Origin of the sequence: Frondihabitans sp. Leaf304, assembly GCF_001423105.1 — a bacterium.
Classification (GTDB): Bacteria; Actinomycetota; Actinomycetes; order Actinomycetales; family Microbacteriaceae; genus Frondihabitans.
Genome location: NZ_LMNV01000005.1, coordinates 67422 through 123075, shown reverse-complemented (window position 1 = coordinate 123075; position 55654 = coordinate 67422). Strand labels below are relative to the sequence as shown.

General features: G+C 66.4%; 57 protein-coding genes and 3 tRNA genes (1 of these 60 running past the window's edge). 35 read left to right on the top strand and 25 right to left on the bottom strand.

Going from position 1 to position 55654, the window contains the following annotated elements; genetic code table 11:
• Nucleotides 1-841 carry the 3' portion of a bile acid:sodium symporter family protein gene (locus tag ASF54_RS13970; protein WP_055964386.1) on the top strand. It extends 20 nt beyond the left edge of the window, so the window shows 841 of its 861 coding nt (coding positions 21-861); its start codon lies beyond the left edge, outside the window; the stop codon is at nucleotides 839-841.
• On the opposite strand, the gene ASF54_RS13965 is transcribed toward ASF54_RS13970, so the two are convergent.
• The gene (locus ASF54_RS13965; RefSeq protein WP_055964383.1) at nucleotides 838-1383 is read right to left on the bottom strand and encodes a GNAT family N-acetyltransferase; all 546 of its coding nucleotides are present in this window, start codon (nucleotides 1381-1383) and stop codon (nucleotides 838-840) included. The two genes, ASF54_RS13970 and ASF54_RS13965, sit on opposite strands and share 4 nt — an antisense overlap.
• Nucleotides 1384-1475: 92 nt before the next feature.
• Here ASF54_RS13965 and ASF54_RS13960 point away from each other — a divergent pair, with 92 nt between their 5' ends.
• Nucleotides 1476-2786 (top strand): glutamyl-tRNA reductase, encoded by a 1311-nt coding sequence (locus ASF54_RS13960; protein WP_055964380.1) that lies wholly within the window; start codon nucleotides 1476-1478, stop codon nucleotides 2784-2786.
• Nucleotides 2787-2803: 17 nt separating this feature from the next.
• The gene (locus ASF54_RS13955; protein ID WP_055964377.1) at nucleotides 2804-3382 is read left to right on the top strand and encodes a GNAT family N-acetyltransferase; all 579 of its coding nucleotides are present in this window, start codon (nucleotides 2804-2806) and stop codon (nucleotides 3380-3382) included.
• Nucleotides 3383-3408: 26 nt separating this feature from the next.
• On the opposite strand, the gene ASF54_RS13950 is transcribed toward ASF54_RS13955, so the two are convergent.
• Nucleotides 3409-4056 carry a hypothetical protein gene (locus tag ASF54_RS13950; RefSeq protein WP_055964374.1) on the bottom strand — a complete coding sequence of 216 codons (648 nt, stop codon included), beginning with the start codon at nucleotides 4054-4056 and terminating at the stop codon, nucleotides 3409-3411.
• A 129-nt stretch (nucleotides 4057-4185) separates the two neighbouring features.
• Between ASF54_RS13950 and ASF54_RS13945 the strand changes: the two genes are divergently transcribed.
• Both ASF54_RS13945 and ASF54_RS13940 read left to right on the top strand, forming a co-directional pair.
• Nucleotides 4186-4584: an NUDIX hydrolase gene (locus ASF54_RS13945; RefSeq protein ID WP_055964371.1), complete on the top strand. Its 399-nt coding sequence runs from the start codon at nucleotides 4186-4188 to the stop codon at nucleotides 4582-4584.
• A gap of 26 nt (nucleotides 4585-4610) precedes the next feature.
• Nucleotides 4611-5264: a DUF4232 domain-containing protein gene (locus ASF54_RS13940; RefSeq protein ID WP_055964369.1), complete on the top strand. Its 654-nt coding sequence runs from the start codon at nucleotides 4611-4613 to the stop codon at nucleotides 5262-5264.
• Nucleotides 5265-5282: 18 nt separating this feature from the next.
• Here ASF54_RS13940 and ASF54_RS13935 read toward each other — a convergent pair whose 3' ends face one another.
• Nucleotides 5283-6239 carry a serine hydrolase gene (locus ASF54_RS13935; protein ID WP_084816305.1) on the bottom strand — a complete coding sequence of 319 codons (957 nt, stop codon included), beginning with the start codon at nucleotides 6237-6239 and terminating at the stop codon, nucleotides 5283-5285.
• Nucleotides 6240-6246: 7 nt separating this feature from the next.
• Entirely contained in the window at nucleotides 6247-8211 is a 1965-nt protein-coding gene (locus ASF54_RS13930) for a M13 family metallopeptidase (protein WP_055964366.1), read from the bottom strand.
• Nucleotides 8212-8270: 59 nt separating this feature from the next.
• Between ASF54_RS13930 and ASF54_RS13925 the strand changes: the two genes are divergently transcribed.
• Entirely contained in the window at nucleotides 8271-9536 is a 1266-nt protein-coding gene (locus tag ASF54_RS13925; RefSeq protein WP_055964363.1) for a uracil-xanthine permease family protein, read from the top strand.
• Between the two features lie 121 nt (nucleotides 9537-9657).
• A complete protein-coding gene (locus ASF54_RS13920) occupies nucleotides 9658-10974 on the top strand; it encodes an MATE family efflux transporter (protein ID WP_055964361.1) in 1317 nt (438 codons plus the stop codon).
• Nucleotides 10975-10998: 24 nt separating this feature from the next.
• Here the strand turns inward: ASF54_RS13920 and ASF54_RS13915 are convergent, their stop codons facing one another.
• The gene (locus tag ASF54_RS13915; protein ID WP_055964359.1) at nucleotides 10999-12057 is read right to left on the bottom strand and encodes a LacI family DNA-binding transcriptional regulator; all 1059 of its coding nucleotides are present in this window, start codon (nucleotides 12055-12057) and stop codon (nucleotides 10999-11001) included.
• A 148-nt stretch (nucleotides 12058-12205) separates the two neighbouring features.
• Between ASF54_RS13915 and ASF54_RS13910 the strand changes: the two genes are divergently transcribed.
• The 5 genes from ASF54_RS13910 to ASF54_RS13890 all read left to right on the top strand — a co-directional run bounded on the left by ASF54_RS13910 (nucleotide 12206) and on the right by ASF54_RS13890 (nucleotide 16615).
• The gene (locus tag ASF54_RS13910; protein ID WP_084816304.1) at nucleotides 12206-13438 is read left to right on the top strand and encodes an MFS transporter; all 1233 of its coding nucleotides are present in this window, start codon (nucleotides 12206-12208) and stop codon (nucleotides 13436-13438) included.
• A gap of 146 nt (nucleotides 13439-13584) precedes the next feature.
• Nucleotides 13585-14280, top strand: a complete 696-nt coding sequence (gene nucS, locus ASF54_RS13905; RefSeq protein ID WP_055964353.1) for an endonuclease NucS — start codon at nucleotides 13585-13587, stop codon at nucleotides 14278-14280.
• Between the two features lie 118 nt (nucleotides 14281-14398).
• The gene (locus ASF54_RS13900) at nucleotides 14399-14653 is read left to right on the top strand and encodes a hypothetical protein (protein ID WP_055964350.1); all 255 of its coding nucleotides are present in this window, start codon (nucleotides 14399-14401) and stop codon (nucleotides 14651-14653) included.
• Between the two features lie 34 nt (nucleotides 14654-14687).
• Complete coding sequence (locus ASF54_RS13895) at nucleotides 14688-15368, top strand: HAD hydrolase-like protein (RefSeq protein ID WP_055964347.1); 681 nt, start codon at nucleotides 14688-14690, stop codon at nucleotides 15366-15368.
• On the top strand, nucleotides 15365-16615 hold the full coding sequence (locus ASF54_RS13890; RefSeq protein WP_326934339.1) for an MFS transporter: 1251 nt from the start codon (nucleotides 15365-15367) through the stop codon (nucleotides 16613-16615). Before ASF54_RS13895 ends, ASF54_RS13890 begins: the two co-directional genes overlap by 4 nt.
• Before the next feature lie 27 nt (nucleotides 16616-16642).
• Here ASF54_RS13890 and ASF54_RS13885 read toward each other — a convergent pair whose 3' ends face one another.
• Nucleotides 16643-17506, bottom strand: coding sequence for an SDR family oxidoreductase (locus ASF54_RS13885; RefSeq protein WP_055964344.1), 864 nt, complete (start codon nucleotides 17504-17506; stop codon nucleotides 16643-16645).
• Between the two features lie 58 nt (nucleotides 17507-17564).
• Between ASF54_RS13885 and ASF54_RS13880 the strand changes: the two genes are divergently transcribed.
• The 3 genes from ASF54_RS13880 to ASF54_RS13870 all read left to right on the top strand — a co-directional run bounded on the left by ASF54_RS13880 (nucleotide 17565) and on the right by ASF54_RS13870 (nucleotide 19568).
• Complete coding sequence (locus ASF54_RS13880) at nucleotides 17565-18281, top strand: SOS response-associated peptidase (protein WP_055964341.1); 717 nt, start codon at nucleotides 17565-17567, stop codon at nucleotides 18279-18281.
• A gap of 71 nt (nucleotides 18282-18352) precedes the next feature.
• Nucleotides 18353-18826 (top strand): DUF4383 domain-containing protein, encoded by a 474-nt coding sequence (locus ASF54_RS13875; protein WP_055964338.1) that lies wholly within the window; start codon nucleotides 18353-18355, stop codon nucleotides 18824-18826.
• Nucleotides 18827-18986: 160 nt separating this feature from the next.
• On the top strand, nucleotides 18987-19568 hold the full coding sequence (locus ASF54_RS13870) for a GIY-YIG nuclease family protein (RefSeq protein WP_055964336.1): 582 nt from the start codon (nucleotides 18987-18989) through the stop codon (nucleotides 19566-19568).
• Here ASF54_RS13870 and ASF54_RS13865 read toward each other — a convergent pair.
• The 3 genes from ASF54_RS13865 to ASF54_RS13855 all read right to left on the bottom strand — a co-directional run bounded on the left by ASF54_RS13865 (nucleotide 19557) and on the right by ASF54_RS13855 (nucleotide 21730).
• Complete coding sequence (locus tag ASF54_RS13865; protein ID WP_055964333.1) at nucleotides 19557-20459, bottom strand: zinc-ribbon domain-containing protein; 903 nt, start codon at nucleotides 20457-20459, stop codon at nucleotides 19557-19559. The two genes, ASF54_RS13870 and ASF54_RS13865, sit on opposite strands and share 12 nt — an antisense overlap.
• Nucleotides 20460-20589: 130 nt before the next feature.
• Nucleotides 20590-21444 carry a DsbA family protein gene (locus ASF54_RS13860; protein ID WP_055964330.1) on the bottom strand — a complete coding sequence of 285 codons (855 nt, stop codon included), beginning with the start codon at nucleotides 21442-21444 and terminating at the stop codon, nucleotides 20590-20592.
• Nucleotides 21445-21511: 67 nt separating this feature from the next.
• Nucleotides 21512-21730 carry a hypothetical protein gene (locus ASF54_RS13855; protein WP_084816358.1) on the bottom strand — a complete coding sequence of 73 codons (219 nt, stop codon included), beginning with the start codon at nucleotides 21728-21730 and terminating at the stop codon, nucleotides 21512-21514.
• Between the two features lie 126 nt (nucleotides 21731-21856).
• On the opposite strand from ASF54_RS13855, the gene ASF54_RS13850 reads away from it, so the two are divergent.
• The gene (locus tag ASF54_RS13850; protein ID WP_157510206.1) at nucleotides 21857-22471 is read left to right on the top strand and encodes a DUF6611 family protein; all 615 of its coding nucleotides are present in this window, start codon (nucleotides 21857-21859) and stop codon (nucleotides 22469-22471) included.
• Nucleotides 22472-22598: 127 nt separating this feature from the next.
• A complete protein-coding gene (locus ASF54_RS13845; RefSeq protein ID WP_055964322.1) occupies nucleotides 22599-23348 on the top strand; it encodes a glycosyltransferase family 2 protein in 750 nt (249 codons plus the stop codon).
• A gap of 79 nt (nucleotides 23349-23427) precedes the next feature.
• On the opposite strand, the gene ASF54_RS13840 is transcribed toward ASF54_RS13845, so the two are convergent.
• Nucleotides 23428-23514, bottom strand: a tRNA-Leu gene (locus tag ASF54_RS13840).
• Between the two features lie 109 nt (nucleotides 23515-23623).
• On the opposite strand from ASF54_RS13840, the gene ASF54_RS13835 reads away from it, so the two are divergent.
• The 7 genes from ASF54_RS13835 to pknB all read left to right on the top strand — a co-directional run bounded on the left by ASF54_RS13835 (nucleotide 23624) and on the right by pknB (nucleotide 32617).
• The gene (locus tag ASF54_RS13835) at nucleotides 23624-24349 is read left to right on the top strand and encodes an FhaA domain-containing protein (RefSeq protein ID WP_055964319.1); all 726 of its coding nucleotides are present in this window, start codon (nucleotides 23624-23626) and stop codon (nucleotides 24347-24349) included.
• Entirely contained in the window at nucleotides 24346-24882 is a 537-nt protein-coding gene (locus ASF54_RS13830) for an FHA domain-containing protein FhaB/FipA (protein ID WP_055964316.1), read from the top strand. The genes ASF54_RS13835 and ASF54_RS13830 overlap by 4 nt, the downstream gene beginning before the upstream one ends.
• Nucleotides 24883-24886: 4 nt before the next feature.
• Nucleotides 24887-26131, top strand: a complete 1245-nt coding sequence (locus ASF54_RS13825) for a PP2C family protein-serine/threonine phosphatase (protein WP_055964314.1) — start codon at nucleotides 24887-24889, stop codon at nucleotides 26129-26131.
• Complete coding sequence (locus tag ASF54_RS13820) at nucleotides 26124-27545, top strand: FtsW/RodA/SpoVE family cell cycle protein (protein ID WP_084816302.1); 1422 nt, start codon at nucleotides 26124-26126, stop codon at nucleotides 27543-27545. Before ASF54_RS13825 ends, ASF54_RS13820 begins: the two co-directional genes overlap by 8 nt.
• On the top strand, nucleotides 27545-28999 hold the full coding sequence (locus tag ASF54_RS13815) for a peptidoglycan D,D-transpeptidase FtsI family protein (protein ID WP_055964311.1): 1455 nt from the start codon (nucleotides 27545-27547) through the stop codon (nucleotides 28997-28999). The genes ASF54_RS13820 and ASF54_RS13815 overlap by 1 nt, the downstream gene beginning before the upstream one ends.
• Entirely contained in the window at nucleotides 28996-30804 is a 1809-nt protein-coding gene (locus tag ASF54_RS13810; protein ID WP_055964308.1) for a protein kinase domain-containing protein, read from the top strand. Before ASF54_RS13815 ends, ASF54_RS13810 begins: the two co-directional genes overlap by 4 nt.
• A 100-nt stretch (nucleotides 30805-30904) precedes the next feature.
• Nucleotides 30905-32617: a Stk1 family PASTA domain-containing Ser/Thr kinase gene (gene pknB / locus ASF54_RS13805; RefSeq protein WP_123940054.1), complete on the top strand. Its 1713-nt coding sequence runs from the start codon at nucleotides 30905-30907 to the stop codon at nucleotides 32615-32617.
• Between the two features lie 259 nt (nucleotides 32618-32876).
• On the opposite strand, the gene ASF54_RS13800 is transcribed toward pknB, so the two are convergent.
• Genes ASF54_RS13800 through ASF54_RS13795 form a run of 3 tightly spaced genes read right to left on the bottom strand, consistent with a single transcriptional unit; the run spans nucleotide 32877 to nucleotide 34450 of the window.
• Complete coding sequence (locus ASF54_RS13800) at nucleotides 32877-33515, bottom strand: anthranilate synthase component II (protein WP_055964305.1); 639 nt, start codon at nucleotides 33513-33515, stop codon at nucleotides 32877-32879.
• Nucleotides 33512-33673: a hypothetical protein gene (locus tag ASF54_RS16790; RefSeq protein WP_194601180.1), complete on the bottom strand. Its 162-nt coding sequence runs from the start codon at nucleotides 33671-33673 to the stop codon at nucleotides 33512-33514. The genes ASF54_RS13800 and ASF54_RS16790 overlap by 4 nt, the downstream gene beginning before the upstream one ends.
• A gap of 3 nt (nucleotides 33674-33676) precedes the next feature.
• Nucleotides 33677-34450, bottom strand: coding sequence for a class E sortase (locus tag ASF54_RS13795; RefSeq protein WP_055964302.1), 774 nt, complete (start codon nucleotides 34448-34450; stop codon nucleotides 33677-33679).
• A gap of 72 nt (nucleotides 34451-34522) precedes the next feature.
• On the opposite strand from ASF54_RS13795, the gene ASF54_RS13790 reads away from it, so the two are divergent.
• Nucleotides 34523-34786: a cell division protein CrgA gene (locus ASF54_RS13790; RefSeq protein WP_055964299.1), complete on the top strand. Its 264-nt coding sequence runs from the start codon at nucleotides 34523-34525 to the stop codon at nucleotides 34784-34786.
• Nucleotides 34787-35015: 229 nt separating this feature from the next.
• Here ASF54_RS13790 and ASF54_RS13785 read toward each other — a convergent pair whose 3' ends face one another.
• Nucleotides 35016-35696 carry a rhomboid family intramembrane serine protease gene (locus tag ASF54_RS13785; protein WP_123940057.1) on the bottom strand — a complete coding sequence of 227 codons (681 nt, stop codon included), beginning with the start codon at nucleotides 35694-35696 and terminating at the stop codon, nucleotides 35016-35018.
• Between the two features lie 172 nt (nucleotides 35697-35868).
• Nucleotides 35869-36408 carry a peptidylprolyl isomerase gene (locus tag ASF54_RS13780; RefSeq protein ID WP_055964294.1) on the bottom strand — a complete coding sequence of 180 codons (540 nt, stop codon included), beginning with the start codon at nucleotides 36406-36408 and terminating at the stop codon, nucleotides 35869-35871.
• Between the two features lie 121 nt (nucleotides 36409-36529).
• Here ASF54_RS13780 and ASF54_RS13775 point away from each other — a divergent pair, with 121 nt between their 5' ends.
• A complete protein-coding gene (locus tag ASF54_RS13775; protein ID WP_055964291.1) occupies nucleotides 36530-37153 on the top strand; it encodes a hypothetical protein in 624 nt (207 codons plus the stop codon).
• Between the two features lie 418 nt (nucleotides 37154-37571).
• Here the strand turns inward: ASF54_RS13775 and ASF54_RS13770 are convergent.
• From ASF54_RS13770 to dnaA, 10 genes are all read right to left on the bottom strand, one after another.
• A tRNA-Ala gene (locus ASF54_RS13770) sits at nucleotides 37572-37644 on the bottom strand.
• Between the two features lie 74 nt (nucleotides 37645-37718).
• Nucleotides 37719-37792 (bottom strand) — tRNA-Ile (locus ASF54_RS13765).
• Nucleotides 37793-37866: 74 nt separating this feature from the next.
• Nucleotides 37867-38274, bottom strand: coding sequence for a DUF3566 domain-containing protein (locus ASF54_RS13760; RefSeq protein ID WP_055964288.1), 408 nt, complete (start codon nucleotides 38272-38274; stop codon nucleotides 37867-37869).
• Entirely contained in the window at nucleotides 38271-40958 is a 2688-nt protein-coding gene (gyrA, locus tag ASF54_RS13755; protein ID WP_084816301.1) for a DNA gyrase subunit A, read from the bottom strand. Before gyrA ends, ASF54_RS13760 begins: the two co-directional genes overlap by 4 nt.
• A gap of 106 nt (nucleotides 40959-41064) precedes the next feature.
• On the bottom strand, nucleotides 41065-43071 hold the full coding sequence (gyrB, locus tag ASF54_RS13750) for a DNA topoisomerase (ATP-hydrolyzing) subunit B (protein ID WP_055964285.1): 2007 nt from the start codon (nucleotides 43069-43071) through the stop codon (nucleotides 41065-41067).
• Between the two features lie 158 nt (nucleotides 43072-43229).
• On the bottom strand, nucleotides 43230-43739 hold the full coding sequence (locus ASF54_RS13745; RefSeq protein ID WP_055964282.1) for a DUF721 domain-containing protein: 510 nt from the start codon (nucleotides 43737-43739) through the stop codon (nucleotides 43230-43232).
• Complete coding sequence (recF, locus tag ASF54_RS13740) at nucleotides 43736-44932, bottom strand: DNA replication/repair protein RecF (RefSeq protein WP_055964279.1); 1197 nt, start codon at nucleotides 44930-44932, stop codon at nucleotides 43736-43738. The genes ASF54_RS13745 and recF overlap by 4 nt, the downstream gene beginning before the upstream one ends.
• Nucleotides 44933-44978: 46 nt before the next feature.
• The gene (gnd, locus tag ASF54_RS13735) at nucleotides 44979-45869 is read right to left on the bottom strand and encodes a phosphogluconate dehydrogenase (NAD(+)-dependent, decarboxylating) (protein ID WP_055964276.1); all 891 of its coding nucleotides are present in this window, start codon (nucleotides 45867-45869) and stop codon (nucleotides 44979-44981) included.
• Nucleotides 45870-45931: 62 nt separating this feature from the next.
• The gene (gene dnaN / locus ASF54_RS13730) at nucleotides 45932-47080 is read right to left on the bottom strand and encodes a DNA polymerase III subunit beta (RefSeq protein ID WP_055964273.1); all 1149 of its coding nucleotides are present in this window, start codon (nucleotides 47078-47080) and stop codon (nucleotides 45932-45934) included.
• 716 nt (nucleotides 47081-47796) lie between these two features.
• Nucleotides 47797-49212, bottom strand: coding sequence for a chromosomal replication initiator protein DnaA (gene dnaA / locus ASF54_RS13725; protein WP_055964271.1), 1416 nt, complete (start codon nucleotides 49210-49212; stop codon nucleotides 47797-47799).
• Between the two features lie 382 nt (nucleotides 49213-49594).
• Between dnaA and rpmH the strand changes: the two genes are divergently transcribed.
• The 9 genes from rpmH (at nucleotide 49595) to ASF54_RS13680 (ending at nucleotide 55512) form a co-directional block, all read left to right on the top strand.
• Nucleotides 49595-49732 carry a 50S ribosomal protein L34 gene (gene rpmH / locus ASF54_RS13720; RefSeq protein ID WP_043595303.1) on the top strand — a complete coding sequence of 46 codons (138 nt, stop codon included), beginning with the start codon at nucleotides 49595-49597 and terminating at the stop codon, nucleotides 49730-49732.
• 43 nt (nucleotides 49733-49775) lie between these two features.
• Nucleotides 49776-50144, top strand: a complete 369-nt coding sequence (locus ASF54_RS16170) for a ribonuclease P protein component (RefSeq protein ID WP_084816300.1) — start codon at nucleotides 49776-49778, stop codon at nucleotides 50142-50144.
• Entirely contained in the window at nucleotides 50141-50563 is a 423-nt protein-coding gene (gene yidD / locus ASF54_RS13710) for a membrane protein insertion efficiency factor YidD (RefSeq protein WP_084816299.1), read from the top strand. Before ASF54_RS16170 ends, yidD begins: the two co-directional genes overlap by 4 nt.
• A 5-nt stretch (nucleotides 50564-50568) precedes the next feature.
• Complete coding sequence (gene yidC, locus ASF54_RS13705) at nucleotides 50569-51552, top strand: membrane protein insertase YidC (RefSeq protein ID WP_055964265.1); 984 nt, start codon at nucleotides 50569-50571, stop codon at nucleotides 51550-51552.
• A gap of 110 nt (nucleotides 51553-51662) precedes the next feature.
• A complete protein-coding gene (locus ASF54_RS13700; RefSeq protein ID WP_442855794.1) occupies nucleotides 51663-52211 on the top strand; it encodes a Jag family protein in 549 nt (182 codons plus the stop codon).
• 55 nt (nucleotides 52212-52266) lie between these two features.
• A complete protein-coding gene (gene rsmG, locus ASF54_RS13695) occupies nucleotides 52267-52905 on the top strand; it encodes a 16S rRNA (guanine(527)-N(7))-methyltransferase RsmG (protein ID WP_055964262.1) in 639 nt (212 codons plus the stop codon).
• Nucleotides 52906-52986: 81 nt separating this feature from the next.
• Nucleotides 52987-53916, top strand: a complete 930-nt coding sequence (locus tag ASF54_RS13690) for a ParA family protein (RefSeq protein ID WP_055964259.1) — start codon at nucleotides 52987-52989, stop codon at nucleotides 53914-53916.
• On the top strand, nucleotides 53916-54866 hold the full coding sequence (locus ASF54_RS13685) for a ParB/RepB/Spo0J family partition protein (RefSeq protein WP_055964256.1): 951 nt from the start codon (nucleotides 53916-53918) through the stop codon (nucleotides 54864-54866). The genes ASF54_RS13690 and ASF54_RS13685 overlap by 1 nt, the downstream gene beginning before the upstream one ends.
• Before the next feature lie 61 nt (nucleotides 54867-54927).
• Complete coding sequence (locus tag ASF54_RS13680; protein WP_055964253.1) at nucleotides 54928-55512, top strand: GNAT family N-acetyltransferase; 585 nt, start codon at nucleotides 54928-54930, stop codon at nucleotides 55510-55512.
• The last annotated feature ends 142 nt before the right edge of the window (nucleotides 55513-55654 follow it).

Below are 55654 nucleotides of genomic sequence, written 5' to 3'. Positions count from 1 at the left end.
GGCGATCATCATGTTCGGGCTCGGGGTGACGCTGACGCCGTCCGACTTCGCGCGCGCCCTGCGTCGCCCGGGGCTGCTGATCGTCGCGCTCGCCTGCCAGCTCGTCGTGCTGCCCGCCTTCTGCTTCGGCCTGGTCGCGGCCCTGCAGCTGCCGCCCCTCTTCGCGGTCGGGCTGGTGATCCTGGCTGCCTCTCCCGGCGGCGCGACAGCGAACCTCTTCAGTCACCTCTTCGGCGGAGAAGTAGCGGTGAACATCAGCCTCACGGCGATCAACAGCGTCATCTCACTGCTCACGATTCCCGTGCTCGTCCACCTGGCGACCTCCCTCTACCTGCCGAACGGCGAGGGAGTCGGCCTCCAACCCGGCAAGGTCGTCGAGATGGCCGCCACCGTGCTGCTTCCGGTCGCACTCGGCATGCTCTTACGCCACCTCCGACCCGCGACGGCCGCGCGAGCCGAACGCCCTGTTCGGATCGCCTCGATGGTCGTCCTCGCGCTCCTGGTGATCACGGCGGTCGTCCCCGCCTGGCCGACGGTCGTGGCGAACCTGGGCGGGCTGGTCGCCGCGGCCGCCCTTCTCGGGGCGGGGAGCTTCACTGTCGGATACCTCGCGCCCCGACTGGCCGACATTGACGTGCGACGAGCGATCACCGCGGCGTTCGAGATCGGGATCCACAATGCCGGAGTCGCGATCTTCGTCGCCACCAGTGCCCTCGGCCTGCCCGAGGCGGCGGTTCCGGCGGCCGTCTACGTGCTCGTCATGAACGTGCTGGCTCTCGCCTTCGGGTTCGGAGTGGCGCGACCCGCCCTTGCCCGGGCGCGAACGCCGAATGACCGCTAAAGGGCCTTGCGCATCACGACCATCCGCAGGTCGTCGCGAAGGGGTTCGCCGAACCGCGGGTCGCCGTAGGGGAACGGCACGAAAGATCCAGTGGCCGTGAAGCCGCGCCGGTCGTAAAACGCCAGGAGCTCGCTCCGCGGCTCCAGCACCGTGATCTCGAGGGCTGACGCCGACCACTCCTCGCGGGCCACCCGCTCGGCCTCGGCCAAGATCTGCTTGCCGAGCCCCGCACCCTGCCGCCCGGGCGAGACCGCGAACATGCCGAAGTAGGCGACGCCGTCGGGCTTCCGTACGAGGTTGCAGCAGGCGACGATCGCGTCAGCGGCCCCCTCTCCCGTTGCCTCCTGATCTACCCAGACCAGAACGAGGCCGTGGGGGTTGTCGAGGTCGGCGGTGAGCAGGTCGGCGTCGATTCGCTGCCCTTCGAGAAGGTGCGCCTCGGTCGTCCAGCCCTCGCGGCTCGCGTCGCCGCGATAGGCCGACGTGACGAGCGCCACCAGCGGATCGATGTCGTTCTCTGTGGCCTGTCGCGATAGAAGCACGCCCCCGAATCTACCGGCCGTCGGGGCACCGACTCTCTCGACGGCGAGTCCAGCCAATGCACAGCCGAGAAGCGAGAGTTACCATATCTGTCGTGCTCATCTGCCTGACGGCGTCTCATCAGAACGCCAGCTTCGACCTCCTCGAGAAGTTGAGCGTCGGCGCACCCACGGCAGCCACCACCCTCGTCGATTCCAGTGATTTCGTCTCGGGCGCCGTCGTGCTCGCGACGTGCAACCGTTTCGAGGCCTACCTCGACGTCGACAAGCCCCTAACCGCGGCGAGCACCCTCGCGGTCGAGGCCACCATCCAGGCCATGAGCGAGGCCTCGAGCGTCGAGCCCGACGACCTCCGCGACAGCATCACGGTGATCACCGGCGAAGGCGTCGTCGAGCATCTCTTCGCCGTGAGTTCCGGCCTCGAGTCGGTCGTCGTCGGCGAAGACGAGATCTCGGGCCAGGTGCGCCGCTCCCTCGAGCGTGCCCGCACCGACGGCACCACCTCGTCCGACCTCGAGCGTCTGTTCCAGAAGGCCTCGCACACGTCGCGCGGCATCAAGAACCTCACCAACGTGGGCGGTGCGAGTCGCTCGCTCGTGCGTCTCGCCCTCGAGCTGGCGTCGAGTCGAGTGACCGACTGGAGCCAGGCCCGGATCCTGCTCGTCGGCACCGGCCAGTACGCCGCGACGACCGTTGCCGCCCTCCGCGACCGCGGTGCCGAGCAGATCGGCGTGTACTCCGCCTCGGGCCGGGCGAGCTGGTTCGGCGCGAAGCACGACGTCGCACCGCACACCGACCTCGCCGAGGCCATCGCCTGGAGCGACGTTCTGATCACGTGCACGACGACGACCGAGCCGCTCGTGACTCCCGACGTCGTCGCCGCGGGCGCCCGACGCCTCGTCATCGACCTCGGCCTTCCCCGCAACGTCGACCCGCTCGTCTCGAAGGTCGTCGGCGTTGAGCTGCTCGACCTCGAGACCATCAGCCTCCATGCCCCGCTCAAAGAGCTGACCGCTGCCGACGACGCGCGTGCCCTGGTCTCCACGGCCGCCGCCGAGTTCCAGGCGGTCGCGGCCGAGCAGTCGCTCTCACCGGCCGTCGTCGCTCTGCGCAAGCACGTCTTCGACATCCTCGACGCCGAGATCGAGCGGGCGAGAGGTCGCGGCGATTCGACCGAGCGCACGGAGCAGGCTCTCCGGCACCTGGCCGGTGTGCTGCTCCACACGCCGTCGGTTCGAGCGCGCGAACTCGCGCGCGAGGGCCGCGGCGAAGACTTCCGCGATGGGCTCGAGGCTCTGTTCGGCCTCACCGACACTCGGGCCGCGACGGCTCCGACGCCTCTGCGCCCGGCATCCGCCCGCCGCGAAGCGGGTCACGCCGATGGCCGCGAGGCCACGGCGGGCTGAGCAGAACCCGCTCACCCGTGCCCGTCACCGTCTCTTCTCTCGAGACCGATCGCCTGCTCTTGCGTCCCCTGACGCCGGCTGATCTCGACGATGTCTTCGCGTATCAGTCCGATTCCGAAGCACTTCGGTTCATGCTCTGGCCCGTTCGCTCTCGAAGCGAGGCCGCCGAGCACCTTGCGCGGCGGAGCACGATGACGCACCTCGAGCACGACGGCGACTCGCTCGTTCTCGCGGTGACGACGAAGAGCGAGCCCGGCCGGGTGATGGGCGAGGTGAACGTGCGCCTGACCAGCGTCGACTCGCGGCAGAGCGAGGTCGGCTGGATCCTGAACCCTGCATTTCAGGGTCGCGGCTACGCCTTCGAGGCGGCCACGCGCATGATCGAGCTGTGCGTCGACGACCTCGGCAGCCACCGGGTTCACGCCGAGCTGGATCCGCTCAATGCCGGCTCGGTGGCGCTGTGCCGAAAGCTCGGGATGCGACAGGAAGCCCACCTCGTCGAAGACCTCTTTTACAAAGGACGATGGTCAGACACCGGCATCTACGCGATCCTCGCGTCGGAGTGGCGACAACGCCACGACCTCCGCCCCCGCTAGGTAGAGCCTCCGCGGAACGAAAGGGTTCAAGCGACCGCCATCGCCACAACGTAGTCGGCGACGTGAGCGGCGAAGTCGTCGGGCCGCCCGTCGATGAGCGACCGGACCATCGAGCACACCAGCTCTCGTCGGACAACCGGCGGTGCAGCGAACTCGATGCCGTGAACGGCCTGGGCCGACTCGGAGAAGAGCACGGCGACGGGCACGGCGAGCTCCTCGAGGAGGTGGGGTGCCCAGGTGCCGAGAAGCGCGCGGCACAGCTCGAGGAACAGCTCGACATCGCAGGGAGTCGTGAGGCCGAAAAGCTCGACCGCACCGAAGCGGGTCTGCTCGCCGTCGATGAGGCCGATGGTGCCGGCTCCGCGCGGGCCGCAGGAGACAGCCGACACCAGCGCTCGGGCGAGCCGGTGCAGGTGCACCTGCGACGCCTCGGGCGTGTAGATCAGGATCCCACCGGTCGCCATCCCTTGACGCGTGACGAACCCGAGGCGCCAGGCCGTCTCGATCACCTCGTGAGCATCCTCGACGCTGAGACCGTGCTCGTGGGCGAGCTGCTCGGCATGGACCCCGTCGCCCGGCAGAAAACGGCCGGTGGCGATGTCGACGAGGAAGTAGTCGAAAGGCTCGACGATCAAGGTCGGTCGGAGAGTCGTGGTGGTGTTCCCTGCGGGCATGGGCTGAGTCCTGATCTGTGAAGTAAGAGGGGGGTTGATCACTGCGGAATTGAATATTTCACAGTTATATTGCGGTGTCAAGAAGCTCAGGGGAATCGATCGAGGCGCCTTCCGCGAGAGGATTGACGGATGGATCCGATCGTCGTCAGCGCACTCGCCCTCGTCCGTGATCGCCGACTCCTGATGGTGACGGCGCGAGGCCGCGACGTCCTGTACCTGCCCGGGGGCAAAGTCGAACCGGGCGAGAGCGGGGCCGACGCGCTGGTGCGAGAGGCGCGTGAGGAGGTCGCGCTCACGCTCGACCCCGCCGGTGTCCAGCCGCTTTTTACCGTCTCCGAACAGGCGCACGGCGAGCCCGACGGGCGGCTCGTCGAGATGACGCTCTACTCCGCCGAGACCGACGAGGAGCCCCGTCCGAGCAGCGAGATCGGTTCTCTCGCCTGGGTCACGACGGCGGATGCCGATCGCTGCCCTCCCGCGGGTGTAGAGACGCTCCGGCGAATGTCATTCCTCGGAGTGATCGACTGACACCGGGTTGGTGGCAGGGTAGAACCATGCGTATCCCCACCTCCCTCTCCGTGCTGGCCGCCTCAGCCATCGTGGTCGCCGGTCTGGCCGGCTGCTCGTCGTCGAACGACGACCCCGCGAGCACCCCTACCGTCACCGATACCGTGACCGCGGCACCGGCGACCCCCGATGCCACGACGACGCCCTCCGTCACGCCGTCGACGACGTCGAGCCCGTCGGCGACCTCCGGGTCGGGCAGCACTACCGCTCCGGCCGTCACCACCTGTACCTCGTCGAACCTCTCCGCGGCGATCGTCAGCGGCTCGGGCGGCGCGGCCGGGAGCACGTACGTGAACCTCTCGCTCACGAACAAGGGCTCGAGCACCTGCACCCTGCAGGGGTGGCCCGGAGTCTCTCTGGTCGGGTCGGGCAACGGCACCCAGATCGGCAAGGCCGCGAAGCTCGACCGCAGCTCGGCGCACGCCACCGTGAGCCTCAAGGCTGGTGCATCCGCCCAGGCCCAGCTGCAGATCGTCCAGGCCGACAACTACGAGCGGTCGCAGTGCAAGCCCGCCAAGGGCGACGGGTTCCGCGTCTACCCGCCCGGCAGCAAATCCTCCATCTTCGCGACGTACGCCGCGGTGACCGGTTGCAAGTCGACGTCGGTGTCGCTCTTCACCGTGGGCGCATTGCACCAGTAACGGCAGGCTCGAACGGGCTCAACTGACACGTTCCAGCAGGTCGAGCCCGACGGTGCGGAACACGTCGAGCACCCCGAGGCGCGTCTCGAGGTCGGCGTCGTCGAACTCGACGGTGACGGCGTACGAGACGCCTCGGTGGCTCCCTCGCAGTGCACCGGCCTCACTGCGGACGCCGCGGTCGGCCCCCGTGATGTTGACGAGCTGGAGCCCATGGTCGCTTGCCCGGTGTGCGACCGGGTCGAGACCGAACGCCGACGCCACCAGCGACAGGTCGCTGCCTGCCGCGAGCCATCCGAGCACGCGATTGCTGGCGCCGCGGTCGACGCAGCGACCGGCCACCAGATCGCCGAACAGTTGCTGGAGTTCGGCGGTCGAGCCGACGGACGACTGCGGGGCATCGTCGGGGCCGCGGGTGGCACGCGTGTAGTCCAGTAGCGCGGTTCGACGCAGGCCGAGCGACTCTGCTCGGGCACGGATCCGGTCAAGGCCGACGAGTCGGATCAGCCCGTTGGTGGCCACCGGATCGCGCACGGCACCCACGAGGGTCGCCGCGTCGATCACCCCGAGGCTCGGCAGCAGCAGCGACGACCACAGCCCACCCGCGCGTGGGTCGTCGGCGTCTCGGCCCGCCTCGCGCGCCACCTGGTCGAGCGGTGCGATGCGGCCCGCGCCGAGCTGGGCCGCGACCTCCACGAGCAGCAACAGCCTCCCGACTTCCGCCGTCGGCAGGGCGACGGTCTCGTCGATTGCCAGCAGCGTCTCACCCGTGTCGAGGTCGGCCGCCGCCGCCGATACTCGCGCATTTGCGAAAGCCAAGGATCCGAGTGCCCGAAAGCTGCGCTCGAACGGCGCCGAGCGGTGTTCGGCGCCGTTCAGCCGAGCGTGCGCCGACGAACCTGAGCGATCGATGCGGTGCCGCCCCGGATCAGCGTCGCGAGCGCGGCGACTCCGCTCCGCACCACCCTCCCCGGCCATGTTGCTCCTACCAGATCGTGACTCGCTGGTCGGCGGGCAGCCAGAGGGCGTCGGTTTCGGTGACGCCGAAAGCCTCGTAGAACTCGTCGATGTTGCGGACGATCTGGTTGCACCGGAATTCGTTGGGCGAGTGCGGGTCGATCGACATCAGTCGGATCGCCTCCTCGTCGCGGATCTTCATCTGCCAGGCCTGCGCCCAGCTGAGGAAGAAGCGTTCGGCGCCCGAGAGGCCGTCGATCACCGGCGGTTCTTCACCGTCGAGCGAGATGAGGTAGGCCTTCCAGGCGATCGAGAGCCCGCCGAGGTCGCCGATGTTCTCGCCGATGGTGAGAGCGCCGTTGACGTGGTGGCCGGGGGTCTGCGCGGGCTCGAGTGCGTCGTACTGAGCGATGAGAGACGTCGTCAGCTTCTCGAAGGCCTCGCGGTCGGCCGACGTCCACCAGTCGGTGAGTCGGCCGTCGCCGTCGTACTTCGAGCCCTGGTCGTCGAAGCCGTGGCCGATCTCGTGGCCGATGACCGCGCCGATCGCACCGTAGTTGGCTGCGGGGTCGCGGGTCTCGTCGAAGAAGGGGAACTGCAAGATCGCCGCCGGGAACACGATCTCGTTGAATCCAGGGTTGTAGTACGCGTTGATCGTCTGCGGGGTCATGAACCACTCGTCGCGGTCGATCGGCTTGCCGATCTTGCCGAGCTCGCGGTTGAAGCCGAACACGGCGGTGGCTCGGATGTTTCCGACGAGGTCGCCCGCGTCGATCTCGAGCGCCGAGTAGTCGCGCCACTTGACGGGGAACCCGATCTTCGGCGTGAACTTCGACAGCTTGTCGAGCGCCCTCTCCCGGGTCTCGTCGGTCATCCAGTCGAGGCCCGTGATGCTCTGTCGGTAGGCCTCGACGAGGTTCGCCACCAAGACGTCCATCGTCGTCTTCGCGTCTCGATTGAAGTGGCGGTCGACGTAGATGCGACCGACGGCCTCACCCATCGCTCCTTCGACGAGCGAGACCCCGCGCTTCCAGCGCACCCGCTGCACCGGCGTGCCCGTGAGGGTCTTGCCGTAGAAGTCGAAGTTCGCCTTGACGAAGCCGCTCGACAGGTAGGCCGCGAACGACCGGATGATTTGGAATCGCAGCCAGTCGCGCCAGGCCTCGAGGTTGTCTTCGGTGAGCAGTGAGGCAAGACCTTCGACGAACGACGGCTGACGCACGACGATCTCGTCGAAGGTGCCGGCCGGCGCTCCGACGGCGTCGCGCCAGACGCCGAGGTCGATACCGTCGGCGAGCGCCGCGGCGTCTGCCCACGGCAGCAAGTTGTAGGTCTTCTCGGATTCGCGGGTCGCCACGTTGTCCCAGTGGTGGGACGCGATCGAAGTCTCGATCTCGAGGACGCGCGCCGCGCGCTCGGCGGCCGCGCTGGATCCTGAGAGCTCGAACATGGTCTGGATGTACGAGCGGTAGGCCGTGCGGATGTCGGCGAACTTCTCTTCGCGGTAGTACGACTCGTCGGGAAGACCGAGGCCGCCCTGCTCGACGAAGACGATGTAGCGCTCGGGGTTGCCCGGGTCGTTGTCGACGAAGAGCTGGACGAAGCCGGAGACACCCTGCAGCTCGAAGCGGCCGACGGTCTCGAGGAGGGCGTCGACGGTGGTGACGTCGTCGACGGTGGCGAGCAACGGCTGGATGGGCGTGGCCCCGAGCGACTCGATGGTGTCTTCGTCGAGGAAGCTGGTGAACAGGTCGCCGACCTTGCGAGCCTCGGTGCCGGGCTCGGCGCCCTGCGACTCGTCGATGATCTCGCGGACGGCCTTCTCGGCGGCCTCGGCCAGGAGGTAGAACGAGCCCCAGCGCGCCTTGTCTTCGGGAATCGCGGTCTCGGCGATCCAGCGCCCGTTCACGTGGCGGAACAGGTCGTCTTGCGGGCGGACCGCGGGGTCGAGGTCGTCGGTCAGGATTCCGGATGCAGCAGCAACGTCTGTCATGGCTCAAGCCTAGGCGCGCCGTCCGACAGCGGCCTCTCCGCCGCCAGTACAGTCTCTGCATGCCCCTCCCCTGGAAGCTGCACGGCGACGGTAAGAACGTCGGTCAGTCCGAGATCGTCCTCCCCGAGGAGCGCCTCACCTGGCCTCGCACGATCGGGCTCGGAGGGCAGCACGTCGTCGCCATGTTCGGTGCGACGTTCCTCGTTCCGCTGATCACCGGATTCCCGCCGTCGACGACCCTCTTCTTCTCGGGCATCGGCACGCTGCTCTTCCTCCTCATCACGCAGAACAAGCTGCCGAGCTATCTCGGGTCGTCGTTCGCGTTCCTGGCCCCGATCGGAGCCGCGACGAAGATCGGCGGCATTCCGCTCGCGCTCAGCGGCATCATCGTCGTCGGGGCGCTGCTCGCGATCGTCGGGGTCGTCGTGCACCTGCTCGGCACGAAGTGGATCGACTCGCTGCTGCCGCCCGTCGTGAGCGGCTCGATCGTGGCCCTGATCGGTTTCAACCTGGCCCCGACCGCGGGCAAGAACTTTCAGGCCTCCCCACTCGTGGCGGTCATCACGCTGGCCGCCGTCGTGCTGAGTGCCGTGGTGTTCCGCGGGATCCTCGGCCGCCTCTCCATCGTGATCGGACTCGTAGTCGGCTACGTCGCAGCTGTGATCGGAGGCGTGGTCGACTTCAGCAAGGTCGACTCGGCCAAGTGGTTCGGCCTCCCCCACTTCACGGCTCCCTCCTTCGACGTCTCGAACCTGGCCGTCTACGCCGGGTTCCTCCCGGTCGTCCTGGCGCTCGTCGCCGAGAACGTCGGGCACGTCAAGGGCGTGGGGCAGCTCACGAACCGGGATCTCGACCGGGTGACCGGTCGTGCCCTCTTCGCCGACGGCATCTCGACCGTGCTCGCGGGTGTCGGCGGCGGCTCGGCCACGACCACGTACGGCGAGAACATCGGCGTCATGAGCGCCACGCGCGTCTTCTCGACGGCGGCCTACTGGGTGGCCGGCATCATCGCCATCCTCCTCAGCCTCTCTCCGAAGGTCGGAGCAATCATCAACACCGTTCCGGCAGGCGTCCTCGGCGGCGTCACCATCGCTCTCTACGGCCTGATCGGCATCATCGGAATCCGCATCTGGGTCGAGAACCGCGTCGACTTCTCGAAGCCGAAGAACCAGCTGACGGCGGGTATCGCGCTGGCCATGGGTATCGCGAACCTCACCTTCACCGTCGGCGGGGCGACCTTCGGCGGCATCATCCTCGGCACGGTGGCGGCCGTCGTCGTCTACCACCTCATGAGCGCCGTCGGCAGGGCTCGCCAGACCGAGTGAGCGCCGCAGTCTCGGGCCCCGTGCCGAATTTGAAGGAGATCCGGGCCGGCGACCCCCTCAGATCCCTGATTCTCCGTTGCCGCGGCGAGGTTTCTCCTTCAAATTCGGGTGGGCTTCCCACGTGACGCGGGCGCTCGACCGCGACATCGCCCGGCTGGCAGTGCCTGCGCTTGGCGCCCTCGTCGCCGAACCGCTCTTCCTCCTCACCGACACCGCCCTCGTCGGCCATCTCGGCGCCGCGCCCCTCGCGGGTCTCGGCATCGCGAGCGTGGTGCTGCAGACGGCGCTCGGCCTCCTCGTGTTCCTCGCCTATGCCACGACCCCGACCGTCGCCAGACGTCTCGGCGCCGGCGATCTCGCCGGAGCCATCCGCGCGGGAATCGACGGCATGTGGTTCGCCCTCCTTGTCGGCGCGATCCTGCTCCTCGTCGGGCTGACGACCGCAGGATCCCTCATCACGGCTTTCGGCACCGCACCCGACGTGGCCTCGCAGGCGACGACGTACCTCCGCATCTCGGTGCTCGGCCTCCCCGCGATGCTCCTCGTGATCGCGACGACCGGCCTCCTGCGCGGCCTGCAGAACACCCGCACGCCGCTCGTCGTCGCGACCGCCGGCTTCGCCGCGAATGCCGCCCTCAACGCCCTGTTCATCTACGGATTCGGCTGGGGCATCGCAGGCTCGGCCATCGGCACGGTCGTCGCTCAGTGGGCGATGGCGTCGGTCTACGTCGTGATCGCGGTGCGAGCCGCCCGTCGGGTCGGCGCGTCGCTGCGCCCGGGGCTCGGCGGGGTCGGTCGGACCGCGTCGGCGGGCGGCTGGCTCCTCATCCGCAGCGCGGCCCTGCGCTTCGCCATGCTCCTGACGGTCTGGGCCGCCGGCACTCTCGGCGTGACCGGGTTGGCTTCGATCCAGGTCGCGCTGACCCTCTTCTCGACGTTGGCCTTCGCCCTCGACGCACTCGCGATCGCGGGCCAGGCGATGGTCGGTCACGCACTCGGCGCCGGCGACGAGGGTCGGGTGAAGGCCATCACGAAGCGCCTGGAGTTCTGGGGCGTGATGGGAGGGGCGGCTCTCGGCGCGGTGTTGATGGCGGTGTCCGGGATCCTGCCGTCGGTGTTCACGACCGATCCGGCCGTGCGCGCGCTGCTGCCGGGGGTGCTGCGCGCGATGGCGATCGGAATCCCTCTCGCGGGACTCGTGTTCGTGCTCGACGGCGTTCTGCTGGGTGCCGGTGACGCCCGCTACCTCGCCTGGACGGGCCTCGTGAACGTCGGCGTCTACCTGCCGCTGCTGGCGTGGGCGCTGACCGCTCCGGTCGACGGTCGGCCGGTCGCCCTGTGGATCGCGTTCGGTCTCGGCTACATCGGGGCTCGCGCGGTCACGCTCGGTCTGCGAAGGGCGTCGGGCCGGTGGATCGTGACGGGCGCGGCGCGCTAGCTCGGCCGGCTCACGCGGAACAGATCAGCGAGCCCGAGCCGTAGTCGCCCCACGCCGGAACGCGCTCGTGAACGCCACCGATCGCGCCTCACGACCCGCCAGCAGATCGACGAGCGCCCGCCCGGCCGCGCGCCCCTTCTCGAGGCCCGGCTGCACCATCGTCGTCAGCTCCGGCACGAGCGGATCGTCGACCCGCACGCCGTCGAAGCCCACGACGCTGAGGTCGCCGGGCACGTCGAGGCCGAGTTCGTGCGCCGCACGGATCACCCCGGCCGCGAGCAGGTCGCTCTGCGCGATGATCGCGGTCGGGCGCTCCGCCGCTTCGCCCGCACCCGGGTCGAGCAGGGCGTGGCCCGCCAGGCGTCCCTCGTCGATCGTGCTGCCGAGGGTCGCTACTCCGCCGATCGAGGGGTAGACCTCTTGCGCCCCCCGGATCCGCTCCAGCGCCGTGAACGACGTCGCCCGGTCGATTCGAGCGGGATTCAGGACGCCGCGGTGCCGGTCGCGGTCGAGCTCGAGCGTCACGAGAGCGACACGACGATGGCCGAGGTCGTGCAGGTGCGCGGCGAGCGCGCGCGTCGCCTCGCGACTGTCGAGCCCGACGTCGACCACGCCGGGAAGCGGGCGTCCTTCGATGGCGACCACCGGGATCCCACGTTTCTGCACGATCCTGACCTTGTCGTCGACGACCGGACTGCACCCGAACAGCACGGCCGCGTCGATGGGCGCGTCGACCAGCGCCGACCCTGGCCCGGCCGATTCGGTCAGCAGCAGAAGCGAATTGCCGGCGGCTCCGGTCACGTCGGCGATGCCGTCGAGCATGGCGAGGTTCATCGGATCGCGGAACGCCTCGCGGAGCGCCTCTTCGAGCACGACACCGATGATGCCCGAGCGGCCTCGCCTCAGGGATCGAGCACGAGGATCCGGCCCGTCGTAGCCCAGCTCGAGAGCCGCCTGGCGCACTCGCTCTCGCGTTGCCTCCGCCACGGGCCCCGAGCCGTTGAAGGCGAGCGACGCCGTGGACGGCGAGACGCCGGCCAGCTTGGCTACGGCTGCCAGAGTGGCTCGCACGGGCTCGGTCATGCTCGGGCTCTCTCGGTCATGCACCGACCTTAGTCGAATCGATTCGACGCGGCACTTGCGGGGCGTGACGAGACGTTGCTAGCGTGACGGAGTCGGATCCTCGAATCGATTCGACTCCGGCTTTCCCCCTTGACTTGTGAGTGAACCAATGGCGTCCCCCTCCCTCGATACCCGCACCTACGACGGTGGCCTCACCCGCTACGACGTGGTGCGCTGGCGCAACGCCCTCTTCATTGTGTTCGCCCTCTCCGGCCTCTCGATCGCGAGCTGGTTGGGGCGCATCCCCAGCATCCGCGACCTGCTGCACGCGTCGACGCTCGAGATGGGCTTTCTCGCCGGAGGCATCAGTGTGGGGTCGATCGCGGGCGTGACGCTCTCGAGCCACGTCATCGCTCGATTCGGGGCTCGGCGCACCTCGCTCTACGCCCTGATGCTGGTCGCCTTCGGGCTCGTCTTCGCCGGGCTCAGCACGGCGCTCGGCGGTGGCTTCTGGGCGATCCTGGTCGGCATGGCCGTCTTCGGCTACGGCAACGGCACGCTCGACGTAGCGATGAACGTGTCGGGGGCCGCCGCCGAACGCGTGCTCGGGCGCACGGTGATGCCGCTGTTCCACGCCTCGTTCAGTCTCGGCACGATGGTCGGAGCCGCTCTCGGCGCCGGCGCCGAGCTGATCGACCTGCCCGTCTCGGTGCACGTGTCGGTCATCGCCGTGGTGGTCGCGGTCGTCGGGGTGATCGTCACGCGCTGGTACCAGTCCGAAGAGCTCGGGCACGCCGTACGCGAAGACGACGGCCCTGCATCGACCGGCTGGCGGTCGCGCCTCGCGATCTGGACCACGCCCGGCACCCTTCTGATCGGCCTCATCGTGCTCGGCATGGCGACCGCCGAGGGCTCGGCCAACGACTGGCTCGCCCTCGCCATGGTCGACGGGCACGACGTGAGCAACGTGGCGGGAACGACGATCCTCTTCGTGTTCCTCACCGCCATGACCGTCGCTCGCATCGCCGGATCGCCGCTCATCGACAAATACGGCCGCGTGCCCATGCTGCGCGTGACAGCAGCGTCGGCGGTCGTCGGGCTGCTGCTCGTGATCCTCGCCCCGACCGTCTGGCTCGCCATCGTCGGTGTCGTGTTCTGGGGGTTCGGTGCGGCGCTCGGGTTCCCGGTCGGGCTATCGGCCGCCGCCGACGACTCGCGCAATGCCGCCGCCCGCGTGAGTGCCGTCGCGACGATCGGCTACGTGGCCTTCCTGGTGCTGCCTCCCGTGATCGGATTCCTGGGCGAGCACTTCGGGCTCCTGAATGCGCTGTTCGTGGTGCTCGTGCTGATCGTCGCCGCCGGCCTCGCATCCGGTGCCGCGAGGGAGCCCGCCCGCCGTTGACCTGCCCCCCACCCCGAATTTGAAGGAGATTTCGGCCTGGGGCGACGAACTCATGCGGATCCGGGCCCGCCGACGCAGTTTTCTCCTTCAAATTCGGAGGGGGAGCCGGTAAGGAGCCCGCCCGCCGCAGCGACTAGGCTTCCCGGGTGCGTCTCGTCATTGCTCGCTGCTCGGTCGACTACGCCGGGCGCCTCTCCGCTCATCTCCCTCTCGCCACCCGGCTCCTCATGGTCAAGAGCGACGGCAGCCTTCTCGTCCACTCCGACGGGGGCAGCTACAAGCCGCTGAACTGGATGAGCCCGCCCTGCACCATCACCATGGGCGAGCCCGACGACGAGCAGGCCGAGGCCGGAATCGCCGAGGTCTGGAAGGTCGTCCAGGGCAAGACCAACGACGTCCTGCTCGTGTCGATCTACGAGATCCTGCACGACTCCGCCCACGAGCTGGGCGTCGACCCGGGCCTCGTCAAGGACGGCGTCGAGGCACACCTCCAGAAGCTCATGGCCGAGCAGATCGAGGTGCTCGGCGACGGCCACACGCTGGTGCGGCGCGAGTACATGACCGCGATCGGCCCGGTCGACATCCTCGCTCGTGACGCGAAGGGGGCGGCGGTCGCCGTCGAGATCAAACGCCGCGGCGACATCGACGGGGTCGAGCAGCTCACCCGCTATCTCGAGTTGATGAACCGCGACCCTCATCTCAAGCCTGTTCAGGGGGTGTTCGCCGCGCAAGAGATCAAGCCGCAGGCGCGGACGCTGGCGGAAGACCGCGGCATCCGCTGCGTCGTTCTCGACTACGACGCGATGCGCGGGCTCGACGACGGGCACTCGCGCCTGTTCTGAGCGCCGCTGAATGCAGCTGAGCGGGGCCGACCGGAACAGTCGATCCAACTGAAATACATATTGACATTGTGAGACAAGTTTGTAGGATTTGATATACCCAATCCGAAAGGCTTCTCCAATGACCTCCGTGCAGACCGCGCCCACTCGTGCTCGTGCCCGCAACCGCACCGCCCGTTCCAACAGCCCCCTTTTCGACGAGCTGGCCGCGAAGATCCCCGCATCGACCCGCCCCCTCTCTCCGATCCTCCCGAAGGCCGGCACCACGGCGGCCCGCACCACCGAGGCCGGCACTACGGTCGCCGGCCTGATCGTCCGCATGCTCGACGACGACACCAAGGCCACCCGCCGCTGGCCCTTCCACTCCGTCCAGTAGGGCACGCGCGACGCAGGCCCGTAGGCTGGAAACAATGAGCGACAAGTTCCCCTACTCGGCCGTGCTGTTCGATCTCGACGGGACGATCGCCGACTCCGCACCCGGCATCACCTCGACCCTGGCGAGCACGCTCCAGCAACTCGGGCACCCCGTCCCCGCCCCGGCACAGCTTCTCGAGTGGGTCGGCCCGCCGCTGCCCGAGAGCTTCACCCGTCGGCTCGGCCTCGTCGGCGACGACCTCGACTATGCCATGGCCCTCTATCGACGCGAGTACCTCGCCCGGGGTGCGCTCGACAGCGTCATCTTTCCCGGCATGGAAGACCTGCTCCGCCGAGTCCACGAGGCGGGTCTGCCGGTGTCGACGGCCACCTCGAAACCGGAGACCCCGGCCACGCTGATGCTTGACCATTTCGGGCTGAGCCGCTACCTCGACGTGATCACGGGGGCCAGCGACGACGAGAAGCGCGGGGCCAAGGCCGACGTCGTCGAAGAGGCCCTGCATCGCCTGAGCGCCCGCGGAGCCGATGTGTCGCGCCCCGTCCTCGTCGGTGACCGGCACCACGACATCGACGGTGGTGCGGCACACGGGGTTCCCACGATCTTTGTGGAGTGGGGCTACGGCAGCGTCGAGGAGCAGGCGGGCGCGATCGCCGTCGCCTCCGACCCCGACGAGCTCGCCCTTCTGCTGGGGCTGCCAGCGCAGACCCGCCGGTGAGCCGCCGCACTCTGGCCCGGTCGACCGTGCGGTCTCCTGCCGCCTGGTTTCTGACCCTCGCGATCGTTCTGATCGCGCTGAACCTCCGCGGGCCCATCGTCGCGACGGCACCCGTCATCGACACGATCAAATCCGACCTCGGCATCGGCGCGCTCGTCGCCGGACTCCTGACGAGCATCCCCGTGCTGTGCTTCGCTCTCGCGAGCCCGCTGGCAGCGGGGGTCATCGGGCGACTCGGCGCAGAACGAGCCGTCACCATCGGCCTCCTCGGCGTCGTGGCCGGCACTCTGATCCGCTCCGGCGGATCGCAGGCGATGCTCATCGTCGGCACGGTGATTCTGGGAGTCTCGATCACGATCGGCAACGTCGTGCTGCCCGTCGTCATCCGCCGCGACTTCTCTCCGGAGCGCGTCGGGTTCGTGACCGGCATCTACACGTCGGCCCTCAACGTCGGGTCGATGATCACCTCTCTCGGGACGGCCCCGCTGGCCGACGCGACGGGGTGGCCTCTGGCGCTGATCATCTGGGGCACGTTCGCCGTGATCGCCGGAGGTGTCTGGATCCTCGCCGTCGGAATCCGCCCCGCCGTCACGGGCGAGGGCAGCCGCACCGACAAGGATGTCGTGACCGGGCCGATCGAGGTCATCACCGCGAGCATCCCGCAGGTCTCGGTCGACGACGAACGGAGTCTGCTGCGGCGGGCCTCCACCTGGGGCCTCACGCTGGCCTTCGCCGGTCAGGCGTTCAGCTACTACGGCCTCACCGCGTGGATCCCGACGCTCCTCCACGACGAGGTGGGTCTGAGCCGCTCCGGCGCCGGTGCGAGTTCGTCGGTCTTCCAGATCCTCGCGGTCGTCGGGGCGCTCGGTGTGCCGTTCCTCGCCCTGCGGGTGCGCCCGGTCGTGATCGTGGGGATCGTCAGCGCGCTCTGGATCGTCATGCCCCTCGGCCTCCTCCTCGCCCCGCAGCTCTGGCTCCTGTGGTCGATCTCGGGCGGCGTGGCTCAGGGCGGCGGCATCACGATCATCTTCATCATCATCGTGCGGATGGTCACGAGCGACCGCGAGGCACGACGCCTCTCGGCACTCGTACAGGGCGGCGGCTACGCCATCGCGGCGCTCGGACCGATCGTGGTCGGAGCCGTCCACGACTCGTCCGGCACCTGGACGGCCCCCATGATCGTCGTGCTGTTCTCGGTGCTGACTCTCGGAGTGAGCGGCGTCCTGTCGGCCCGCCGCGTCCGCTGACCCCGCCCATCTCGGGTCAGCGCGGGCTCAGCCCAGCAGATCCTCGAGCGACACTGGCCGACGCCCGATGATGGCCTCGACGTCGGGAGACACCGACTCGAGCTCTCCCGACGCGATCGACGTGTAGGTCGACACCCATGCGTCGGCGAGCCAGGGCTCCGGCTGCCACTTCTTGCGCGACTCGTAGGCCTCCTCGACGGTCTCGTCGTGGAAGGTGACGGGCTTGCCGGTCGTGCGGGCGAGGAGCTCCGCAGCCTCGGCCAGCGAGAACGCGTTCGGCCCGGTCAGTTCGTACGTCTTCTGACGATGAGCCTCAGGATCCGACAGAACCCGCGCCACCACCGCCGCCACGTCTGCCCGGGCGACCGCTGCCATCCGCCCCTCGCCCGCCGGCCCGCGAATCACCCCGTCTTCGCCCACCAATTCCGGCACGAAGTCGAGATAGAAGCTGTCGCGAAGGATCGTGAATCGCTTGCCGGTGTCTTTGATCCGCTGCTCCGTTGCCCAGTGGTCGCGGGCCAGCGTGAAGATCGCGTCTTCGGCGGCGCCGATGAACGACGTGTAGACGATGTGCAGCACGCCCGAGTCGACCGCGGCCTCGATGAAGTCGAGGTGCTGCTGCAACCGGTCGGGGGCCTCGGCGCCCGACACCATGAAGAGCGTCTCGATGCCGCGAAGGGCGTCCATGCTCGACTCGCGCTGACCGTACGCGGCGACCGCGACCTCCGCCCCATCGAGCTGGGGTGCCTTGGCGGCGTTCCGGACGATGAGGCGCTGACGAACGCCCGCCTCCGAGAGCATCGTGGCGACGGCACCGCCGACGTGGCCGGAAGCGCCGGTGACGGCGATTGTGGGGGCGGGGAGGGCCGGATCCTGGGGCTGGTCTGTCATGGGGTCAGCCAACCACTCGAGCCTCCCGGTTGTCGGTGCTCGGGAGCAGAATGGCGGCATGTGCGGTCGCTTCGTCGTTGCCCGAGCCACATCCGATCTTCTACCGAGCCTGCTCGACTCGCTGGCGTCAGCCGAAGCACGCGCCGAGGTGGCCGACCACGGCCTCCCCGAGTCGTTCAACGTCGCGCCCACCGACCGGGTCTCGGCCGTTCGCGAGCGCCACGGCGAGCGCGAGCTCGCCTCTCCGCGCTGGGGCTTCGTGCCGTCGTGGTACCCCGACCTCAAAAAACGCCCCCAGCCGATCAACGCGCGGATCGAGACGGTCTCGACGAGCGGCATGTTCCGCAAGGCATTCGCGGGCGGCCGTTGCATCATTCCGGCGCAGGGCTACTACGAGTGGGTCGTCACCGAGACCGGCAAGCAGCCGCACTACATCTTCGAGCCCGGAGCGGCACTCGCGATGGCGGGCATCGTGACCGCATGGCCCGACCGATCGAAGGCGGAAGACGACCCCGACCGCTGGGTGCTGTCGACGGCGATCATCACGCGCGACGCGCATGTGGCGCCAGGCGAGGTGCACGACCGGATGCCGGCCTGCCTGACGCCGGAGTCGTTCGACGCATGGCTGGATCCTGCGCTCGATGCCGACTCGGCACTCGCCCTGCTCGACGGCGACAGTCTCGAGGTCGCGCACGCCCTCACGCACTACGAGGTCTCCCGCGACGCCAACAGCGTGCGCAACAACGGTCCGCAGCTGATCGAGCCGCTGGGGTGAGGGGTGTCGGCGCAGGGGGCCGAGAGGGTGAAGAATAGAGGCGTACTGCACCCTCGAGAGGATTCCCCGCGATGACCACCACCACGACCTCGAAGATCCGCTACGGCTATGCCGCCGGCCCGGCCCAGGTCGCCGCGCTCGTCGTCGCGATCCTCTTCATCCTGCTCGGCATCGCCGGGTTCATTCCCGGCATCACCACCAACCTCGGGTCGATCCGGTTCGCCGGGCCCGACTCCGACGCGATGATCTTCGGGCTGTTCCAGACCGCCGTGCTGCGCAACGCCCTGTACCTGCTGATCGGCCTCGCCGGTCTCGGGGCCGCGGGCAAGCGTCTCAACTCGACGCTCTACATCGCCGGCGCGGGCATGCTCATGCTGACCCTCTGGCTGTACGGCATCCTCTTCGGCAACAGCGACTTCGGCGGCAACATCTTCCCGTCGAACCTCAACGACTACGCTCTCGACTTCTGCGTCGGGCTGGGGCTGCTGATCCTCGCCCTGTCGACCAGCCAGCTCGCGCTGTTCGGTAGCGACTACGAGGAGTAGCGCTAGGAGCGTCGCCGCTGCCGCTGCCTAAAGTGCCCAAATCGTCGTCTGACCTGCTCAGAGAGGCCGATTTGGGCACTTTCGTCGTCGCGGCGGTCATCGGCGGTGCCGGCGAGCGATCACCGACCGCGATGTCGGCGGCCGGCCCTAACGTACGAGCATGAAGTCGAACACCTCAGCGGCACCGGCCACCGTCGGGCCCGCGTGCGTCGCACCGGGCTGCCCGCGACCCGCCGCCGCCGACGCACCCCTCCCCCTCTGCGACCGGCACTTCGACATCGCCGCCGAGTGGTCAGCACGCACCGACGGCGTCACCGACACCCTGCCGTCGCCCTGCCTCGCGTGCGGGTCGCGCCTCGGCGTCCGCTACCCGAGCGGCTGGCTCTGCGCCGTGTGCGAGTGGCGCTACGGCGAGGTTCCCGACGGCGAACTGCCCACGCCCCGCGTCGACGTCGTCTATTACATTCGCTTCGACGACCGGATCAAGATCGGCACGTCGTCGAATCCGCGGCAGAGGCTCACGCGGATCTGGCACGACGCCGTGCTGGCATTCGAGCGGGGTGGGCGCGACGTCGAGCAGAAGCGGCACGCCGAGTTCGCGGCCGACAGGTTCGACCGGACGGAGTGGTTCCGGCCGAGCGACGCCCTAGCGGAACACATCGCCGTGGTGGGGGCGGCCGGGCCGGATCCTTGGGGTCTGTACGCCCGGTGGGTCAGCGAGGCGATGGCGCTACGAACCTGAGGCCGGCCGCAGGTAGGCATCGACGAAGAGCGACCCGCGAATGTCGCGCAGCCGGTCGAGCAGCGCCGGAACAGTCTGCTTCGTCAGGCCCGACGCGACGAGATCGTAGGGGCCGAGCGGTTGCAACTTGCCGGTGCGCATCCGGATCACCTCCCACCCGGCGGCACGCAGCAGACGGTCTTTGCGGCGGTCGGCGACCTCGCGCTTGCCGACGTGCTCGAGCCCGTGCCGACCCGTCGAGTCGTACTCGATCGCGACGCGGAGCTCGGGCAGCAGAATGTCGGGCCACGCCTCGAGGTGGTCGAAGAATGGCTGAGCGAGCCGGACCGCGTTGACCCCGGCCGTGAATTCGAGCCGTGCCGCGAGATCGGCCCGCAGCTGCGCTTCGACGGCCGATGCGGGCGGGGGCGCGCAGAGGCTCGCGAAGGGTTCGCCGACGGCAAGGGCCGGCGTCTTGGCACAGAGTGCCGAGACGGGTGAGGCACGACGCGCACTGGCGGGTCGTCGAGCGGGCGCCGACGGGCGTGAAACCGGAGGATCCGGCGCAAGCGCCGCCGCCAGCGCCGCTGACTCCGACGTTCGGCGGGGTGCCGCCATTTCGAGGCACGCCGGGCACCACGACGATCGGCGCCGCTCTCGCCCCGGCCGCGCCCGCTGCTCCTCCGGCGTCGCGACGAAGACATGCCCCGTCTCGCACTGCCAGCAGAGAAACACGTCGGCCGCGGGCGGCACCTGGGTCAGCATGATGCCGCCGTTGTATTCGGGGTGGTACTGGCGCACGAGCACCGGGTACGGCGCCCACGCGTCTCGGTAGGTGCCGACGGGATAGGGCACGGCGGACCGGCGCGACAGCTGACGTCGCGCCCACCAGGCGAGGATCGGCTCGGGCACGGCAGCAGGCTACGACGAGCCTCCGACATCGAGCGGTGGTGCCCTGCGAGCAAAGCGACGCGGATCGGCCATACCGACGCGGCTAACCCCGTCGTTATGGCCGATCCGCGTCAGAAAGGGCCCGCGCGACCTACTTGTCGATCTCGGCCAGCAGGTCGGTCGAGCCGCTCCACAGGGTGCCGTTGACGAACACGGTCGGCGTGCCGAATCCGCCCTGCGCCGGGTTGACCAGCGACTTGTCGGCGAGCACGCGGTTCGTCTCGGCGGTGACCCAGCTGCCGAACTCCTCGTCGTCGATGCACGAGCTGACCGACGCGTCAGTCACCCCTCCATCACGAACGAGCTTCTTGATCTGCGTGTCACTCAGCCCGTTCGACCCCTCGGCCGGCTGATTGTCGTAGAACTCCGTCTGGACGGAGAGGAAGTTGTCGGGGTCGTAGTTCGCGACGCACGCCGCCGCATTGGCTGCGCGGCTGGCGTAGCGGCTGTTCTGGTAGTTGCGGTCGAGGATCGACACCGGGTGGATCTCGAGGGTCGCCTTGCCCGCCGCGACGCGCGACAGGATGTCTTTCGAGTAGCTGGCCTCGAATTGCTTGCAGACCGGGCAGGCCCAGTCGATGTAAGTGACGACCTTGGCCGCGCCATCGGCGTTCGACGTGGCCACCGGCGACGGCGCGGCACTGGCTTTGACACCGGCTGTCGCGACCGGCTCGACCTTGCCGTCGACACCCTGGAACTGGATGCCGTCGGTGACCATGTTCTTCGGGCCGGCGTCGCTCGAGACGCGAGTGGTGCTGCCGCTGTTCGACGCCTGTATCACCAGGATGATCACCACGACGATCGCCGCGATGGCGAGGCCGATACCCCCCTGTAAGAAGATGCGATTGCGTAGACGGCGCTTGCGTTCTTGTTCTTGGCGCTTCTTCGCTACTTCGCGAGCGTGCTCGCGGCGGGCGTTCTTACTCGGCCGTTCGGCGTTCGACATCGGAAAATCCCTGCTCTCGGTGTGGCCTCTACTCTCGCATGCCACCCCGGTGACTGGGGCGTCGAGGTCACTCTTCGTCGTTGGCCCGGGCTTCGATCCAGTCCACCGCCGCATCGTCGAGGAACCACCCCTCCGTTTCTTCCTCCCCGGTTTCAGCGCGGAGAGGAAGACCGCCTGCTGCGACTACCTCGTCGCGAATGCCGTCCGATAGGGCGTCGCCGTTGTTGGCGATAATCGACGCCTGTGTCGAGGGGCTGAGTCGGGGCCACCATTCGTCGATACTCATGATCGAAGTGTGACACCCCGCGACCTCAGCCACGCGTCGTTCGGAAACCGTGAGTATTCAGCGCTTTCGCGTAGGGATGCCGTTAGGAACATCAGAGAGGCACTCCCGCCGATCTACGGTCGCACCGTGGCCATCGCACCATTTCACGATCAAGGACGAGCATCGTCCCCGCACCCGTCGCGCCTGACTCGGATCCTCAATCGCCTGTCGGACGGCGAGCACCTGTGGGGAACGGTCGATGTGAGTCCCGCGAACCGGTCGGTGTGGAGCCGTACGCACCTGACCGTCTACGCCCCCGGCACGAGCAGGTCGGAGCGCCGTCTGCTTCGGATCGTGCACGCGTGGCCGCTCATCGGGGCAGTCCTCGGTCTGTTGCTGATGATCGCCTTTCATGTGTTGCCCGCTCCTGAGGCTTTCGCCATCGGACTCGCCCTGTACGCGGCCGGATTCTGGCCGCTCATGCGGGTCACCAGGCGTCTTCGCGCAGGGAGCCGGCACCTCGTCGTCGCCGTGGTCGACATCGGCGATCGGTACGAGCTAACCGGCGACCTCGAGCTCATGAGGGCGTGCCTGCAAGTCCTTCGCGAGATGGATAGGGCACTGACCCTCGGCGCGATCACCCCGGTCGAATTCGAGGCGTGCTGGTCAGACATCTACCGGTTGATTCCTCCGACCCCGACTCGGCGGCGCCGGGTCGATCGCACGCTGGCGAATGATGAGGACGACACCGACGCTGCCTGACGGAGACGGGCCGGACTGACGGAGACGGACCGGACCCAGACCGGCCGGAGCGCCTACCGTGCCATCATGACGCCCCCTCCCGCGCCCGCGGGAACGCGCCACGATCGCTTGCCGACGGAGCACCACCATGACCGCAACACCGCCCCTGACCGTCTCCATCGTCATCCCGGTCAAAGACGATGCCGCAGTGCTCATCGCTTGCCTGCGGGCGCTGTCGCTGCAGTCGCAGCGAATGCTCGAGATCATCGTCGTCGACAACGGCTCGACGGACGCGAGCGCTCTCGTCGCGACCCGGGCGGGAGCGGTCGTGATCCCGGAGTTAAAGCGAGGCATCGCGGCAGCGAGCGGAACGGGATACGACGCCGCACGCGGCGACATCATCGCCCGGGTCGATGCCGACACCGTCGTACCGGCCGACTGGATCGAAACCGTAATGAAGGAGTTCGACCGGCGGCCCGACGTGGATGCGGTCACCGGAGGCGCGTACTTTCTCGACGGCCCGACCTGGCTCCGTCGCCCGGCAGCACTGGTCTACTTGGGGGCGTACTTCTTCTTCGCCGGGCTTGCTCTCTCGCACGTGCCCGTCTTCGGTTCCAACCTCGCCATGCGGCGTCAGGCCTGGGTGGACGTCCGCGACGAGGTGCACGCTTCGGAGGCCGTCCACGACGATTTCGATCTGTCGTACCACCTCGGTCGACGCCACCGAATCCGCTTTCTCGTGCGTCTGCGCCCGGGCATCTCGATGCGCCCGCTCTTCGATGGCAAAGGCCGTCTGCGGATGCGCCGCGGTCTGCACTCGGTTGTGCTCCACTGGCCGGAGGAGCTGCCTCTCCTCCGCTTTCTCCGCCGACTCGCGCTTCGCACCCAGATGCGCTGAAGCCGCTGAAACGCACAAAAGAGGACCAGCCTTTCGGCTGGTCCTCTTCTTATCTGAGTATCTAGTGTCTCAGTGCTGCTGGTGCGCGAGGGGGGAGTTGAACCCCCACGCCCTTTCGGGCACACGGACCTGAACCGTGCGCGTCTGCCTATTCCGCCACTCGCGCCAGCGTTGGCCGCCTGGGCCAACCTGAAAACGATAGCATGCACCGGCCCCTACTCTTGCAAGGGCAGGGCATCCCCGCGCCCGCATGAGCCACACCGACCAGGAGACCCATGGGACTGCTCGACAACTTCGAACGACGCCTGGAGCGTGCCGTCAACGGCGCCTTCTCCAAGACGTTCCGTTCCGGCGTGCAGCCTCTCGAGATCACCGCGGCCCTCCGGCGCGAGCTCGATGTCAAAGCGGCCGTGGTGTCGCGCGAGCGGATCCTCGCACCGAACGACTTCCGGGTGAAGCTCGCCGCCCAGGATTTCGCGAAGATGGACGGCATGGGTGCCGCCCTCATCGACGAGCTCCATGCCCTGGTCGAGAAGCACGCCTCCACGCAGAACTACTCGTTCGCCGGGCCCGTTCGCATCGCTCTCGAAGAAGACTCGCAGTTGACGGTGGGGATCATCCGCGTCGAGTCGGCCAATGTGCGCGAAGAGGATGTGACGTGGTCCGGGATCCTCGAGATCGACGGCCGTCGCCACACCCTCCCCAAGGGCCGCACCGTCGTGGGCCGAGGCAGCGAAGCCGACATCACCGTGCAAGACACCGGCACGAGCCGCAAGCACGTCGAATTCGTGTGGGATGGCACGCACGCCCAGGCCACCGATCTGGGGTCGACGAACGGGTCGAAACTCGACGGTCAGGCCCTGACGAAGGCGGTCATCCAGCCGGATTCCGTCATTCAAATCGGTCGTACGCGTATCGTGTTCCGAGTGCTTCCCGTCTCGACGCCCCCTCGCGGCTCCGCCGACCCCGGTCGAAGCGGCTCGTCCGGAGGCCGCCGATGACCTCTGAGCTGACTCTCCTCGCCCTCCGCCTCGCGTTCATCGTGGTGCTGTGGCTGTTCATCTTCTTCATCGTCTACGCCCTCCGCAGCGACCTGTTCGGTCAACGCGCCAAGCGTCTTCCGGCCGACCAGCAGGCCCAGAGCCACCAGGGCGCAGGATCCGCGGCCACGCCGCCCACCCCGACACCCCAGGCCGCACCCAGTGCCCCTCGCACCCCGCCGCCGTCCGCCCCGGCCGGTGCAGCGGCGACCCGCCTCGTGATCACCAAGGGCGCGAAGAACGGCCTCGAGATGCCTCTCGGCGACGGGCCCCTGACGATCGGCCGCTCCAACGAGAGCAACCTGATCATCCGCGACGACTACACCTCGACCCACCACGCCCGACTCATGCTGTGGAACGGCCGCTGGGTGATCCAGGATCTCGACTCCACGAACGGCACGTTCCTGAACGGCGAGCGCATCACCGTCCCGACCCCCGTCCCGTCGAACGCCACGATCACCATCGGCACCACGAGCTTTGAGTTGCGGCGGTAACCGGGTGACGTCGTCGATCAAAAGCGCCGCCCTCTCCAATGTCGGAAAGATCCGGGCTAACAACCAGGATTCCGGTTACGCGGGCAACCACCTCTTCGTCGTGGCCGACGGCATGGGTGGGCACGCGGGCGGTGACGTCGCTTCGGCGATCGCGATCCGGCGCATTCGCGAGACCGACAAGGTCTACAGCTCGTCGGGCGACGCGGAGTTCGCTCTGCAGTCGTCTCTGATCGCCGCGAACCAACTTCTAGCCGAGACCGTGTTCGAGCACCCCGAGCTCACCGGCATGGGCACGACGGTCAGCGCGATGATGCGGGTCGGCGACAGCATCGCCATCGCGCACATCGGCGACTCGCGCATCTACCTCTACCGCGAGGGGGAGCTCAGCCAGATCACGGCCGATCACACCTTCGTGCAGCGTCTCGTCGACTCCGGCCGGATCACCCCGGAGGAGGCCGCCGTGCATCCGCGGCGCTCCGTGCTGATGCGCGTGCTCGGCGATGTCGACGCGGCTCCCGAGATCGACACCGCGACCCTCGGCACGCAGCCGGGCGACCGCTGGCTCATCTGCTCCGACGGGCTCTCGAGCTACCTGGCCGAGGATCGCATCCGCAAGGCCCTCGCCTCCGGCCTCGACGCCGAGGCCGTGTCGCGTCGCCTCGTCAAAGAAACGCTCGACCACGGTGCCCCCGACAACGTCACCGTCGTGGTCGTCGACGTCGACGACGACGACTCGTCGGCCGCCGACCAGCCCACGACCGTCGGCTCGGCCGCGGCGCCGCTGACCTTCGAGGGCCAGGAGGGTCGACGACCGCTGCGCCTCTCGTCGATCCTCGTGCACCCGCTCAAGGTCGCCACCACGCCCGAAGACAGTCACTTCGAGCCGGAATCCGACGAGTACCTGGCCGAGCTCATCGCCGAAGACCGTCGCCGGGCCCGTCGACGACGCATCACCTGGCTCGCCGCCCTCGTGATCGCGATCCTCATCGTGGCCGTCGGCGTGTTCTCGACCTACCGCTGGACCCAAGACCACTACTACGTCGGCGAGCAGGACGGCACCGTCGTCATCTACAAGGGTGTGCAGCAGGCCCTCGGCCCGATCAAGCTGTCGAGTGTCTACGAGACGACGACAGTGTCGGTCTCCGGGCTCTCCGCCTACAACCGCCAGACCGTCGACAGCACCATCAACGCCGACAACCTCAGCGACGCCCGCATGATCGTCGAGAGATTGGCGAAGTCCGGTGAGTGACAGCGCGACCGAGGCCATCAGCAAGCCCACCAATCCCGGAGGCAAGGCCCAAAACCTCACGCAGGCGATCTCGATCCGTCTGCGGCAGCCGGCGAGGCTCCGCAACATCGAGCTCGGTCTGCTGCTCATCGCCTGCGGAATCGCCGTGGGCGCGCTCGTGCTGGTGCAGCTCGGTGCCCTCGGCGAACTGCGGACCGACGTGCTCTGGTCCGAGATCATCATCCTCGTGCTCGCCCTGGTGCTCCACGTCATCCTGCGCGTCGTGGCGCGGGAGGCCGATCCGTTCCTCGTTCCGATCGCGCTGACCCTCAACGGCCTCGGTATCGCCGAGATCTACCGCATCGACATCGCCTCGTGGACGACCCAGAATCCCACCCACGCGGGTGAGCGGCAGATCCTCTGGACCACGGCAGCGCTGATCATCGCGATCGCCGTGCTTCTCGTGATCCGCAACTACCGCGTGCTCGCGCGCTACCGCTACATCGCGATGTTCATCTCGATCGTCTTCCTCCTCCTCCCCCTCGTGCCGGGTCTCGGTCGTCGCGGTCTCGCCGCGCGCGTTTGGATCGACGTCGGGCCCCTGTCGTTCCAGCCCGGTGAGATCGCCAAGATCACGCTCGCGATCTTCTTCGCCGGCTACCTCGTTCAGGCGCGCGACAGCATCTCGCTGATGGGCCCGAAGATCCTCGGCATGCGCTTTCCGCGGGCCCGCGACCTCGGCCCGATCCTCATCATCTGGGCCGTCGCCATGCTCGTGCTGATCTTCGAGCGCGACCTCGGTACCTCGCTGCTCTACTTCGGCCTCTTCGTCGTGATGATCTACGTCGCCACGGGCAAGGGCTCCTGGGTGATCCTCGGCATGATCCTCTTCGTCGGCGGTGCGCTCGTCGCCGCCCTCACGATGAGCTACGTGCACGGCCGCTTCGAGGCCTGGCTCGACCCGTTCTCGACCGAGGCCTACAACCGCATCGGTGGCAGCTTCCAGCTGGTGGCAGGGCTGTTCGGGCTCGCCAATGGCGGTCTAATCGGCACCGGTTTCGGCCAGGGCAGCCCGCAGACGACGCCGCTCGCTCAGAGCGACTACATCATCGCCTCCCTCGGCGAAGAGCTCGGTCTGGCCGGTCTCGTCGCCATCCTCGCGCTGTATCTGCTGCTCGTGTCGCGCGGGTTCCGCATCGGCTTCGTCGGCCAGGACGACTTCGGCAAGCTGCTCGGCGTGGGGCTCGCCTTCGCCATGGCCCTGCAGGTCTTCGTCGTCATGGGCGGGGTCACCCGGGTTATCCCCCTGACCGGGCTGACGATGCCGTTCCTCGCCGCGGGCGGGTCGTCGCTCCTCTCGAACTGGATCATCGTCGCGCTGCTCCTGCGCCTCTCCGATGGTGTCCGCAGCGGCCCGAGGATGGTGGTCGGCTGATGAACAAAGAACTCAAGCGCGTGAGCGTGGTCGTCTTGGCCATGTTCATCGCCCTCCTTGCCTCGAGCACGTACATCACCGGCATCCAGGCCGATTCGCTGAAGTCCGACTCGCGCAATACGCGAGCGATTCTGCAGAGCTACTCGGCCCAGCGCGGTGCGATCCTCGTCGATGGTCAGGCCGTCGCCGAATCCAAGCCCGTCGATGACCAGTACAAGTTCCTCCGCACCTACTCCGACGGCGACCTCTACTCGCCCGTCACCGGCTATTACACCCTCGGCGAGGGCTCGACCGGCATCGAGAGCGCCCTCAACAAGCAGCTCTCCGGCACGTCCAACTCGCAGTTCTTCGACAAGCTCAACTCGCTCCTCACCGGCAAAGACCCCGAGGGCGCCTCGGTCAACACGACGATCGATGCCACCGTGCAGAAGGTCGCCTACGACGCACTCGGCGACAACACGGGGTCGGTCGTGGCGATCGAGCCATCGACCGGCAAGATCCTCGCCATGGTGTCGAAAGGCTCCTACGACCCCAACGCTCTCGCCAGCCACGACCGGGCCAGTGTGCTCAAGGCGTACGACTCGCTGATCAACGACTCGACGCAGCCGCTGATCAACCGGGCGATCCAGGGCAACCTGTACTTCCCCGGATCCACGTTCAAACTGGTCGTCGCGGCCGCCGCCTTCGAGAGCGGCAGCTATACCAAAGACTCGAAGCTCGACAACCCCGCATCACTGAAGCTCCCCGGCTCGACATTCCGCATCACGAACGCCGAGGGCGGATCCTGCGGTGGCGGGTCGAAGGTGACCATCGAGACCGCACTGATCGACTCGTGCAACATCCCGTTCGCCGAACTCGGAGCGAAGCTCGGCTACGACCGCATCAACGACATGGCGAAGGCATTCGGCTTCGACACGGCGTTCGAGATTCCGCAGACGACGGCGAAGAGCGTGTTCCCCGAGACCTCCGACACCGCCACGCTGATGCTGCAGTCGTTCGGCCAGGGCAGCGTGCGTGAGAGCCCGCTCCAGGTCGCGATGATCACGGCGGCGATCGCGAACGGCGGGCAAGAGATGACGCCCACGCTCATCGACAACATCGTGAACCCCGACCTCTCGACCCTGCAAGACTTCCAGGCCGACGAATTCGGTCAGCCGATCAGCGCCGAGACGGCGTCGACCCTGACCGAGCTGATGACGGAGGTCGTCACCAAGGGCACGGGAACCAATGCAAGAATTGACGGCGTCGACGTGGCCGGTAAGACGGGGACTGCCGAGAACGGCACGGGCGACCCGTACACGCTCTGGTTCACAGGATTCGCTCCGGCGAACGACCCCAAGGTGGCCGTCGCGGTCGTCGTGGGGAACGGCGGAGGACAGGGACAATCCGGTGTCGGCAACAGCATTGCCGCGCCGATAGCAAAGCAAGTCATGGAGGCGGTGCTCAACAAATGAGGCCATACAGCGGACTCACTCTCGGCGGACGCTACGAGCTGTCGTCCCGTGTCGCGATCGGCGGCATGGGCGAAGTGTGGCAAGCCACCGACCTCGTCATCGGTCGTACCGTCGCGATCAAGATCTTGAAAGACGAGTACCTGGGCGACCCCGGGTTCCTCGAACGCTTCCGCGCCGAAGCGCGTCACGCCGCTCTCGTCAACCACGAGGGCATCGCCAACGTCTTCGACTACGGCGAAGAAGAGGGCAGCGCCTACCTCGTCATGGAGCTGGTGCCCGGCGAAGCCATGTCGACCGTGCTCGAGCGCGACCGCGTGCTCCCGACCGACAAGGTGCTCGACATCGTCGCCCAAACGGCGTCGGCGCTTCAGGCTGCCCACGCGGCGGGCCTCGTCCACCGCGACATCAAACCCGGCAACCTGCTCGTCACCCCCGACGGCCGCGTCAAGATCACCGACTTCGGTATCGCGCGGATCGCCGACCAGGTGCCCCTCACGGCCACCGGCCAGGTCATGGGCACGGTGCAATATCTTTCGCCCGAGCAGGCGTCGGGCCACCCCGCCTCCCCCTCGACCGACATCTACTCGCTCGGAATCGTGGCGTACGAGGCCCTCGCCGGCCGGCGACCCTTCACCGGCGAATCGCAGGTCGCCATCGCGATGGCGCAGATCAACGAGACGCCGCCCGATCTCCCGAGCACCATCCCCGAGGCCGTGCGCAAGCTCGTCTACTCGTGCATCGCCAAGAAGCCCGCCGAGCGACCCGCATCGGCCTCCGCGCTGGCCCAAGCGGCGCGCGCTCTGCGTCGGGGCGACGTCGCGGCAGCCACCGCGGCCGTGCCGATGCTCGGCGTCGGAGGCAACGGCGATGCTGCGACGCAGGTCTTCGCGGCGCAAGACGCTGCGACCAGGATGATGCCGGCGCCCGAGCGCCAGGCACCTCCGACGGCAGCCACGCTGGGCCTAGGATCCTCGTCCACCGGTCTCAACGACACCGTCGACGGAGACGAGCCCGAGAAGAAGAAGCGCAGCGCCTGGTTCTGGCCCCTTATTGTGCTCGGCATCATCGTCGTCGTGGGTGGCATCGCTTTCGCCGCCTTCTCGCTGACCAACGGCGACAAGCCGCAGACGATCGAGACCTCGAAGCCCGCGACGACCAAGTCGTCGACGCCGAAACCCTCCCCGACGCCGAGCGAGACCCCGGTCGCCGACAGCGCAGTGATCAACGGCGCCGACTACACCGGCAAGAACGTCGACGAGGTGCAGGCGTCTCTCGGACGCCTCGGCTTCCAGACGACGATCTCACCCGACTCATCGCCGGCACCCACGGCCGCGCAAGAGAACCAGGTGTACCGCGTGTCGCCGACGGGGCTCGTCAAGAAGACCGAAGAGATCGTGCTCTACGCCTACACGGCCGCTCCGACCGCCGGTGATCCCGGTGCTCCCACGGCTGCGCCGACCGCGATCGACAACAGCGGCTCCGAGGCAACTGGGCAAGCGGTCGTCACGATCCCGACCTACACGGGCTGCCCCGCCGGATACTCGGTCACCGGCTTTACCTATTCGATCTCGGGCGGAACCGACTTGGCCGGCAAGACGAAGAACACCGTCGGCGCCAACGCGACAAGCGTGACCGTGCAGTCGTCTGACGTGGGCACCCTCACGTTCACCTATCAGGCCAAGTGCGGTTCGTCGGTGACCTCGCCTTCGTCGGCGGGCGTCTCGATCACTGTGAACGAAAGCACTGCGGAGACGACACCCCCGGCAGGCCCCTCAACGCCGGCTGACGACCCCGGCACCCCCTGATCTCACTCCGGTCTCGATCGGCCGTGACGCGCACCGGCTCCGACTCACACGGTCCCGCCCAGGTAGACTGGTCGGGACCGTGGCAGTGGGAGGGCAATTCGTGGCTGAAGGCGTGACCGAGGGGATCAGCCTCCTCGCCAACCGGTACCAGATCGGTCACCTGATCGGTCACGGCGGTATGGCCAACGTCTACATGGGCACCGACAGCAGGCTCGGCCGCCAGGTGGCGATCAAGCTGATGAAGTCGCAGCTCGCCTCCGATCCCGCCTTCCGCACTCGCTTCCGGCAAGAGGCCCAGGCTGCGGCCCGCATGGCCCACCCGACCATCGTGCGCGTCTTCGACGCCGGTGAAGAGCAGACCCGCGACTCCATGGGCAACACGGTTCTCGTGCCCTACATCGTCATGGAGTACGTCGAGGGTCGACTCCTCAAAGACATCGTCGCCGAAGGCCCACTCGACCCCAAAGAGGCCGTCCGCGTCACCGAGGGCATCCTGACCGCGCTCGAATACTCGCACCGGGCCGGCGTTGTCCACCGCGACATCAAGCCCGGCAACGTGATGCTGACCCACACCGGCCAGGTCAAGGTGATGGATTTCGGTATCGCCCGAGCCGTCTCCGACTCGGCGGCCACGGTCGCGCAGACCACCGCAATTCTCGGCACCGCCCAATACTTCAGTCCCGAGCAGGCCCGCGGCGAGACCGTCGACGCCCGCTCCGACCTCTACTCCACCGGAGTACTCCTCTTCGAGCTCCTGACGGGGCGGCCGCCGTTCCGGGGAGACTCCCCCGTCGCCGTCGCGTACCAGCACGTCAGCGAACCGCCCGTGCCGCCGAGCGTCATCAACCCGGCCGTGTCGCCCGCTCTCGATGCCGTCACCCTGCACGCCCTGGCGAAGAACCGCTTCGACCGGTTTCAGAGCGCTGCCGAGTTCCGTAACGACGTCGTCGACGCAGGTGCCGGTCACCTTCCGGCCCGCCGACAGCACGTCGATGTCACCTCCCCCGACACCACGCTATTCGGAGTCAATCCGCGCGCCGCCGTCGGCTCCGAGGCGGCTCTCAAAGAGCTCGACAGCACCGACGCGAATCGGCCCTCCCGCACCCAGACCAGGCCTCCGGTCGCGTGGATCTGGGCGGGCATCGTGCTCGTCGTCATCATCGTCGTGGCCGTCGTCGTCTGGGTCGGCCGTCTCTCGCCGGTCGAGCTCCCCACCAACGCCGGCGTCGAGGTGCCGATCATCTCCTCCGAGTCGTACGACGCTGGGGCTGCCGAGCTCACCAAGCTCGGCCTCGTTCCCGACCGCAACGACATCGCCAGCGACTCGGTCGACGAAGGCGACATCATCAAGACCTCGCCGGTGGCGGGCACCAACGTCGCCAAAGACGAGACCATCAGTGTCTATGTGTCGTCCGGCCCCGCGTCGGTGAATGTGCCTGACGTCTCGGGCAAGTCGACCGACGACGCCTGGTCAGAAATCACCGGTCTCGGCCTTCAGCAGGGCTCCGTCAGCCAGCAAGACAGCCCGACGGTACCCGCGGGCAACGTAATCCAGACGACGCCCGAGTCGGGTACTAGCGTCGACGTCGGCAGCACGATCGACCTCGTCGTCTCGAGCGGCACCGTCGCCGTTCCCGACGTGACGGGCAAACCTGTCGCCGACGCCATGTCGACGCTCAACACGCTCGGCCTCCAGGTGAAGACCGTCGCCGACGGCACCTGCACCGGCAACGTGGTCAAGACCCAAGACCTCCCGGTCGGCGAGCAGCCGCAGGGCTCCACGATCACGCTGACGATCTGCAGCGGCTCGTAGTACCGGGCGTCTGAGGCTCGGTTGCTCGGCTGGCGCCTTGGCCTAAACCCCCTGTTAGGCGCAGACCCGCCCAGCCGGCCTGAACCCGCCGCCTAGGTCACGGGCGTGAGCCGATCGTGCGGGTGTGTGCCGAAGAGACGTGTCTGAGCCGGTCTCGCGGGCATGGGCTAGCCTCGCGGGCGTGGAACGGCCTCGCGAGCATGGGCCAGCCTCGCGGGCCCGAGTCACACCCGAGCTCGGCCAAGCCCAGCCGGCCGAGCTACCCCAGGTTGACGAGCGGGCTCAAGCCCTTCGCGGCCTCGACGGCAGACGGAAGCCCGGCCACCGAGAGCCAGTTGCCGACCATGCTGTAGCCACCCTCGGTGAGCACCGACTCGGGGTGGAACTGCACGCCGAACACGGGCGCGTCGCGATGCCGCAGGCCCATGATGACGCCGCCGGTGGTGCGGGACGTGACCTCGAGCACCTGGGGCACGGTGGAGTCGACGACGGCGAGCGAGTGGTATCGCGTCGCCAGGAACGGCTGGGGCACGTTGTCGTAGAACGAGCTGTCGTCGTGCTCGACCCTCGACGTCTTGCCGTGCATCAGCTCTTCGGCGTGGGTGACGGTCGCACCCATGGCCTCTGCAATCGCCTGGTGGCCGAGGCAAACGCCGAGAAGAGGCTTGTCGACCGCGAGAGCGGCGTGGACGACGTCGACGGACACGCCGGCGGCGGCAGGAGTGCCCGGGCCGGGTGACAGCAGAACACCGTCGTACTCGGCAATACGCGCAGCGGCCTCCCCCGCTGTGAACGAGTCGTTGCGCACGACGTCTGTTTCGGCCCCGAGCTGGTGCAGGTAGCCGTTCAGCGTGTAGACGAAACTGTCGTAGTTGTCGATGACGAGAATGCGCGTCATGAAGAACCCACTGTCACTTCAGGCGAATCGATGAACGAGTCGGCGTACGGGAATGCCCAGGTGACCAAGGCGTAGAGAATCGCGGCGAGGAGCACGAGGAGGATGAGAACGCGAACCCACCAGGGGCCGGGGAGAACGCGCCAGAGTGCGGAATACATGCGTCAGCCCTTCACCAGCGACTTGATCTCAGACGGGGCGCCGGCCGAGAAGGGCCGCCAGGAGTCGAAGACACCGTAGGCGATGATTCGCTCGGCCGCGCTGAACTTCGGATTGCAGCTCGTCAGCGTGATGAGTCGATCGCCCGACGTCGTGTCGACCTTCGGTGCGTCGGGAACCTGCTGCAGAACCTGAATCTGAGTGGGCTGCACGTATTGCAGATTGCGGAACGTGTAGGTGTAGTAGCCGGTCTTCGTCTGCACGTAGAAGTGATCGCCCACTTTGAGCTCCGCGATATTGGCGAAGGGCGCCCCGTGCGTCGTCCGGTGGCCGGCGATCGCGAAGTTGCCCACGGCACCCGGCATCTGCGAGGAGTCGTAATGCCCGGCATCGCCCTTGTCGAGGGTCTGCGCCGTGCCCGTGCCCCCGGCGAGAGGTACGCGGTAGTCGGAGCCGAAGCGAGGCACGTAGAGCACGCCGAAGTCAACGCCGTCGGCTGGCTTCGGAGTCACCTTGGGCTTGCTGCTGTCGAACGTGACGTTGTTCGACCCGACCGGCGGTGCCGCGTCGTGCAGCTGCTCGCTGATCTTGGACGCCTGATCGCGAGTGCCCTGCGCGACGACGATGTCGTTGAACCACTGCTGCCAGACGATGAAGAGGAGCACGACGACGCCCATGGTGATGAGCACCTCGCCCAAGACACCGATCACCGACGTGCGGCGCCGCTGCGAACGGCGACGGGCGCGTCTGCTGGCGGCGGGCGCTTCTAAATCGGACATGCCCCGATTCTACGGGCGCGAAGTTGCAACGCAGAGGCTATCCACAGACCCCCTACCGGTACACTTCTGCCCATGGCCAGAGAGAAGAAGACCACCGCGAGCACCTCGCGAGCCGCCGGCGCGACCGCAACCGACTCCCAGTCGAACGCCAACCAGCCGAATGCCGTCTGGTTCAAGCCCGTCATGTTCGGCTTCATGCTGCTCGGTCTCGCCTGGATCATCGTCTACTACGTCAGCCAGACCGTCTACCCCGTGCCGTCGCTCGGCACCTGGAACATCCTCGTCGGCTTCGGCATCATGTTCATCGGCTTCCTGATGACGACCCGCTGGCGCTGACCTACCGCCCAAAGTCTGACCAGTTCGGCCGGGTTCGGCCCGACGCGAAGCCGGCCCTGTGGCCGGTGCGATCGCCGTTTTGCCCGGATCCTTGTCATTCATAACGGGGTGTCTTACACCGGTGTAACTATCCCCAATGTGGATGAACCTGTGGATAACTCTGCCAAGCAGCCTGCGAACAAGAAACGCCCCGCTCTCATTGAGGAGCGGGGCGTTTTCGCGTGACGACTTAGGCGGCCAGGCCGACCAGTGACGCCGAACGGACCAGCAGGATCGCGAGCAGGGCGACCGCCAGCCCACCGGCAAGCAGGCGTTGCTGCATCGCCTGCGACCGGTGCTGAGTGCGCATGTAGATCAGGGCCGTCAGGGCCCCGATCGCGGCGGCACCGATGTAGTTCTGCCACGGAGTACCGAAGAAGATGCCAATGACGACGTTGAGGGCGATGATCACCAGAATCTGAACCGCCTGCTCGCCGCGAGACCGCAGAATCACGTAGAACGCCCCGAAGAGGCCGAACATGGCCGCTCCGCTAATCAACACGGGCTGATACGGGAAGAACAAGGAGGCCGCGACCTCGGCGCCCAAAGCACCGAGCAAGTAGAGCCCGATGTAGCGAACCCGGCCGAGCTGCTGCTCGATCATCTGGCCGAACGCCCACAGCATGTAGACGTTGAAGGCCAACTGGATGATCGAACTCAGACCGCCGTAGACGAAGATGCCCGTGAGCATCCGCCACGGTTCGGTGAGAGCGCCGGCTCCATAGAAGAGCAGAGCGCCCTGGGCCGACGGAACGAGGCTCACCAGGAACCCGAGCACCGACAACCCCATCAGCGCATACGTGGCCGTAGGGCCGCCCGAGGTAGCGAGGCTGTTCATGCGGGTGACGACCTGAGGCCTCACCTTGGGCATGTTGCCGCGTGCCTCGCGGACGCACTCCGGGCAGTGCACTCCCACCGCGGCCGGTGTCTGGCACTGCGTGCAGATCGTCCGGCCGCACCGCTGGCAGAGAATGAAGCTCTGCCGGTCGGGGTGGCGATAGCAGAAGTTATCGGAGTTGCGCGGGATGTTCGTCACCGAAGGGTCAGACCTCGTCGATCGTGACGCTCTCGATCACGACGTCTTTCAGCGGCTTGTCGCGCGCGTCGGTGTCGACGGCCTGGATGGCATCGACGACCTTCTTCGACTCGGGGTCGGAGACCACGCCGAAGATGGTGTGCTTGCCCTGGAGCCACGGGGTCGCGACGGTGGTGATGAAGAACTGCGAGCCGTTGGTGCCCTTGCCGCCGCGGGTGCCCGCGTTGGCCATGGCGAGGATGTAGGGCTCCTTGAAGGTGAGCTCGGGGTGGATCTCGTCGTCGAAGTTGTAGCCGGGGCCGCCGGTGCCCTGGCCGAGCGGGTCGCCGCCCTGGATCATGAAGTCGGGGATGATGCGGTGGAAGACGACGCCGTCGTAGAGGTTGTCTTTCGACACCTTGCCCGTGCTCGGGTGAGTCCACTCGATGGTGCCGGTGGCGAGGCCGGTGAAGTTGGCGACGGTCTTGGGGGCGTGGTTGCCGTACAGATCGACCTTGATGGGGCCGAGAGTGGTGGTGATGGTGGCGACAGCGGTGTGCGTAGACATGTGTCCGATTCTTTCACAGCGACATGATGATTCAGTCGTCCCCCAGACATCATCCTGTGACCTATCAGGGGAGCCCGTGCCAAGATAGGCGCAACGCCGCAGGAACCATAAGGGAGAGCACATGGCCACGTCACGCAAGAGCACACGCGAACTGAAGAAGCTCCGGAGCGACGCTGCCGGCATCTGGGGTGAGCAGCGCGAGCTTCTCGGCCACGCCGGTGAATTCTGGAAGGCCGCCGGCGCCGAAGCCGCCGAGCGCGCAAAGAACGACCTGGCACCCCGAGTGAAGGCCGCCTACGACGCGCAGGTCAAGCCTGCCGTGTCGACCGGTGTTGCCAACGCCTCCGTGGCAGCTACGCACGCCAAAGACCGCCTGAAGAACGACGTGGCCCCGGCTGTGTCCGCCGCCGTGGCCTCGAGCCCGCTGGCCGAGCACATCGACCTCGACGAGCTCCTCAAGAGCGGCAAGAAGCTCAGCAAGAAGGCCAAGCGCAAGGCCCTGAAGAAGGCCGCGCAGCAGGCTCGCAAGCACCCCAAGGCCACGAAGAACATCGCGAAGACGGTTCTCAAGGCCAAGAAGCTTCAGAAGAAGACGCAGAAGAAGAAGGGCCTGGGCAAGGGTGGGGTCTTCCTCATCATCCTGGGCGTGGTCGGACTCGGCGCCGTCATCTATGCGGCAGCTCAGACGCTCCGCGCCGACGACGAGCTGTGGGTTGCCGACGACGAAGACAGCCCCAAGGCCTGATCGTCGCGTCACCGCATTGAAGGCTCGCATCCTCACAGGGGTGCGGGCCTTCGTCGTTCCCGGGGCAGTCTCCGACCTCAGGATCCGGCGGCCCCGCCTGCCAGCTTCCGCCCGCCGGGCGCGCCCCGGGCCTGCCACCCGGCCCCCCCCGCTCAGCCCTGCCTCTGCCCGCCTAACCCGCGAGAGTGCGCAAACGGGCCGTCCGGTGGCTGTCGGGGGCCCATTTGAGCACTCTCGCCCGCACGAGCGCAGCGAGTGCCGCGGCGAAGCCGCCAGACCAGCACGACGAGATTGATGTGAGGTGAGCCGAAGGCGAACCAAACACACGAAAGCCGAATCGACCACTGCGGCGAAGCCGCCAGACCAGCACAGAACCCACTGCGAGCCCGAGCGAAGCGAGGGCGAGTACAACAAACTGTGGAGCCTGGGAGAATCGAACTCCCGACATCCTGCTTGCAAAGCAGGCGCTCTACCAACTGAGCTAAGGCCCCGGTCACTGACCAGGAGCGGCACCGAATGGTGCCTGGTCTTGGGGGTGTTTCTTCAGTGTCGTGAAGAGACACCGTGGGGCTAATAGGACTTGAACCTATGACCTCTTCGTTATCAGCGAAGCGCTCTAACCGCCTGAGCTATAGCCCCCTGGACCGAATAAGACAGTACCTTATTCGGCCCGATTCACTAAATCGAGCGGGGCCTCTGAGGCCCCGGCTGGATCAGTTGTTCGTGAAACCGACGAGCAAGCCGCCGGTGATGCGCACGCTCAGGTTGTACAGGAGCGCGGCGATGGCACCGAGGACGGTGCCGATCACGATGTTAAGGATCGCGACGACGATCGCGAACAGCATGACCTGCCCGATCGAGAGGGTGTCTTGGAGCGTGAAGCCCTTGTCGCCAAGAACCTCTTGGAGCAGCTTGTCGACGGTGTCGAAGATGCCGAGGCGCGTGAGGATCACGTACACGAGGAACGTGGCGACGACGGTGATGATGCCGAGGGCGACGGCGATCAGGAACGACAGCTTCACGGTCGACCAGAAGTCGATGTAGACGAGCTTCAGTCGAACCTGCTTTGTTCCGACTGGCTTCTTGGCTTTGCTCTGCAGTTTTTCTGCGACGCTAGTCATGCTTCGGTCGTGTCCTCTCCGGCGGTCTCACCCGTGGTGTCGGGCGATGTGTCGGTGCCCTCGACGCTGTCGGCGTCGGAGGACACTGTATCTACAGTGTCACCTTCCGCGCTGGCAGCGCCTCCGTCTACGGTCGCATCTTCGATCGCCGTCTCGTCGTCGGGCCCCTCGAGGTTTCGCTCGGTGTTGCGCGCAACGGCGATGATCCGGTCATCGGCGGCAAACCGCGCGAAGACGACTCCCATGGTGTCGCGGCCCTTGGCCGGCACCTCGGAGACCGCGGAGCGGACGACCTTGCCGCCCGACAGAACGACCAGCACCTCGTCGTCTTCGGAGACGATCATGGCTCCGGCCAGGTCGCCACGCGCCTCGGCCAGTTTGGCGACCTTGATGCCCAGCCCACCGCGGTTCTGGATGCGGTACTGGTCGGCGGCAGTGCGCTTGGCGTAGCCGCCCTCGGTCACGACGAACACGAATCCTTCTTCGCCGACCACCGATGCGGAGAGCAGGGAGTCGTCGTCGCGGAAAGTCATACCCTTGACGCCGGAGGTCGAGCGACCCATCGGACGGAGTGATTCGTTCGTCGCGGTGAAGCGGAGCGACATGCCGTGACGCGAGACCAGGAGGAGGTCGTCGTGCTCGTCAACCAGCAGCGCGGACACGAGCTCGTCGCCCTCGCGCAGGTTGATGGCGATGATGCCGCCGGTGCGGTTGGTGTCGTACTCGGTGAGGGCCGTCTTCTTGATGAGACCCTCGCGCGTTGCGAGCACGAGATAGTCGGCGACCTCGTAGTCGGGGATGTCGAGCACCTGCGAGATCTCTTCGTCGGGCTGCATGGCGAGGAAGTTCGCCACGTGCTGGCCCTTGGCGTCGCGGCCGGCCTCCTGCAGCTCGTACGCCTTGGCGCGATAGACGCGGCCCTTGGTCGTCAGGAACAGCAGCCAGTGGTGCGTGGTCGTGACGAAGAAGTGCTCCACGACGTCATCTGCGCGCAGCTGGGCACCCTTGACGCCCTTGCCACCGCGGTGCTGCGAGCGGTAGCTGTCGCTCTTGGTGCGCTTGACGTAGCCGCCGCGCGTGAGCGTGACCACCATCTCCTCTTCGGGGATGAGGTCTTCGACGCTCATGTCGCCGTCGAACCCGAACATGATCTCGGTGCGACGGTCGTCGCCGAACTTGTCAGTGATGGCCTTGAGCTCGTCGCCGATGATGGTGCGCTGGCGCTCCGGCTTGGCGAGGATGTCTTTGAAGTCGAGGATCTTGCGCTCGAGCTCGTCGTGCTCGTCTTGGATCTTCTGGCGTTCGAGAGCCGCGAGGCGACGGAGCTGCATGGCGAGGACGGCGTTCGCCTGGAGCTCGTCGATGTCGAGCAACTCGATGAGGCCGGTGCGGGCCTCGTCGACAGTTGGCGAACGACGGATCAGGGCGATGACCTCGTCGAGGGCATCGAGCGCCTTGATGTAGCCGCGGAGGATGTGCGCGTCGGCCTCGGCCTTGCGGAGTCGGAACGAGGTACGACGCACGATGACCTCGACCTGGTGGTCGACCCACGCCGAGATGAAGCCGTCGAGCGGAAGCGTGCGGGGCACGCCGTCGACGATGGCGAGCATGTTCGCGCCGAAGTTCTCTTGGAGCGAGGTGTGCTTGTAGAGGTTGTTCAGCACGACCTTCGCGACGGCGTCGCGCTTGAGCACGATCACGAGGCGCTGGCCGGTGCGACCGGAAGTCTCGTCGCGGATGTCGGCGATACCGGCGACACGACCCTCGCGTACGAGGTCGGCGATCTTGATCGCGAGGTTGTCGGGGTTGACCTGGTACGGCAGCTCGGTGACGACGAGGCAGGTGCGACCCTGGATCTCTTCGACGCTGACGACCGCGCGCATGGTGATCGAACCGCGACCCGTGCGGTACGCGTCGTGGATGCCGCGAACGCCAAGGATCTGCGCTCCGGTGGGGAAGTCGGGGCCCTTGATGCGCTGCATGAGCGCCTCGAGGAGCTCTTCGCGCGTGGCCTCGGGGTTGTCGAGGTACCACTGCGCTCCCGCGGCGACCTCACGGAGGTTGTGCGGGGGGATGTTCGTCGCCATGCCGACGGCGATGCCGACCGAGCCGTTGACGAGGAGGTTCGGAAAGCGCGCCGGGAGAATGGCGGGCTCTTGTGTGCGACCGTCGTAGTTGTCTTGGAAGTCGACGGTGTCTTCGTCGATGTCGCGGACCATCTCGAGCGCGAGCGGGGCCATGCGCGTCTCGGTGTATCGCGGAGCCGCGGCGCCGTCGTTTCCCGGCGAACCGAAGTTACCCTGGCCGTGGGCGAGCGGGTAGCGCAGGCTCCACGGCTGGACGAGACGCACCAGCGCGTCATAGATCGCCGAGTCACCGTGCGGGTGGAAGTTGCCCATCACGTCGCCCACGACGCGGGCGCACTTCGAGAAGGCGCGATCGGGGCGGTAGCCGCCGTCGAACATCGCGTAGATCACACGGCGGTGAACCGGCTTGAGGCCGTCGCGCACCTCGGGGAGCGCACGGCCCACGATCACGCTCATCGCGTAGTCGAGGTAGGAGCGCTGCATCTCGAGCTGGAGGTCGACCGCTTCGATGCTGTCGCGCTTCAGCTGCGCCGCGAACTGTGCCGGCTCGACACCCTCGGGGATGCCGCCGGTGGTGTCGTCTGTCTCGTCTGCCATCAGGTGTTTTCTTTCGGTAGCCGGCCCATCGGATCCTTCGATCGGCCTGAGCGCCCCGCCCGGGGTCGCGCGTCAGTCAGAGACGCGACCCCGCTCGGGGAGCGAATCAGATATCGAGGAAGCGAACGTCTTTCGCGTTCTGCTGGATGAAGTTGCGTCGGAGCTCGACGTCTTCGCCCATGAGGGTGTTGAAGATGGTGTCGGCCGCGACGGCGTCGTCGAGAGTGACCTGACGGAGGGTGCGGGTGTCGGGATCCATGGTGGTCTCCCACAGCTCTTTGTAGTTCATCTCGCCGAGGCCCTTGTAGCGCTGGATTCCGTTGTCTTTCGGAATCCGCTTGCCCTCGGCCTTGCCGGCGACCAGAAGAGCATCGCGCTCGAGGTCGCTGTAGACGTACTCGTGCGGCGCGTTCGACCACTTGATCTTGAACAGCGGCGGCATGGCCAGGTAGACGTAGCCCAGGTCGATGAGCGGACGCATGTAGCGGAAGAGCAGCGTCAGCAGCAGCGTCGTGATGTGCTGACCGTCGACGTCGGCATCGGCCATGAGCACGATCTTGTGGTACCGAGCCTTCTCGGGGTCGAAGTCGTCGCCGATGTCGGCGCCGAACGCCTTGATCATCGCCTGGACCTCGTTGTTGCCGAGGGCCCGGTCGAGCCGCGCCTTCTCGACGTTGAGGATCTTGCCGCGGAGGGGCAGGATCGCCTGCGTCTCGGGGTTGCGGCCCTGAACGGCCGAGCCACCGGCCGAGTCGCCCTCGACGATGAAGATCTCGCTGAGCGCCGGGTCTTTCGACTGGCAGTCTTTGAGCTTGCCGGGCATGCCGTTCGACTCGAGCACGCCCTTGCGGCGGGTCGAATCGCGGGCCTTGCGAGCGGCCATCCGGGCCTGCTGCGCCTGGATGCCCTTCTTGATGATCTCTTTGGCCTGCACGGGGTTCTTGTCGAACCAGTCGTTCAGCTGGTCGTACGCGACCTTCTGCGTGAACGACTTCGCCTCGGTGTTGCCGAGCTTCGTCTTGGTCTGACCCTCGAACTGCGGCTCGCCGAGCTTGATCGAGATGACGGCGGTGAGGCCCTCACGCACGTCGTCACCGGTGAGACGCGCCTCTTTGTCTTTCTCTTTGTCTTTGTCGTTCGTCTTGATGAGGCCCTTGGCGATGCCGTACGAGTTGACCACCGTCGTCAGCGCGGCGCGGAAGCCCTCTTCGTGCGTGCCGCCCTCGTGAGTGTTGATGGTGTTCGCGTAGGTGTGGACGCTCTCTTGGTACGAGTAGTTCCACTGCATCGCCACCTCGAGGGCGATCTTCTTCTCGGTGTCTTCGGATTCGAACGAGATGATGTCGGGGTGAACGACGTCGACCTTCTTCGACGCGTTGAGGTACTCGACGTAGTCTTCGAGCCCCTTCTCGTACATGAAGTCGTCGCTCTTGGCCTTGGTGCCGTCAGGGGCGTCGTCGGCGACGGGGCGCTCGTCGACGAGCGTGATTCGCAGGCCCTTGTTCAAGAAGGCCATCTGCTGGAAGCGCGCCCGCAGGGTCTCGTAGTCGAACTCGACGATCTCGAAGATCTCGGCGTTCGGCCAGAAGGTGATCGTGGTGCCGGTGTCGGAGGCGTCTTCGCCCTGGGCGAGCGGGGCCACCGGAACACCGTTGGTGAAGCTCTGACGCCAGACCGACCCCTGACGATGCACCTCGACGTCGAGCTCGGTCGACAGCGCGTTGACGACCGACGAGCCGACACCGTGAAGGCCACCGGAGACCGCGTAGCCGCCGCCACCGAACTTTCCACCGGCGTGCAGCACGGTGAGGACGACCTCGACGGTCGACTTCTTCTCGACGGGGTGGATGTCGACGGGAATGCCGCGGCCGTTGTCGACGACGCGGATGCCGCCGTCTTCGCGCATGGTGACGTGGATCGTGTCGCAGTAGCCGGCGAGTGCCTCGTCGACGGCGTTGTCGACGATTTCGTAGACCAGGTGGTGGAGGCCGCGGGGGCCCGTGGAGCCGATGTACATGCCGGGGCGCTTGCGAACGGCCTCGAGGCCCTCGAGTACCTGGATGTCGCTTGCTTCGTAAGAGTGGTCGGTACCGTCAGGCGAATTCGGTGACATGCTTTGTGGGGCTCCTGCCGTTTTTCTCGTGACGCCTCCGTCACCTGCGCGAAACAGGCCTCCGGACGACCTTCCGAGTCTACCGCAGGAGGCCCTCCTCCGGGGCGAAATCGGCCCTCAGAGCGATTTTCACGAGTGGGTTGACCGATTGAGCCCTGTCAACCGTAAGTATCGCGAGGACCACGCCCTGGAACAGATCTGGGACCGCGTTTCCAGGTGGGGGCGTTCGGGCCGAGAAAACGCATCGACTGGATCCCCGCCTCGGGGTAGGTGCCCATGATCGACGTAGTTATCTGAGCGCGCATCAGACGCAACTGCGTGGCCCACGCCGTCGAGTCGCACTGGACGGTCAGCGTGCCGTCTTCGATGCCGACCGGAACGGAGTGGTCGGCGAGCTCGACCCCCACCATGTCGGGCCAGGCCGTCATCAGGTCGGACTGCGCCAGGGTGCTGTTCCAGCCGAGCTCGGTGGTCACGCCCAGGATCACGTCGGCAATCCCCTTGGGGTCGCGCCCCGACGAGAACGGCTGGCTCGGCGCACCCGCCCGCGCGATACGTCGGCGGGCATCTCGCGACCGGGTCGACGGATCGCCGAAGACCTTGCGAAACCGCAGGTAGACGCGCTGCGCTTCGTTGTCGTCTTTCGGCCCGGTGGGCCGCGGGCTCACGGCGACACCTCGGGAACGACTTCAGGATCCGACCCGGTCACCTGATCGACGATGGTGCCCTTCGAGATCCGCACGGTGTGTGCAGCGAGACGCTCGGGCACGTCCTCCTCGACCGCCGCCGTGATCAGCACCTGCTCGTAGTCGGCGACTGCATCGGCCAGACGTTCGCGCCTCGACCGGTCGAGTTCGGCAAAGACATCGTCGAGCACGATCACCGGATCGCCCGTCGACGAGTCGCGCCGGAGGACGGCGGCCGATGCGAGCTTGAGCGCCAGCGCGAACGACCACGATTCGCCGTGACTGGCGTAGCCGCGGGCGGGAAGGCCGTTGAGAGACAGGAAGAGATCGTCACGGTGCGGGCCGACGAGCGTCACCCCGCGATCGAGCTCCGATCGCCGGACACGCGCGAGCGCCTCCTGGAAGACCGGCTGGATCTCCGCGGCCGGAACGGCCGCGTCGGGCTGCTCCACGGGATCGTCATCGTCACGAACCGTGCCGCGAATGCTCAGGACGGAACCGAGGTCGGCCGCGTGGTCGTCGCCGGCGACTGCACGGTAGGCCGCACGCACCTCCGGCCGCAGCAGCTCGACGAGGTGTTCTCGAGACGCGATGATTTCGGATCCTAGAGTCACCAGCCGTTCGTCCCAGATGTCGAGGGTCGAGAGCTTGTCGCCCTTGAGCCCGGAGGCCCGGGCCGACTTGAGCAGGGTGTTGCGCTGACGGAGCACCCGGTCGTAGTCGGAGAGGACTCCGGCGAGGCGGGGATTGCGCGCGACGAGAAGCTCGTCGAGGAACCGCCGCCGGCCGCCGGGATCGCCGCGCACCAGCGCGAGATCTTCGGGGGCGAACAGGATGCTCGAGAAATAGCGGGGCAGCTCGCGAGGCTTGATCGCCCCGCGGTTGATCTGGGCCCGGTTCGGCGACGACCGGTTGATCTGCACCTCGGCAAGAAGCTCACGGTCGCCGCTCTCGATGCGGGCACGCACGATGGCCGAGTCGCGGCCGGCCCGAATGAGTGCCGCATCGCTGGATACCCGATGGGAACCAAGGGTGGCCAGATAGCCGAGACTCTCGACCAGGTTTGTCTTGCCCTGGCCGTTGCGGCCTACAAAGAGATTGGGCCCACGCGCGAGGGTCACTTCAGCCGACTCGTAATTGCGGAAGTCGGTCAAACTGAGGTGGAGTACTCGCACGCGGGCCCATCCGGCGCAGCTGCGCCTGCTCGAAATCGAGCGGTGGCTAGTCGGCCTTCTTGACCGCGTGGCCGCCGAACTGGTTGCGGAGGGCTGCGACGGCCTTCATCGTCGGCGAACCGTCACCCTGGCGGGAGACGAAGCGAGCGAAGATCGAGGCGGAAATGGTCGGCATCGGAACGGCGAGCTCGATGGCGTCGGCCAGAGTCCAGCGGCCCTCGCCCGAGTCTTCGACGTAGCCCGAGATCTCGTCGAACTTCGGGTCGGCCTCGAGGCCGACGACCAAGAGCTCGAGGAGCCAGGAGCGGACGACGGTGCCGCGCTGCCAGGCCTTGAAGGTGCCGGGAACGTCTTTGACGAGGTCTTTCTTCGCCTCGAGCAGCTCGAAGCCCTCGCCGTACGCCTGCATGATGGCGTACTCGATGCCGTTGTGCACCATCTTCGTGTAGTGACCGGCACCGACGGGGCCGGCGTGCACGAAGCCCTCGGCCTTGGGGCCCTCGGGGCGGAGCGCATCGAAGATCGGCATGGCCAGCTCGATGTTCTCGTCGGAACCGCCGACCATGAGGCCGTAGCCGTTCTTCAGGCCCCAGACGCCACCGGAGACACCGGCGTCGACGTACTTGATGCCCTTTTCGCCGAGCAGCTTCTCGTTGTCGAAGTCGCTGGTCCACTTGGAATTGCCACCGTCGATAACCATGTCGCCCTCGGAGAGGACTTCGGAGAGCTCTTTGACGACGCCCGCGGTGATGGCGCCCGACGGCACCATGGCCCAGACGATGCGGGGAGCGGGGAGTGCGGCGGCAAGCTCTTTGAGGCTGGCGACGTCGGAGACATCGGGGTTGTGGTCGTACCCGGTCACCTCGATGTCGTGCTCGCGCAGGCGGGTGCGCATGTTGTTGCCCATTTTGCCGAGACCGATGAGGCCGATGTGCATGAGAATCCTTCGTTCAGGTGACGCGCGGCCGGTGTTCGGGAGCGCGGCGGTGGAGTGCGCGGCTAGCGCAGCAGGAGATTGGGCTGGAGGAGGTACTTGTAGCTGTCCGCACCGGGCTGATCTTTCGAGGATTGGCTCGTGATCAGTACGGGCCCCGGTTTGTTGGGGTTCTCGGTCTTGGTGAACGAGATGCGGACGAACTCCGAGTGAACGGCTCCCAGTCCGTCCAGGAGGAACTGCGGTTTCAACGAAACCACGGTGTCTTCTCCGGTCAGGAGCGCGTCGATCGACTCTGACGCCTGCGCTTGCTCGCTACCGATCGCCTCGAGGGTGAGGCCATCGATCGTGAACGTGAATCTCAAAGCTGCTTCGCGCTCGAGGACGAGCGACACACGACGGGTCGCCTCCACGAGATCGGCGGTGTTCATCACCGCGTAGTTCTCGACCGTCTCGGGGAACAGTCGCTTGACCGGGGGGAAGTTGCCCTTGATCAGGAGCGAGGTGACGATCTTGTTGTCGGCCTGGAAGGCAATCAGCTCACGGTCGTCGGAACCCGTGATCGCCACGGAGAGCGTGGACGCGTTGCCGAAGGTCTTGCCGACCTCCTGCAGGGTGCGAGCCGGTACGAGTGCGGTGAGAGTCTGGGTCGAGGCGGCAGTGCCGGGATCCCAGTCGATGCCGCGGACGGCGACACGGTAGCGGTCGGTGGCGACGAGCGACAGGGCGTTTTCGGTGACCTCGAGCTGCACGCCCGTGATGACCGGTGTGACGTCGTCGCGGCTCGCCGCGACAGCGACCTGAGCGATGGCGAGCGAGAAAGCATCGCCGGGAACGACGCCCGATTGCTCACCAGGTGCTGGCAACGTGGGGTATTCCTCGACGGGCATGCTCAGCAACGAGAAGTTGGCCGAGCCGCACGAGACGCTGATGCGCGTGTCTTCCGTGGTGAACGTGACGGGTGCGTTCGGAAGGCGGTTGGCGATGTCGGCCAGGAGCCGGCCGGAGACGAGGATCGTGCCGGGTTCGTCCACCTCGGCCGCGATGCTCGTTTGAGACGAGACCTCGTAGTCGAACGACGAGAGCGTGAGGCCACCCTCGTGAGCCTCGATGAGCACACCACTGAGGATCGGCAGGGTGGTTCGCTGAGGCAGCAGCTTCACAGCGAACGAGACGGCGTCGCTGAAGACGTCGCGGTTGACCTGGAACTTCACGCGGTGACCCCTATTCGAAAACTGCAGTCGATGCCCGACAGAGCATGGGCCCTGCGAGTGCAGGGCTCCGCCCGTGCAAACCGTGCCCGTGCAGAGCGCTGCCCGGCGGTTAATACTGGCACAGCAATTCTCCAGGTGGTTTCGGTGACTCCCAGGCTGCTCCGGGGTGCCGACTCATCCACAAGGTTGCTTTCTCCCTCATTCATTTCTAAGTAGGAGTAACAGTCTTAACCGTTGTGCACAGTGTGGATAACTTGTTAATAACCGCCTGGCCACTGGGAACTACATCCGTGTGACTTGTTGATGGATTGTGGGATCGAGGCCCCCGACCTGTGAGCGCGACCGACTGACAAATTCGTGTCATTCACACCCGAGGCGTCGGAGTGAACAATCCGTCCCCCGATTCTCCCCAAGTTTCCACAAGTTATCCACACTGGGGGAAACGCCCGAAATCGTGGGGGCGCGTCAGTGGCGCGTGGAGGGGGCGTGGGGCCTTCCGGAGGAGGCGCTCAGGCAGGGGTTAACACTCGAGCGCGAGGCCGGGACGTCGGATCCTGGGGCTTCGGCTCGAGCGTTTCAGTTCGGGGGCTCCGCCGAATTTGAAGGAGAAACCCCGGCCCGGCGACGGATTCATCGCGATCGGGCGGGGGCGAGCGGCGGTTTTTCCTTCGAATTCGGGGCCGGGCGGGGCCGGGCGCCGCCGGGGCTAGGACGGGCTACTTGTAGCGGTGATCCTGCTTGATGCGGCTGGTGAGCTCGGTGACCTGGTTGTAGATCGACCGGCGCTCCTTCATCAGCTCGGAGATCTTCTTGTTCGCGTACATGACCGTGGTGTGGTCGCGATTGCCGAACAGCTGCCCGATCTTGGGCAGAGAGAGGTTGGTCAGCTCGCGGCAGAGGTACATCGCGATCTGTCGTGCGGTGGCGATCGCCTGAGAGCGCGACGACCCGTAGAGATCGTCGACCGAGAGCTTGAAGTAGTCGGCGGTGTGATTGATGATGTCGACCGGCGCGATGACGTTGTCTTCGTCGAGGGTGATCAGGTCTTTCAGGACCGTCTGGACCAGAGCCATGTCGACGGCCGTGCGGTTGAGGCTGGCGAACGCGGTGACGCGGATGAGGGTGCCCTCGAGTTCGCGGATGTTGCTCGACACCTTCGAGGCCATGTACTCGAGGATCTCGTCGCGCACCTGCAGCTTCTCGCTCTGCGCCTTCTTACGGAGGATCGCGATTCGAGTCTCGAGGTCGGGCGCCTGCACGTCGGTGATGAGACCCCACTCGAAGCGCGATCGCATCCGGTCTTCGAAGCCGGTGAGGTGCTTAGGCGGCAGGTCGGAGGTGATCACGAGCTGCTTGTCGTGGTCGTGCAGGGTGTTGAAGGTGTGGAAGAACGCTTCTTGCGTGGAGTCTTTGCCCTGCAAGAACTGGATGTCGTCGATCAGCAGGATGTCGATCTCGCGGTAGCGCTGTTGAAACTGGCTCGACCGGTTGTTCGCGATCGAGTTGATGAAGTCGTTGGTGAACTCCTCGCTCGAGACGTACCGGACGCGGATGCCCGGATACATGCTCTCGGCGTAGTGACCGATGGCGTGGAGGAGGTGGGTCTTGCCGAGGCCGGATTCGCCGTAGATGAAGAGCGGGTTGTACGCCTTGGCCGGTGCCTCGCTGACCGCGACCGCGGCGGCATGGGCGAAACGGTTCGAGGCGCCGATAACGAAGTTGTCGAAGCTGTACTTCGGGTTCAGCCGCGAGTCGGTGCGTTTGCCAGGGGAGGTCTTCTGGACGGGCGCCGGCACGAAGGGCGCTTCGACGTACTGGGCCGGCTCGGCGATCTCGTGCGGCTGGCTGAGCGTGTCGGGCGTGATGTCGGGGTTCACCGTGATGGCGAAGCTGGCGACCGGAGAATCGTCGAGGGTCGCGATCGCGTCGAGAAGAGGCTCGCGAATCCGCTGCTCGAGCATTCCGCGAGTGAGTTCGTTCGGCACCTCGAGGTACAGGGTGTCGCCGAGCACGCCCTTCGGCTCGACCAGACTCATGAACCCGTGCAGCTGTGGCGTGATCCGGTCGTCGGTGGTCAGGCGCGCGAGAACCGTTCTCCAGAGGCCCTGAACCGGGTCGATGGTGCTGGTCACTGTGTTCTCGCTTCGTGTCTTGGGGGTGACGGGGGCGTGGTCGCGCGGGTGGAGTTCTCCACAGGGTTTTCCACCGGTGGCAAAAAGACCCGAGGATCCGCGCCCACCGACTGCCACCCCTGATGTTCCGCGGCGGAATACGCATTTACAGAGCCCCCGCCGCTGCGGCTCCCCCACCTTAGTTCGACACGGCGGGCCGAACACAACCCAGGTTTTCCACACTGTGGATAATGAGTGTTTTGCTCGTCGTTTGACCACAGGGCCCCGCTCGCGTAGTTTTAACCAGTTGATTTCAGTCACTTTGGGCTGACAAGACTTCTCGGACTGCGGCACGTGTCTCCGGCGCGTTCAGCTCGGTCCCTTTCCTTCTGGAGACAAAACCATGAGCAAGCGCACCTTCCAGCCGAACAACCGTCGTCGCGCCAAGAAGCACGGCTTCCGTGCCCGCATGCGTACGCGTGCCGGACGCGCCATCCTCGCCGCGCGTCGTGGCAAGGGCCGCACCGAGCTCAGCGCGTAGATCGACACGGTCTTATCGACCGGTCTGAGCCGGACGAGACCTCATGTTGGCTAAAGCCAATCGGATCGTCCGCGCTGACGACTACCGCAACACCGTGCGCCGTGGCCGTAAGTCGGCTACGGCGCACTGTGTCGTGTACCTGAGGGTGGTTTCCGCGGATCCTTCTCTTTCGGGGGCGTTGGCGCCTGGTCGCTTCGGCTTCATCGTCGCGAAGAACGTCGGCAACGCCGTGGTGCGCAACACCGTGCGGCGACGTCTCAAGGCAGTCGCCCACACGCTGCTCGGTGACGATGATTTCCCCCTCGAGCGAACGGATATCGTGATCCGCGCACTGCCAGGGTCGGATGCAGTTCAGTGGTCTACCCTGCTCGAAGAGATCACCGGAGCGGTGAACAAGGGTGTGAGAGCGTGAAGATCGTCCGATTCGTGGCACTTCTCCCGCGCAACGTCTGCGTGGCGCTTCTTCGTGCCTACCGCGCGGTCATCTCGCCGCTGTACGGCGATGTCTGCCGCTACTACCCCTCGTGCTCGACCTACACGCTCCAGGCGATCCAGAGTCACGGAGCCCTCAAGGGGATCGCCCTTGGTTCCTGGCGAATCGCGCGATGTAATCCGTGGGCGGCAGGCGGGATCGACGATGTTCCCGACCGTCACACGGCTCATGGGCACGAAATCAGCGTCTTGACCAGCGGTTTCGTTGTAGCCGCTGACAAAGAGTCGTCCTCTGGTGCGACCAGCCCGCTCCCCCTTAGTCCCCGGCTGCGCTTCGGCAGCGAAAGGCTGCACTTCAGCAGCGACAGGCTGCACTTGCGCAGCGAAAGAAAGGCCTGACCCGCATGCTCGATTTCATAGGCACGATCCTCTGGCCGATCCGCTGGGTCGTCGAGGCGATCCTCGTCGGGTGGCACTACGTGCTCACCTCTGTCGGCCTCGACGCCGACGCCGGTGTGACCTGGGTGCTGTCGATCGTGCTGCTCACGATCGTGGTTCGCGTCTGCCTCATCCCCATCTTCGTGCGCCAGATCAAGAATCAGCGCCGAATGATGGAGGTAGCGCCCCAGCTCAAGAAGATCCAAGACAAGTACAAGGGCAAGAAAGACCAGTTCTCCCGCGAAGCCATGTCTCGCGAGACGATGGCTCTGTACAAGGAGACGGGCACCAACCCTCTCTCGTCGTGCCTTCCGCTGCTGATTCAAATGCCCGTGTTCTTCAGCCTTTACACGGTGCTCCACAATGCTCAGCTCGACAAGGTCGGCATCGGCCTCCTCAACCGTGACCTCAGCAACGCGTTCGCGACGTCCACCCTGTTCGGCGCTCCCCTTAAAGAGACCTTCACCAACTCCGACGTCATCTCGGTCAAGATCATCGCCGGCGCGATGATCGTGCTTATGACGGCCTCGCAGTTCTTCACGCAGCTGCAGCTCACGACGAAGAACATGTCGCCCGAGACCAAGGCGAGCCCCATGTACAAGCAGCAAAAGATGCTTCTGTACGTGCTCCCCCTTGTCTTCCTCTTCTCCGGTCTTTCGTTCCCGCTCGGCGTCATGTTCTACTGGCTGACCTCCAACTTCTGGACCATGGGCCAGCAGTACGTCGTCATCCGCAACAGCCCGACGCCTGGCTCCGATGCCGCTCTCGCGCGTGAAGCACGGCTTGCCAAGAAGCAGCAGGACCGCGAGGCGCGGGGCAAGGGAAACCCCCTCAAGTCGCTCACCGAAATCACGGTGACCGAGATCGAGACTCCCAAGCGAGTGACCACCCAGCGCAGCCAGCCCGTGGGCAAGGCGCGCTCCAAGAAGCAGAACGGCCAAGCACGATGACTTCCGCTCCCCTCCCTACTGACGAGTCCGCCGAAGACCGCCTCGCCGCAGCATCTCAGACCACTGACGAGGCGATTGCTTCGAGTGGGGCGCTCGAGGTCGCGTCGGTTGTGTCAGACGCCGAATCCTCGACCGGCGACGTGTCGGATGCCTCCGAGGGGCAGAGCGACGTGCGCAACGACGATGATGTCGACGCGGGCGACGATGCAGGGCCCGACGAGGGCGACATCGCTGCCGACTACATCGAAGAGCTGCTCGACATCCTCGATCTCGATGGCGACATCGACATCGAGACCCGCGGTGGGCGTTCCTACATCTCCGTCGACTCGTCGGGTGAGAACGACCTCCGCGTTCTGTCCAAGCCGGAGACGGTCACAGCTCTTCAAGAGTTGACCCGTATCGCCGTTCAGGCCAAGACCGGTGAGTTCTCCCGCTTGATCCTCGACGTCGGCGGCTCTCGCGCGACACGTGAGCAGGAGCTTGCCGCCCTCGTGGAGCGAGCTGCCGAACGCCTCGAAGAGGGAGCCACGTCGGCGTCCCTGCCTCCTATGTCGTCGTACGAGCGCAAGCTCGTCCACGACATCGTGGCCGCGCGAGGTTTCACGTCGGAGTCAGAGGGCGAAGGCCGCGACCGGCACACTGTCGTGACCCGCCCGTGATCGCAGCTTCCACGTTGGTAAGCGTCACCTCCGCTCGCATGTTCCACGTGAAACGATGACCGCCGTCCTTCCCGATCTTGAGCCCGAGCCCGCATTCGCGGCTGATCTCTTCCGCGATCGCATTGACGTCGTTCGGCAGTTCACTGCAGATCTCGCTCAGTACGGCGAGGAGCTAGGGCTCATCGGGCCCCTGGAGCTCCCTCGGCTGTGGACTCGCCACGTGATCAACAGTGGTCTCCTAGCGCCTCTTCTCGTCGCGGGGCGAGTGGGAGATATTGGTTCTGGGGCCGGCTTGCCCGGTCTCGTGTTGGCCGCGGCACGACCGGATTCGACGTTGATCCTTATCGAACCGATGGAGCGCCGCACGGATTGGCTGCGCGCCGAGGCGGATCGCCTCGGGCTCACCAATGTGGAAGTCGTCCGGGCTCGCGCCGAAGAGGCCGAGATCTCTCCGTGGCTCGATCAGGCCACTGCCCGTGCTGTGAGCGCACTCTCGAAGCTCATCCCGCTCACCGTTCCATTGGTAAAGACGGGCGGTCAGTTGCTTTTCCTCAAGGGTGCTCGAGTGGCCGACGAAGTGACAGCAGCGCGCAAAGTAATCGCCAAGAACCACCTCAGTGACTTCGAGGTGCTGGAGCTTGGGGTCGGTGTACTCGACGAAACCACGAGAGTCTTTCGGGCTACAGTTGACTGACTTGCGGTAACGAGCTGGCTGTTTTTGCGCCACTCTCAATGACCGTTTCACGTGAAACACAGCGATTCGGAGACGCATCCGGTGACTACTGCCTCCACCCCTTCTGAGCCCAAAGGGCCGGTCGCTTTTGACGCCACCACTCCCCTGGCTCGTGAGTTGGCTGATTTATCGCGACGCCGTGAGGCCCTGCGCGCGGATCACCTCCCCCGGCCCGAGCGCACGCGTGTGATGACGATCTCGAATCAGAAGGGCGGCGTCGGTAAGACGACGTCGACCGTGAACTTGGCCGCGGGTCTGGCGCGCGGAGGAGCTCGAGTCCTTGTGATCGACCTTGATCCGCAGGGTAACGCCTCTACTGCACTAGGAGTGGAGCATCGCGCTGAGACCGCAAGTGTCTACGACGTTGTGGTCGGCGAATCCGCCATCGCCGACGTGATTCAAAAGAGCCCGGAGTTCGAGCTCCTTTTCTGCGTGCCCTCCACGATTCACCTCGCGGGAGCGGAGATCGAACTCGTCTCGCTCGTCGCCCGCGAGCAGCGACTTCGTACTGCTCTGGATGCCTTCCTGTCGGCCACCGAGGAGGCCGGAGAGCGCTTCGACTACGTGTTCATCGACTGCCCGCCGTCTCTGGGGCTCCTGACGATCAACGCCTTTGTTGCCGCTCAAGAGGTTCTGATCCCCATCCAGTGCGAGTACTACGCCCTCGAGGGCTTGAGCCAGTTGCTCCGTAACATCCAGCTCATCGAGAAGCACCTGAACCCGGCGCTCACGGTCTCGAGCATTCTGCTGACCATGTACGACGGTCGCACGAATCTTTCGCAACAGGTTGCTGCTGATGTGCGCGAGCACTTCCCGAAAGAGGTGTTGAAGACCATGATTCCGAGGTCCGTGCGCATCTCTGAGGCACCGGGATACGGCCAGACAGTGATCAGCTACGACACCAACTCCCCCGGCTCGCTCTCGTATCTCGAAGCCGCCGCTGAAATCGCACACCGAGGAGCACCCGCCTGATGGCAACAAAGAGAACTGGGCTCGGCCGCGGAATTGGCGCCCTCATTCCCGTTACCGACGAGACTCAGGGTCGCCCCGTCGACGTGTTCTTTCCTACGCGCGAGCAGACGGCAGAAGAGCTGGTGGCTGTTCCCGGGGCCCGTCTTGCCAACCTGAACCCGCTCGACATCGTCCCGAACGCACAGCAGCCCCGCACGGAGTTTCGCGACGAAGAATTGCGCGAACTCGTGGCATCGATCCGCGAAGTCGGCGTTCTCCAGCCGATCGTTGTTCGAGCGATCAAGGATCCGGCAAAGGGTTCTGCCCCCTATGAGCTCGTCATGGGTGAGCGGCGCCTGCGGGCCACCAAGGAGCTCGGCCTTGCGACGATTCCGGCGATCGTCAAAGACACGGCCGACGACGCAATGCTCCGGGATGCCCTTCTGGAGAACCTGCACCGCGCACAGTTGAACCCACTCGAAGAAGCATCCGCATATCAGCAGCTACTGGCTGACTTCGGGATCACTCAGGAAGAGCTGGCCGGTCGTATCGGCCGAAGCCGACCGCAGATCACCAACACCATTCGTTTGCTTCGACTCCCCTCCCCCGTGCAGCGCCGGGTGGCGTCGGGTGTTCTCTCGGCCGGTCACGCTCGGGCAATCCTCTCGGTCGGTGATGCTGCCGGCATGGAGCGGCTGGCCGACAAGATCGTCAATGAAGATCTCTCCGTTCGAGCGGCAGAGGCGGCCGCAGCCGGAATCTCGACGAAGCCGAAGAAGGCCAGTTCGACGTCGGGGGCAACGCAGGGTCATCTGAACGAGGTCGCTGATCGACTCGGCGACCGACTCGACACGCGAGTTAAGGTGACCCTGGGTGCTCGAAAGGGCTCGATCACGATCGACTTCGCTTCAGTGGGAGACCTCAACCGAATTTTGAGTGAAATCGGGCAAGACCCCTTTGGTGTGGCTTAGTCAAGGTGCCGTTGATCAGGGTATTTACCCACTTCGTAGCCCTGCGTCGATCTGAGGGCCGATGACTGAGACCGAGACTGTGCTTTTCGGCTCGAGCCGGCATGACGAGCTCCTCCAAAGCGGCTTTCGTCCCGTGGGCGAGTCATGGGGTGCGCGACTCGAGGTGAGCCCGTCGGTCTTGTTGCTGTGCAGAGAGATTGTGGTTGGAGCCGAGGCCAGCGGCTTCATGTACGGCGAGCTCGGGCGGTCTGATCTCGGGGATGTCGTTCATCTCGAGTCACTCGTTGCGGGCGACTACCCCAGCACTCCCGCAACAGTCCACGAGGCACCGAGTCTGCGAGAACTGGAGGCGCTAAGCGATGGAGGCGTGCGGTCCTTTGGAATTCGCCACGACGGATCCTTGGTGGCTGTCACTCTCGTCGGTTCGGCCGCATATCGTGCGGAGACCGAGTTCACGTCGGTGCACCCCGAGTACAGACGCCGAGGTCTAGCTAAGGCTGTGAAGGCATCGTCGATCTTGGCCTTGGCGCTCGAGGGTGTGGAACTGTTTGGAACCGGGGGCGCAGCGGTCAACGAGGCCAGCGTTCGGATGAATGAGGCCTTGGGGTACCGGATCACGGAGCGTTGGGTGAGTCTCGAGCGGTAGGCGCGGCAGTGTTTCACGTGAAACAACCGCGGGGTATTGAGTCAGCTTGGCGGCGGCGGTGCTGGCGCCGAACCTCGACATCATCTTGGACCCAAGGTAGCGGCACAGACCCGCTAGGCCGGCAGACACCCGCGACGTAGCT

Excerpts from the sequence above, each read along its gene's own strand:
- ASF54_RS13860 (WP_055964330.1), bottom strand. The coding sequence starts at position 21,444 with ATGTCGAACGCCGAACGGCCGAGTAAGAACGCCCGCCGCGAGCACGCT.
- ASF54_RS13845 (WP_055964322.1), top strand. The coding sequence starts at position 22,599 with ATGACCGCAACACCGCCCCTGACCGTCTCCATCGTCATCCCGGTCAAA.
- ASF54_RS13800 (WP_055964305.1), bottom strand. The coding sequence starts at position 33,515 with ATGACGCGCATTCTCGTCATCGACAACTACGACAGTTTCGTCTACACG.
- gyrB (WP_055964285.1), bottom strand. The coding sequence starts at position 43,071 with ATGTCACCGAATTCGCCTGACGGTACCGACCACTCTTACGAAGCAAGC.
- rpmH (WP_043595303.1), top strand. The coding sequence starts at position 49,595 with ATGAGCAAGCGCACCTTCCAGCCGAACAACCGTCGTCGCGCCAAGAAG.
- ASF54_RS13680 (WP_055964253.1), top strand. The coding sequence starts at position 54,928 with ATGACTGAGACCGAGACTGTGCTTTTCGGCTCGAGCCGGCATGACGAG.
- ASF54_RS13950 (WP_055964374.1), bottom strand. The coding sequence starts at position 4,056 with ATGCCCGCAGGGAACACCACCACGACTCTCCGACCGACCTTGATCGTC.
- ASF54_RS13815 (WP_055964311.1), top strand. The coding sequence starts at position 27,545 with ATGAACAAAGAACTCAAGCGCGTGAGCGTGGTCGTCTTGGCCATGTTC.
- ASF54_RS13935 (WP_084816305.1), bottom strand. The coding sequence starts at position 6,239 with ATGGCCGGGGAGGGTGGTGCGGAGCGGAGTCGCCGCGCTCGCGACGCT.
- gyrA (WP_084816301.1), bottom strand. The coding sequence starts at position 40,958 with ATGGCAGACGAGACAGACGACACCACCGGCGGCATCCCCGAGGGTGTC.
- ASF54_RS13835 (WP_055964319.1), top strand. The coding sequence starts at position 23,624 with ATGGGACTGCTCGACAACTTCGAACGACGCCTGGAGCGTGCCGTCAAC.
- ASF54_RS13930 (WP_055964366.1), bottom strand. The coding sequence starts at position 8,211 with ATGACAGACGTTGCTGCTGCATCCGGAATCCTGACCGACGACCTCGAC.
- ASF54_RS13915 (WP_055964359.1), bottom strand. The coding sequence starts at position 12,057 with ATGACCGAGCCCGTGCGAGCCACTCTGGCAGCCGTAGCCAAGCTGGCC.
- yidC (WP_055964265.1), top strand. The coding sequence starts at position 50,569 with ATGCTCGATTTCATAGGCACGATCCTCTGGCCGATCCGCTGGGTCGTC.
- ASF54_RS13910 (WP_084816304.1), top strand. The coding sequence starts at position 12,206 with ATGGCGTCCCCCTCCCTCGATACCCGCACCTACGACGGTGGCCTCACC.
- ASF54_RS13900 (WP_055964350.1), top strand. The coding sequence starts at position 14,399 with ATGACCTCCGTGCAGACCGCGCCCACTCGTGCTCGTGCCCGCAACCGC.
- ASF54_RS13795 (WP_055964302.1), bottom strand. The coding sequence starts at position 34,450 with ATGTCCGATTTAGAAGCGCCCGCCGCCAGCAGACGCGCCCGTCGCCGT.
- ASF54_RS13895 (WP_055964347.1), top strand. The coding sequence starts at position 14,688 with ATGAGCGACAAGTTCCCCTACTCGGCCGTGCTGTTCGATCTCGACGGG.
- ASF54_RS13885 (WP_055964344.1), bottom strand. The coding sequence starts at position 17,506 with ATGACAGACCAGCCCCAGGATCCGGCCCTCCCCGCCCCCACAATCGCC.
- ASF54_RS13855 (WP_084816358.1), bottom strand. The coding sequence starts at position 21,730 with ATGAGTATCGACGAATGGTGGCCCCGACTCAGCCCCTCGACACAGGCG.
- ASF54_RS13780 (WP_055964294.1), bottom strand. The coding sequence starts at position 36,408 with ATGTCTACGCACACCGCTGTCGCCACCATCACCACCACTCTCGGCCCC.
- ASF54_RS16790 (WP_194601180.1), bottom strand. The coding sequence starts at position 33,673 with ATGTATTCCGCACTCTGGCGCGTTCTCCCCGGCCCCTGGTGGGTTCGC.
- ASF54_RS13790 (WP_055964299.1), top strand. The coding sequence starts at position 34,523 with ATGGCCAGAGAGAAGAAGACCACCGCGAGCACCTCGCGAGCCGCCGGC.
- ASF54_RS16170 (WP_084816300.1), top strand. The coding sequence starts at position 49,776 with ATGTTGGCTAAAGCCAATCGGATCGTCCGCGCTGACGACTACCGCAAC.
- ASF54_RS13830 (WP_055964316.1), top strand. The coding sequence starts at position 24,346 with ATGACCTCTGAGCTGACTCTCCTCGCCCTCCGCCTCGCGTTCATCGTG.
- ASF54_RS13785 (WP_123940057.1), bottom strand. The coding sequence starts at position 35,696 with ATGCCCAAGGTGAGGCCTCAGGTCGTCACCCGCATGAACAGCCTCGCT.
- ASF54_RS13685 (WP_055964256.1), top strand. The coding sequence starts at position 53,916 with ATGGCAACAAAGAGAACTGGGCTCGGCCGCGGAATTGGCGCCCTCATT.
- gnd (WP_055964276.1), bottom strand. The coding sequence starts at position 45,869 with ATGCACATCGGCCTCATCGGTCTCGGCAAAATGGGCAACAACATGCGC.
- ASF54_RS13870 (WP_055964336.1), top strand. The coding sequence starts at position 18,987 with ATGAAGTCGAACACCTCAGCGGCACCGGCCACCGTCGGGCCCGCGTGC.
- rsmG (WP_055964262.1), top strand. The coding sequence starts at position 52,267 with ATGACCGCCGTCCTTCCCGATCTTGAGCCCGAGCCCGCATTCGCGGCT.
- ASF54_RS13945 (WP_055964371.1), top strand. The coding sequence starts at position 4,186 with ATGGATCCGATCGTCGTCAGCGCACTCGCCCTCGTCCGTGATCGCCGA.
- ASF54_RS13925 (WP_055964363.1), top strand. The coding sequence starts at position 8,271 with ATGCCCCTCCCCTGGAAGCTGCACGGCGACGGTAAGAACGTCGGTCAG.
- ASF54_RS13880 (WP_055964341.1), top strand. The coding sequence starts at position 17,565 with ATGTGCGGTCGCTTCGTCGTTGCCCGAGCCACATCCGATCTTCTACCG.
- ASF54_RS13760 (WP_055964288.1), bottom strand. The coding sequence starts at position 38,274 with ATGACTAGCGTCGCAGAAAAACTGCAGAGCAAAGCCAAGAAGCCAGTC.
- ASF54_RS13775 (WP_055964291.1), top strand. The coding sequence starts at position 36,530 with ATGGCCACGTCACGCAAGAGCACACGCGAACTGAAGAAGCTCCGGAGC.
- ASF54_RS13810 (WP_055964308.1), top strand. The coding sequence starts at position 28,996 with ATGAGGCCATACAGCGGACTCACTCTCGGCGGACGCTACGAGCTGTCG.
- ASF54_RS13875 (WP_055964338.1), top strand. The coding sequence starts at position 18,353 with ATGACCACCACCACGACCTCGAAGATCCGCTACGGCTATGCCGCCGGC.
- ASF54_RS13940 (WP_055964369.1), top strand. The coding sequence starts at position 4,611 with ATGCGTATCCCCACCTCCCTCTCCGTGCTGGCCGCCTCAGCCATCGTG.